35 protein-coding genes are annotated in these 41,218 nt (G+C 68.8%); 12 read left to right on the forward strand and 23 right to left on the reverse strand.

Annotated features, from left to right (window positions below):
* Window positions 1-32: 32 nt before the first annotated feature.
* The gene (locus QMX79_RS07085) at window positions 33-1,139 is read right to left on the reverse strand and encodes an SDR family oxidoreductase (protein ID WP_282245755.1); all 1,107 of its coding nucleotides are present in this window, start codon (window positions 1,137-1,139) and stop codon (window positions 33-35) included.
* Between the two features lie 175 nt (window positions 1,140-1,314).
* Between QMX79_RS07085 and QMX79_RS07090 the strand changes: the two genes are divergently transcribed.
* Window positions 1,315-1,656: a hypothetical protein gene (locus tag QMX79_RS07090; RefSeq protein ID WP_282245756.1), complete on the forward strand. Its 342-nt coding sequence runs from the start codon at window positions 1,315-1,317 to the stop codon at window positions 1,654-1,656.
* Window positions 1,657-1,677: 21 nt separating this feature from the next.
* Here the strand turns inward: QMX79_RS07090 and QMX79_RS07095 are convergent, their stop codons facing one another.
* Window positions 1,678-2,739, reverse strand: coding sequence for a DNA topoisomerase IB (locus QMX79_RS07095; RefSeq protein ID WP_282245757.1), 1,062 nt, complete (start codon window positions 2,737-2,739; stop codon window positions 1,678-1,680).
* A 185-nt stretch (window positions 2,740-2,924) separates the two neighbouring features.
* Between QMX79_RS07095 and QMX79_RS07100 the strand changes: the two genes are divergently transcribed.
* The 3 genes from QMX79_RS07100 to QMX79_RS07110 all read left to right on the forward strand — a co-directional run bounded on the left by QMX79_RS07100 (window position 2,925) and on the right by QMX79_RS07110 (window position 9,374).
* On the forward strand, window positions 2,925-3,290 hold the full coding sequence (locus QMX79_RS07100; RefSeq protein WP_282245816.1) for an I78 family peptidase inhibitor: 366 nt from the start codon (window positions 2,925-2,927) through the stop codon (window positions 3,288-3,290).
* A gap of 165 nt (window positions 3,291-3,455) precedes the next feature.
* Window positions 3,456-7,910: a glutamate synthase large subunit gene (gene gltB, locus QMX79_RS07105; protein WP_282245759.1), complete on the forward strand. Its 4,455-nt coding sequence runs from the start codon at window positions 3,456-3,458 to the stop codon at window positions 7,908-7,910.
* Between the two features lie 18 nt (window positions 7,911-7,928).
* On the forward strand, window positions 7,929-9,374 hold the full coding sequence (locus QMX79_RS07110) for an FAD-dependent oxidoreductase (protein ID WP_282245761.1): 1,446 nt from the start codon (window positions 7,929-7,931) through the stop codon (window positions 9,372-9,374).
* Between the two features lie 10 nt (window positions 9,375-9,384).
* Here the strand turns inward: QMX79_RS07110 and QMX79_RS07115 are convergent, their stop codons facing one another.
* Window positions 9,385-9,657, reverse strand: a complete 273-nt coding sequence (locus tag QMX79_RS07115; protein ID WP_282245765.1) for a hypothetical protein — start codon at window positions 9,655-9,657, stop codon at window positions 9,385-9,387.
* A 134-nt stretch (window positions 9,658-9,791) separates the two neighbouring features.
* Here QMX79_RS07115 and QMX79_RS07120 point away from each other — a divergent pair, with 134 nt between their 5' ends.
* Window positions 9,792-10,670, forward strand: a complete 879-nt coding sequence (locus tag QMX79_RS07120; RefSeq protein WP_282245767.1) for a methylglyoxal synthase — start codon at window positions 9,792-9,794, stop codon at window positions 10,668-10,670.
* Here the strand turns inward: QMX79_RS07120 and QMX79_RS07125 are convergent.
* The 4 genes from QMX79_RS07125 to ttcA all read right to left on the reverse strand — a co-directional run bounded on the left by QMX79_RS07125 (window position 10,589) and on the right by ttcA (window position 14,009).
* Window positions 10,589-11,191, reverse strand: a complete 603-nt coding sequence (locus QMX79_RS07125) for a hypothetical protein (RefSeq protein ID WP_282245769.1) — start codon at window positions 11,189-11,191, stop codon at window positions 10,589-10,591. The genes QMX79_RS07120 and QMX79_RS07125 overlap by 82 nt on opposite strands.
* Window positions 11,192-11,337: 146 nt before the next feature.
* Window positions 11,338-12,117, reverse strand: coding sequence for a SprT family zinc-dependent metalloprotease (locus QMX79_RS07130; RefSeq protein ID WP_282245771.1), 780 nt, complete (start codon window positions 12,115-12,117; stop codon window positions 11,338-11,340).
* 80 nt (window positions 12,118-12,197) lie between these two features.
* The gene (locus QMX79_RS07135) at window positions 12,198-13,103 is read right to left on the reverse strand and encodes a recombination-associated protein RdgC (RefSeq protein ID WP_282245772.1); all 906 of its coding nucleotides are present in this window, start codon (window positions 13,101-13,103) and stop codon (window positions 12,198-12,200) included.
* Between the two features lie 33 nt (window positions 13,104-13,136).
* Window positions 13,137-14,009, reverse strand: coding sequence for a tRNA 2-thiocytidine(32) synthetase TtcA (gene ttcA, locus QMX79_RS07140; RefSeq protein ID WP_282245773.1), 873 nt, complete (start codon window positions 14,007-14,009; stop codon window positions 13,137-13,139).
* Window positions 14,010-14,106: 97 nt separating this feature from the next.
* Here ttcA and QMX79_RS07145 point away from each other — a divergent pair, with 97 nt between their 5' ends.
* The gene (locus QMX79_RS07145) at window positions 14,107-14,310 is read left to right on the forward strand and encodes a YdcH family protein (RefSeq protein ID WP_282245774.1); all 204 of its coding nucleotides are present in this window, start codon (window positions 14,107-14,109) and stop codon (window positions 14,308-14,310) included.
* Between the two features lie 45 nt (window positions 14,311-14,355).
* Here QMX79_RS07145 and plsB read toward each other — a convergent pair whose 3' ends face one another.
* The 5 genes from plsB to QMX79_RS07170 form a co-directional block, all read right to left on the reverse strand.
* Window positions 14,356-17,031: a glycerol-3-phosphate 1-O-acyltransferase PlsB gene (plsB, locus tag QMX79_RS07150; protein ID WP_282245776.1), complete on the reverse strand. Its 2,676-nt coding sequence runs from the start codon at window positions 17,029-17,031 to the stop codon at window positions 14,356-14,358.
* Window positions 17,031-18,017 (reverse strand): hypothetical protein, encoded by a 987-nt coding sequence (locus tag QMX79_RS07155; RefSeq protein WP_282245777.1) that lies wholly within the window; start codon window positions 18,015-18,017, stop codon window positions 17,031-17,033. The genes plsB and QMX79_RS07155 overlap by 1 nt, the downstream gene beginning before the upstream one ends.
* Window positions 18,018-18,131: 114 nt before the next feature.
* Window positions 18,132-18,953, reverse strand: a complete 822-nt coding sequence (locus QMX79_RS07160) for a serine protease (protein WP_282245778.1) — start codon at window positions 18,951-18,953, stop codon at window positions 18,132-18,134.
* A gap of 205 nt (window positions 18,954-19,158) precedes the next feature.
* The gene (gene pyrF, locus QMX79_RS07165; RefSeq protein ID WP_282245780.1) at window positions 19,159-19,878 is read right to left on the reverse strand and encodes an orotidine-5'-phosphate decarboxylase; all 720 of its coding nucleotides are present in this window, start codon (window positions 19,876-19,878) and stop codon (window positions 19,159-19,161) included.
* Complete coding sequence (locus QMX79_RS07170) at window positions 19,875-20,807, reverse strand: 5'-nucleotidase, lipoprotein e(P4) family (protein ID WP_282245782.1); 933 nt, start codon at window positions 20,805-20,807, stop codon at window positions 19,875-19,877. Before QMX79_RS07170 ends, pyrF begins: the two co-directional genes overlap by 4 nt.
* 100 nt (window positions 20,808-20,907) lie before the next feature.
* Here QMX79_RS07170 and QMX79_RS07175 point away from each other — a divergent pair, with 100 nt between their 5' ends.
* Window positions 20,908-21,567, forward strand: coding sequence for a DUF480 domain-containing protein (locus tag QMX79_RS07175; RefSeq protein WP_282245784.1), 660 nt, complete (start codon window positions 20,908-20,910; stop codon window positions 21,565-21,567).
* Here the strand turns inward: QMX79_RS07175 and QMX79_RS07180 are convergent.
* On the reverse strand, window positions 21,564-22,097 hold the full coding sequence (locus QMX79_RS07180) for a GNAT family N-acetyltransferase (RefSeq protein WP_282245786.1): 534 nt from the start codon (window positions 22,095-22,097) through the stop codon (window positions 21,564-21,566). The genes QMX79_RS07175 and QMX79_RS07180 overlap by 4 nt on opposite strands.
* 47 nt (window positions 22,098-22,144) lie before the next feature.
* Entirely contained in the window at window positions 22,145-24,121 is a 1,977-nt protein-coding gene (locus QMX79_RS07185) for a UvrD-helicase domain-containing protein (protein ID WP_282245788.1), read from the reverse strand.
* Window positions 24,122-24,228: 107 nt separating this feature from the next.
* Between QMX79_RS07185 and QMX79_RS07190 the strand changes: the two genes are divergently transcribed.
* Together QMX79_RS07190 and QMX79_RS07195 are read left to right on the forward strand one after the other, a co-directional pair.
* Window positions 24,229-24,978: a sel1 repeat family protein gene (locus QMX79_RS07190; protein ID WP_282245790.1), complete on the forward strand. Its 750-nt coding sequence runs from the start codon at window positions 24,229-24,231 to the stop codon at window positions 24,976-24,978.
* Between the two features lie 21 nt (window positions 24,979-24,999).
* Entirely contained in the window at window positions 25,000-25,620 is a 621-nt protein-coding gene (locus QMX79_RS07195) for a thymidine kinase (protein ID WP_282245791.1), read from the forward strand.
* Here the strand turns inward: QMX79_RS07195 and QMX79_RS07200 are convergent, their stop codons facing one another.
* From QMX79_RS07200 to QMX79_RS07225, 6 genes are all read right to left on the reverse strand, one after another.
* On the reverse strand, window positions 25,621-27,222 hold the full coding sequence (locus tag QMX79_RS07200) for a glucan biosynthesis protein D (RefSeq protein ID WP_282245818.1): 1,602 nt from the start codon (window positions 27,220-27,222) through the stop codon (window positions 25,621-25,623). It abuts the gene before it with no gap.
* Window positions 27,223-27,271: 49 nt separating this feature from the next.
* Window positions 27,272-30,145 carry a serine/threonine-protein kinase gene (locus QMX79_RS07205; protein WP_282245793.1) on the reverse strand — a complete coding sequence of 958 codons (2,874 nt, stop codon included), beginning with the start codon at window positions 30,143-30,145 and terminating at the stop codon, window positions 27,272-27,274.
* A 77-nt stretch (window positions 30,146-30,222) separates the two neighbouring features.
* Complete coding sequence (locus tag QMX79_RS07210; protein WP_145480584.1) at window positions 30,223-30,789, reverse strand: ECF-type sigma factor; 567 nt, start codon at window positions 30,787-30,789, stop codon at window positions 30,223-30,225.
* A gap of 65 nt (window positions 30,790-30,854) precedes the next feature.
* Complete coding sequence (gene mutM / locus QMX79_RS07215) at window positions 30,855-31,667, reverse strand: bifunctional DNA-formamidopyrimidine glycosylase/DNA-(apurinic or apyrimidinic site) lyase (protein ID WP_282245798.1); 813 nt, start codon at window positions 31,665-31,667, stop codon at window positions 30,855-30,857.
* Window positions 31,668-31,671: 4 nt separating this feature from the next.
* Window positions 31,672-32,001 (reverse strand): hypothetical protein, encoded by a 330-nt coding sequence (locus QMX79_RS07220; protein WP_282245800.1) that lies wholly within the window; start codon window positions 31,999-32,001, stop codon window positions 31,672-31,674.
* Between the two features lie 3 nt (window positions 32,002-32,004).
* Window positions 32,005-33,207 (reverse strand): fatty acid desaturase, encoded by a 1,203-nt coding sequence (locus tag QMX79_RS07225; RefSeq protein ID WP_282245802.1) that lies wholly within the window; start codon window positions 33,205-33,207, stop codon window positions 32,005-32,007.
* A gap of 149 nt (window positions 33,208-33,356) precedes the next feature.
* On the opposite strand from QMX79_RS07225, the gene QMX79_RS07230 reads away from it, so the two are divergent.
* Window positions 33,357-34,187 carry an ATP-binding cassette domain-containing protein gene (locus QMX79_RS07230; RefSeq protein WP_282245804.1) on the forward strand — a complete coding sequence of 277 codons (831 nt, stop codon included), beginning with the start codon at window positions 33,357-33,359 and terminating at the stop codon, window positions 34,185-34,187.
* 34 nt (window positions 34,188-34,221) lie between these two features.
* Here QMX79_RS07230 and QMX79_RS07235 read toward each other — a convergent pair whose 3' ends face one another.
* Both QMX79_RS07235 and QMX79_RS07240 read right to left on the reverse strand, forming a co-directional pair.
* Window positions 34,222-35,430 (reverse strand): DUF4785 domain-containing protein, encoded by a 1,209-nt coding sequence (locus QMX79_RS07235; RefSeq protein WP_282245806.1) that lies wholly within the window; start codon window positions 35,428-35,430, stop codon window positions 34,222-34,224.
* A gap of 10 nt (window positions 35,431-35,440) precedes the next feature.
* Window positions 35,441-36,322 carry a hypothetical protein gene (locus QMX79_RS07240; RefSeq protein ID WP_282245808.1) on the reverse strand — a complete coding sequence of 294 codons (882 nt, stop codon included), beginning with the start codon at window positions 36,320-36,322 and terminating at the stop codon, window positions 35,441-35,443.
* A 243-nt stretch (window positions 36,323-36,565) separates the two neighbouring features.
* Here QMX79_RS07240 and QMX79_RS07245 point away from each other — a divergent pair, with 243 nt between their 5' ends.
* On the forward strand, window positions 36,566-37,411 hold the full coding sequence (locus QMX79_RS07245) for a phosphatase PAP2 family protein (RefSeq protein ID WP_282245810.1): 846 nt from the start codon (window positions 36,566-36,568) through the stop codon (window positions 37,409-37,411).
* A gap of 82 nt (window positions 37,412-37,493) precedes the next feature.
* Here the strand turns inward: QMX79_RS07245 and QMX79_RS07250 are convergent, their stop codons facing one another.
* Window positions 37,494-39,761 (reverse strand): TonB-dependent receptor, encoded by a 2,268-nt coding sequence (locus QMX79_RS07250; protein ID WP_282245812.1) that lies wholly within the window; start codon window positions 39,759-39,761, stop codon window positions 37,494-37,496.
* Window positions 39,762-40,002: 241 nt separating this feature from the next.
* Here QMX79_RS07250 and QMX79_RS07255 point away from each other — a divergent pair, with 241 nt between their 5' ends.
* The gene (locus QMX79_RS07255; RefSeq protein WP_282245814.1) at window positions 40,003-41,028 is read left to right on the forward strand and encodes a TIGR00266 family protein; all 1,026 of its coding nucleotides are present in this window, start codon (window positions 40,003-40,005) and stop codon (window positions 41,026-41,028) included.
* The last annotated feature ends 190 nt before the right edge of the window (window positions 41,029-41,218 follow it).

Consider the following 41,218-nt stretch of genomic DNA (forward strand, 5'->3'; position numbering starts at 1 on the left):
GGTCACGACCGTTGGTCGTGACCGCAACGGCGCTAGCCGCGTGGACCGCCCATGACCGGCAGGATCACGCCGCTGATGTAGCTGGCAGTGACCGGCGAGGCCAGGAACACATACGCCGGCGACAGTTCCTCGGGCTGGGCCGGGCGGCCCATGTCGCTGTCCTTGCCGAACTCAGCTACATCCGGCGCCTGCTTGTCGGCCGGGTTGAGCGGGGTCCACACCGGGCCGGGGGCCACGGCGTTGACGCGGATGCCACGCGGCAGCAGCTGGCTGGCCAGCGCCTTGGTAAAGGCATGGATGGCGCCCTTGGTGGACGAATAGTCGATCAGCGCCTTGCTGCCGAACAGGCCGGTTTCCGAACCGGTGTTGATGATGCAGTCGCCTTCCTGCAGGTGTGGCAGTACTGCGCGTGCCATCTGGATGTAGCCGCCGATGTTGGTCTGCAGGGTTTCCTGCAGGTGTTCGTCTTCCAGGTCTTCCAGGCGTTCGCAGTGCAGCTGGAAGGCGGCGTTGTTGACCAGGATGTCGATGCCGCCGAACGCCTTGGCCACCTGCTTGACCGCCTTGTTGCAGAACTTCGGATCGCGAACGTCCCCGGCGATCACCACGCAGCGGGTACCTTCGGCTTCCACATGCTGGCGGGTGACCTCAGCATCGTCGGCTTCGTCCAGGTGCAGTACCGCCACGTCGGCGCCTTCGCGCGCGAACAGCACCGCGACCGCGCGGCCGATGCCGGAGTCGGCGCCGGTGATGATGGCGCGCCTGCCCTGCAGCTTGCCGCTGCCCACGTAGTCGGGCGCCAGGAAACGCGGTGCCAGCTGCAGTTCGTGTTCGTTGCCCGGCTTGGCGATGTGCTGGGCGGGCATGGTTTCAGGCTGCTTGCGGGTGCCGGCCTGGGTCGCCTTCTTCGTTGCCTTTTTGGCGGCTTTCTTCTTTGCCGCGGCACGCGCGTCCTTGGCCTTTTCCTGGTCCTGCAGGCGGCGCTGGCGGGCGGCCACGCGCGCGGCGCGCGGATCGCTGGCGGCGGCCTTGCGGGTGGCGGTCTTGACCACCGGCGCGCGCGCGCGGGCAGGCGTTGGGTCGGCGGCGGGTGCGGCAGCGGTGGGGGTGCGCTTACGGGTCTTCTTGGCCGTGGCCATGCTGAACTCCTTCGTTGCGTGTGCCTCGATGCGGGTGGAGGGCGAGGCAAGGGCAGTGTGTCGGCGCCAGCAGTCGCATACGGTGAATGCCATGTGGGCGTGCCGTGCAGGGCTTCATCCGCCGCATACGCGTGCGGCGGCATCGTGGGCACCAGAATCCCGCTGGAGTGGCCCCATGTTTCGTCCCCTGCTTGCCGTTGCCGCACTGACCGCCCTTACCGCCTGCAGCAGCACGCCGATGGCGCAGGTGCAGCCCATCGATGGCGTCATTTCCGGCCAGTGCCACGTGGACAAGGTGCGCGGCGCGGTCGGCCTGGCCGCGTCGGCGGCCACGGTGGAACGCGCCCGCGTGGACAGTGACAGCCTGCAGGTGGTAGTGCTGCGCGGCCAGCGCACCGAGAGCGGTGCCACCGCCAGTGGCGCGGCCAACCCCACCCCCGGCGCGGAAAGCGGTGGTGATCGCCTCACCATCGAGAAGGGCCGCACCAACAACATCACCGCCATCTACTGCGGCTGATCGCCACGGCGTGGCCGCGCCTCAGCGCGCGGCCTTGCCTTTCACCGCGCGCCGTGCCGAGCGCAGGAATTTCAGCGTGGCCTGCTCCCACTGGCGCTCGCCCCGCAGCCCCGCCAGCTTGGCCAGGGTGCCATCGCGCCAGCCGACGAACACGCTGGGATCGATGTAGGCCTTGCGGCACACCGCTGGCGTATTGCCCAGCAGCGTGGCCACTTCGCACACCACCTCCTTCTGCAGCGCGGCCAGCGCCCGCTCGCTTGGCGCCTCGGGCAGCGCGGTAGCCGCGAACTGGCGCAGCGCGGCCACGGTGCCGCCCCAGGTGCGGAAATCCTTGGCGCTGAAATCGGCGCCCATCGCATCGCGCAGGTAGGCGTTGACCTGGCCCGAGTCCACCGGCTGCAGGGTGCCGTCGTCGTCGCGGTACTGGAACAGGGCCTGCCCGGGCAGCTGCTGGCAGCCCTTGATCAGGCCCACCAGGCGCTTGTCGTCGATATCCACTTCCTGCTGCTGGCCGGACTTGCCGCGGAAGCGCATGCGCGCGCGCCCGCCCTTGACCAGTTCCAGGTGGCGGTTGCGCAGCGTGGTGAGGCCGTAGGAGCGGTTGTCGCGGGCGTACTCCGGGTTGCCCACCCGCACCAGGGTTTCGGCCAGCAGCGCGACCACGATCGCCAGCACCTTGTCCTGCGGGAACCCGGGCAGCTTGAGGTCGCGGCGCAGCCGCCGGCGCAGCGCCGGCAGCGCCTGGCCGAAGGCGATCACCCGGTCGAACTTGCCGTCGCCACGCACCCGCGCCCAGTCCGGGTGGTAGCGGTACTGCTTGCGCCGGCGCGCATCGCGCCCGGTGGCCTGCAGGTGGCCATTGGGCGAGGCGCAGATCCACACGTCGGTGTAGGCCGGTGGAATGGCCAGCGCGCGGATCCGGGCCAGGGTGGCGGCATCGCGCACGGCGTGGCCGTCGGCATCGCGGTAGCTGAAGCCCTTGCCGGCGCGGCGGCGCGCCAGGCCCGGCTGTTCATCGCTGACATAGCGCAGGCCTGCATCGCGGGCGGCGGTGGCTTCGGGGGTGGCAAGGCGTGCGGGCATGGCGGCAGGCAAGGTGGGGGCCTGCAGTGTGGTGGGCGTGGCGACGGCGCCGCGTCAATAACGCAACACAAACACCTCACGCCCGCCCTTGGCGATATGCTCCATGGTTTACCGCCTGGAACTCTGGAGTCTCGATGTCGTCCTTGTCCTTCCGCCGCCTGCGGCGTCCGTTTGGTCCCACGATCATGGCCGCGGCCCTGGTCCCCACCCTGCTGTTGCTGGGCGCCTGCAAGGCCCCGCCGATGGACGAACAGGAAGCAGCGGGTACCCACGCGCAGAAGGCCGCCGAAGAAGTCGCCGCCGCCCCGGCCGACACCACCGGCAAGGCCACCGAGGCACCGCCGGTCGGCAACTGCGATGCCAACCAGGTGCAGAGCCTGGTCGGCCAGCCCTACAGCGACGCCATCGGGGCGCAGGCGCAGCAGGATGCCAGCGCGCGCGAGCTGCGCGTGCTCAAGCCGGACGACATGACCACGATGGAGTTCGTCGGCGAGCGGCTGAACATCGAAGTGGACGAAAAGGGCGTGGTCAGCGGCCTGCGCTGCGGCTGAATTGGGCGCACCGGACGCGGGTTTTCGAGGGGTTTGGTTGCGCGTGCAACCGTGTATTGCGGCGTTGCAGCAACTGTGATCTAGTCGAAGCATCCGGTGCCTCCAGATGCGCTCAACGGATTGAGCGGGGACGAGTGTCGCCGCTCACCCGACATTGAGGCAGAGATGGCCCCCCGCAACCGCCAAGGGCTTTACGACCCACAAGACGAACGCGATGCCTGTGGTTTCGGCATGGTGGCGCAACTGGATGACCAGCCGTCACGGCTGCTAGTCGACACCGCGATTGCCGCGCTCTCGCGCATGACCCACCGCGGCGGTGTCGCCGCCGACGGTGTCACCGGTGACGGCTGCGGCCTGTTGCTGCGCCGCCCGGAAGCCTTCCTGCAGGCGCTGGCCGCCGAAGCCGGCATCACCCTCGGCAAGCTGCATGCGGCCGGCGTGGTGTTCCTACCGCACGACGCCGCTGCCGCCCAGGCCTGCCGCGACACCCTTGAACAGCAACTGCGCGACGCCGGCTGCCAGCCGCTGGGCTGGCGCGTGGTGCCGACCGATCCCAGCGTGTGCGGCCAGCTCGCCCGCGACACCCTGCCCCACATCGAACAGGTGTTCGTCGATGCCGGCCACGGCCAGGACGAGGCTGCCTTCACCCTGGCGCTGTTCCTGGCCCGCCGCCGCAGCGAACAGCAGCTGCGCGCGCATGCCGACTACTACGTCACCACGCTCAGCCCCAACGCGATCAGCTACAAGGGCATGGTGCTGCCGGACAAGCTGAGCCGGTTCTACCCGGACCTGCAGCGCAACGACCTGGCCTCCAGCGCCATCGTGTTCCACCAGCGCTTTTCCACCAATACGCTGCCGCGCTGGCCGCTGGCGCACCCGTTCCGCATGCTCGCCCACAACGGCGAGATCAACACCATCGAAGGCAACCGGCGCTGGGCGCAGGCGCGCAGCAAGGTGTGGAAGACCCCCCGCTTCGACATCGGCGAGTTCGATCCGGTGATCTCCATGCACGGCTCGGATTCGCAGAGCCTGGACAACATGCTGGAGCTGATGGTCAGTGCCGGCATGGAGCTGATCCAGGCGCTGCGCATCCTGGTGCCGCCGGCGACCCAGTCGCTGGAGTTCAAGGACGCCGACCTGGCCGCGTTCTACGAGTTTTACGGCCTCAACAGCGAACCGTGGGATGGCCCGGCCGGCATCGTCGCCTGCGATGGCCGCTATGCCGCCTGCACCCTGGACCGCAACGGGCTGCGCCCGGCGCGCTGGATGCTCACCTCCGACCGCCACTTCCTGGTGGCCTCCGAGGCAGGCGTGTGGGAAGTGCCGGCCGAGCGCGTGGTGCGCAAGGGCAAGCTGGGCCCGGGCGAGATGATGGCCATCGACCTCAAGCGCGGCGACCTGCTCGATTCGGACGCCATCGACCGCATCAACCGCGGCCGCGCGCCGTACAAGCAGTGGCTGCAGCAGGGCGTGACCTACCTGCAGACCGAGCTGATCGACCCATCGCTGGTGGAAGAGCCGTTCGACGAACGCACCCTGCGCAGCTACCACAAGCTGTTCCAGCTCAGCACCGAGGAAGTGGAGCAGATCCTGCGCCCGCTGGCCGAGACCGAGCAGGAGGCCACCGGCTCGATGGGCGATGACACCCCGATGGCGGTGCTCAGCCAGCAGAGCCGACCGCTCTACGATTACTTCCGCCAGGCGTTCGCGCAGGTCACCAACCCGCCGATTGATCCGTTGCGGGAAGACTGCGTGATGTCGCTCACCACCCAGCTCGGCAAGGAGACCAACATCTTCCATGCCGGCGCGGAGACGGTGAACCACGTCATCCTCAATTCGCCGGTGCTCAGCCAGCGCAAGCTGCGCCAGCTGATCAAGATGCCGCAGTACGTGGACCGCAACCGGCTCATCGACCTGTCCTACAGCCTGGACGAAGGGCTGAAGGCCGGCATCGAACGCATCTGCGCCGAAGCCGAAGCGGCCGCGCGCGAGGGCATCGTGATGCTGCTGCTCAGCGACCGCTACCCGGTGGCCGACCGGCCGATGGTGCATGCGCTGCTGGCCACCAGTGCGGTGCACCACCACCTGTCCAACGCCGGGCTGCGCTGCGACGTCAACCTGATCCTGGAAACCGGCACCGCGCGCGACCCGCACCACATGGCCTGCCTGCTCGGTTTCGGTGCCACCGCGGTGTACCCGTACCTGGCCTACCAGACCCTGTTCGACCTGGGCCGGCGCGGCATCCTGCAGCTGAAGAAGGGCGGCGAGCAGTCGCAGATCGGCCGCAGCTACCGCAAGGGCATCTACAAGGGCCTGTCCAAGATCATCTCCAAGATGGGCATCTGTACCGTGGCCAGTTACCGCGGCGCGCAGCTGTTCGAAATCGTCGGGCTGGACGATGAAGTGGTCGACCTGTGCTTCCCGGAAACGCCGTCGCGCGTGGCCGGCGTTGGCTTCGCACGGCTGGACGACGAGGCCCGCGAGCTCACCGTGCGCGCCTGGAACGACCTGCTGCGCCCGGAAGTGGGCGGCGTGCTCAAGTACGTGCACGGCGGCGAATACCACATGTACAACCCCGACGTGGTCATGACCCTGCAGCGCGCCGCGCGCAGTGGTGATGCCGCCGATTGGCAGCGCTACTGCGAAGCCGTGCATGGCCGGCCGGTGTCGGCGCTGCGCGACCTGCTGCAGCTCAAGGCGGCCCCCACGCCGACCCCGCTGGAGGAAGTGGCGCCGGCCGAGGACCTGTTCCGCCGCTTCGACACCGCCGCGATCAGCCTGGGTGCGTTGTCGCCCGAAGCGCATGAAGCGCTGGCCATCGCCATGAACAAGCTGGGTGGGCGCAGCAATTCCGGTGAGGGTGGCGAGGACCCGGTGCGCTACGGCACCAACAAGCGCAGCAAGATCAAGCAGGTGGCCTCGGGCCGCTTCGGCGTCACCGCCGAATACCTGGTCAATGCCGAAGTGCTGCAGATCAAGGTCGCCCAGGGTGCCAAGCCCGGCGAAGGCGGGCAGCTGCCCGGGCACAAGGTCAATGAACTGATCGCACGGCTGCGCTATGCCAAGCCGGGCATCGGCCTGATCTCGCCGCCGCCGCACCACGACATCTATTCGATCGAAGACCTGGCCCAGCTGATCTACGACCTCAAGCAGGTCAACCCCGATGCGCTGGTGTCGGTGAAGCTGGTCTCGCATGCCGGCGTGGGCACCATCGCCGCCGGCGTGGTCAAGGCCGGTGCGGACCTGATCACCGTGTCGGGCCATGATGGCGGCACCGGTGCCAGCCCGGTCAGCTCGATCCGCTACGCCGGCGTGCCGTGGGAACTGGGCGTGGCCGAATCGCACCAGGCGCTGGTGGCCAACGACCTGCGCGGGCGCACCCTGCTGCAGACCGACGGCGGGCTGAAGACCGGCCTGGACGTGATCAAGGCCGCGCTGCTGGGCGCGGACAGCTTCGGCTTCGGCACCGCGCCGATGATCGTGCTGGGCTGCAAGTACCTGCGCATCTGCCACCTCAACAACTGCGCCACCGGCGTGGCCACCCAGGACGAGCGCCTGCGCGCGCAGTACTTCACCGGCCTGCCAGAGCGCGTGGAGAACTTCTTCCGGCTGCTGGCCGAGGAAGTGCGCGGTTGGCTGTCCTACCTGGGCGTGCGCTCGCTGGACGAGATCGTGGGCCGCACCGACCTGCTGCGGCAGCTGGAGGTCGCCCCGCGCCCCGGGGTCAAGGTCGACCTGTCGCGCCTGCTCAACCCGGCCCAGTACGGCGGCAGCCACTGCGCCGCGCAGCGCCTGTACGAATCGCCGGACAGCCTGGCCACGCAGATGGATGGCCTGCTGGCCCCGGCCATCGCCGGCAAGCTGGGCGGCGAACACCGCTTCCTGATCCACAACACCGACCGCTCCATCGGCACCCGCCTGTCCGGCGCCATCGCACGCGCGCATGGCAACCAGGGCATGAGCGATGCGCCGCTGACCCTGCGCTTCCGCGGCACCGCCGGACAGAGCTTCGGCGCGTTCAACGTGGGCGGCCTGCAGCTGGAAGTGGAAGGCGAAGCCAACGATTACGTGGGCAAGGGCATGGCCGGCGGCCGTCTGGTGGTACGCCCGCCGCGCGGCGCACGCTTCGAAGCGCGCAACACCGCCATCATCGGCAACACCTGCCTGTACGGCGCCACCGGCGGTGAGCTGTTCGCCGCCGGGCGCGCGGGCGAACGCTTCGGCGTGCGCAACTCCGGCGCGCTGGCGGTCATCGAAGGCGCCGGCGACCACTGCTGCGAATACATGACCGACGGCATCGTGCTGGTGCTGGGCAAGGTGGGGCTGAACTTCGGTGCCGGCTTCACCGGCGGCCTGGCCTACGTGCTGGATATCGACCGCGACTTCGTGGACCGCTACAACCACGAACTGATCGACATCCACCGCATTTCGGCCGAAGGCTTCGAGAACCACCGCCAGCACCTGCACACGCTGATCAGCCGCCACCGCGAGCTCACCGGCAGCATCTGGGCCCAGCAGATCCTGGACGAGTTCCGCGACTACGTGGGCAAGTTCTGGCTGGTCAAACCCAAGGCCGCCAGCATTGAATCGCTGACCGAATCGCTGCGCCGTGCCGCCTGATTTCCTGGATTCCCATACATGAGCCGCAAGCACGCCTTCCAGTTCCTCGACCTGCCCCGGACCATGCCGCAGCGCATTCCGGTGGAGCTGCGCACCTCCGGCGACTGGGGTGAGCTGTACGGCAAATTCGGCAAGGAAGATGCCCAGTACCAGGCCGGTCGCTGCCTGGACTGCGGCAACCCCTACTGCAGCTGGAAGTGCCCGGTGCACAACGCCATTCCGCAGTGGCTGCAGCTGGTGCAGGAAAACCGCATCCACGAAGCGGCCACGCTGTGCCATTCCACCAACCCGCTGCCGGAAGTGTGCGGCCGGGTGTGCCCGCAGGACCGCCTGTGCGAAGGCAGCTGCACGCTGGAAGAGTTCGGCGCGGTCACCATCGGCGCGGTGGAGAAGTACATCGTCGATACCGCGCTGGCCACCGGCTGGCGGCCGGACATGGCGGCGGTGGAAAGCACCGGCAAGCGGGTGGCGGTGATCGGTGCCGGCCCGGCCGGGCTGGCCTGTGCCGACCGGCTGGCGCATGCCGGCGTGCAGGCAGTGGTGTACGACCGCTACGAACAGATTGGCGGACTGCTGCAGTTCGGCATTCCCAGCTTCAAGCTGGACAAGTCGGTGATCAGCCGCCGCCGCAACGTGCTGGAAGGCATGGGCGTGCAGTTCCGGCTGGGCGTGGAGATCGGCCGCGACGTGACCCTGGAAACGCTGCTGGCCGACTACGACGCGGTGTTCGTCGGCACCGGCGCCTACCGCTATACCGATGGCGGGCTGCCCGGGCAGGACCTGAAGAACGTGCTGCCGGCGCTGCCGTTCCTGGTGCAGAACAGCCGCATCGTCAGCGGCAGCGATGCCCACGCTCGGCCGATTGCCGGCTGGGAAGACACCCTTGCCCTGCCCGACCTGGAAGGCAAGCGCGTGGTGGTGCTGGGTGGCGGCGATACCGGCATGGACTGCGTGCGCAGCGCGGTGCGGCTGGGCGCGGCGCGGGTGACCTGCGCCTACCGCCGCGATGAAGCCAGCATGCCGGGCTCGGCGCGCGAAGTGGCCAACGCCCGCGAAGAAGGCGTGCGGTTCCTGTTCAACCGCCAGCCGCTGTCGATCGAGGCCGGTGCCGATGACGAAGCGATCGGCGTGACCGTGGTGGAAACCCACCTGGGCGAGCCCGACGCACAGGGCCGGCGCAACGCGGTGCCGATCGAGGGCAGCGAATCGCTGCTGGAAGCGGACGTGGTGATCATCGCCTTCGGCTTCTCGCCGACCGCACCGGCATGGCTGACCGCGCAGGGCGTGGAAGCGGGCAACAACGGCCGCATCCTCGCCGGTGGCAACGGCCGCCTGCCGTTCCAGACCGCCCACCCGCGCCTGTTCGCCGGTGGCGACGCGGTGCGCGGTGCGGACCTGGTGGTGACCGCCGTGGCCGAAGGCCGCGATGCGGCGGCGGCGATCGTGGAGCTGATCACCGCGTAACGCCGGGCCGTCAGGCGGCCGCCCGCACCCCGGCGCGTTCGATCTCCAGCGCCAGCAACAGCTGGATCTCATCCAGCTGGTCGCGGATGCGGGCGTTGCCGGCATCGTCGGCGTGGTCGCATTCGATATGCGCATCCAGCATGCGCGCCAGCCCGACCAGCAGCACATCGGCATCGCCGTGGGCGGCATGGCGCAGCAGGCGGCCCAGCGTACGGATGCGGGCGCCGCGGTCGTGGGCCAGCGTCTGCACCGACGGTGCGGTGCGGGTAGCGGAGAGGGGCATGGGGGACTGTCCTGATTGACGGGCTGATGGCGGTCAATGTCGGTTATGGCCCCGGTAGGCGGCTATGCAACTTTTACGAATTGTCGTGAAGGGCTGGTAATGTCGCGGATGCCCCACTTTCCCGGATGATTCCCATGCGCATCGGCCTGGCCGCCAATCGGCTGCACCACCACGACAAGCACGCCGCGTTGTTCCGCTGGCTGCGCGCCAGCGATACCGGGCTGCGCGAGCTGGGCGTGGAGCTGCATGCGGTCGGCCGCACCTATGACGCCATCCAGCGGCTGGGCTTCCTGCCCGATTTCGCCCCCCTGCGCCGCTACCCGAACGGCCGCGAGGGTGGCCTGATGAAGCTGGTCGCCGAGGTGGTGGGCATGGGCACGCCCGAGCGCACGCTGGATGGGGCGATCTACCTGATGGACCCGGTCGACCCGTCCTCGGTGTTCCCCGAAGCCACCGCGCTCAAGCGCCAGTGCGTGATCCACGGCAAGCCCTTCATCTCCACCGTGGCGACCGCGCGCGACTGGATCGAAGTGGAACGCATGCACGCCGGCCTGGCCGCCGATCCCGGCGCCGATGACCTGCACGCGTTCGAGCGGCACACGCTGGCGCTGATCGCGCACGATGCGATGAAGCCGGCCATGCTGGCCTTCGCCGACGAACATTTCGATCTGCTCTCGCGCTTCCGCAGCCGCGTGGGTACCGGCACCACCGGCCAGCGCCTGAATGAGCTGGCCTGGAGCCGGGGCTGGCCCAAGGAACAGGAATGGGTGACCCGCTACCAGAGCGGCCCGATGGGTGGCGATGCGCAGATCGCCGACCAGGTGCTGGAAGGCCGCTGCCAGCGCGCGATCTTCTTCGAAGACCCGCACGTGGCGCGCCAGCACGAGGCCGACATCCAGCTGCTGGAGCGCGCGGTCACCACCGTGACCGATCAGGCGGTGTGCATCACCGCCCCGCGCGTGGCCGCACGCTGGGCGCAGGCGGCCACGCTGCGCGCACGGGCATCGACCTGATCGGTTGATGGGTACGCGTCGTTGGCCACGGCAAAATCATGCACCCCCTGCCCGCGTCGCCACTCACTGTCGCCACTGCGGCCGCCGGCACTGAGGATGTAGCTGCCGCGCCAGTGGTCGTCGCTTTCACGGCGGTCCATTCCGTGCGTGGCGATGCTGCCCTGGCGCCGTGCGCTTTCACGGAACAGCAGTCGGAACCGCTTGCGGTGGAACACGCTGCCATACAGCCCGCCGCTGACCTCCACCCGTGGCCGTTCGCGGCCGGGCAGCGGCCGTAGTGGACCGTTCCCAACGCGGCACTGCACGCACTCGGCCACGCCTTCCACGCGCACCCCGTTCTGCGACAGCATCACCAGGTACACGGCCTCGGCGCGGCGCTCGGCCCCTTGTCCATAGCGCGTCAGCGTCCACACCCCGGACACATCCGGCACGCGCGCGCGCAGCATCGCCGCCGTGCCCAGCACGGCCGCAGCAAGCACATTGGTAAGCACATCGAAGGCAACCGAGGCCATCGTCGACATGGGGCATTCCGGGTGGCGGCGGCAGCCGCCAGATTCCCGCGCCACAAGCAGCGATCCCATGCAACAAAGTCGAATGTGGACACGCCCGGCGGTTCGACCGTATGCGTAGTGCCACGCCCTGCGTGGCAAACCCCACCGAAGCGTGTTTAAAGCAGCTGCCGCAACATCGCCTTGAGCCGCCGCCCTTCCAGCTGGAAGTAGTCCCGCTCCTCACGCCACGCCGGGAAGCGCTGTTCCACTTCGTCCCAGAACGCCGGCGAATGATTGGCCTGGATCAGATGGCAGAGCTCATGCACCAGCACATACTCGAACGCCGACGGCCGCCCCAGCACCAGCGCCAGGTCCAGCGCCATGCTGCCATCCGGCGCCAGCGAGCCCCATTGCGAGGACATCACCTTCAGCCGCAACCGGGCAGGCGCGCGCGGCAGGCTGGGCAGGTAGCGCGGCAGCCACTGGCCGACATCGGCGCGGGTCTGTGCTTCGTAGAATTCGCGCAGCGCGCGCTTCACCGTGGCATCGGTACCGCGTGCCGGCAGGTGCATGCACACGCCATCGTCGTCCAGCTCCAGGCGCGCATAGCGCCCGGTTTCCCAGCGCAATGGCAGCAGTTCGCCACGCAGCGGCAGCACGCCGGGCTCGCCAATCACCAGCGGCGGCGGCAGGTTCTGTGCCTGGTAATTGCGCAGCTGCGTGGACAGCCAACCGCGGTGCTGCTCAAGGAAGCGCTCACCCATCACCAGGCTGGCACGCGGCGGCAGGGTCAGCCGCACGCCACGCTCATCCACGCTGAGTTTGATCCGGCGCGCGCGCGGATCGCGCACGCGCAGCACGTCGATCTCGGCATCCTCCAGGCGCAGGCGCACGGTATCGCGCTGCAACGTGGGGGCAACGGCCGGGGAGATCAGGCGGCGGAGGAATCCGGGCATGGGTACAGCATAGCGCCCGTGGTGCGCGGGATATGACTGCGGGGTGTAAAGGGGGGCGGGGCAGGGCCCCGCCCGGTGCCTCAGTCGGCCTTGCTCAGCTTGAAGGCCTGTTCCAGCAGCAGGAACAGGCGGCGCACTTCGCCGCTCTGCAGGACGAAACGGGCGTCCAGCTCGGCACGGCGGCCGTCTTCGTCGGCGTGCCCAAGCTGGTCCAGGGCGCCGTCCAGGAACTTCAGCTTGCGCACGATCAGGTCGTCGCCCAGCACGAAGGACAGGTTGTCCTCGAACACCAGGGCCAGCTTGGTCACCTGCTTGCCGGCGTCCAGGTGCTTGTCGATTTCGTCGCAGCGCAGTTCCTGGTGCTGGCACTTGACCACCGCGCCGCCTTCGGCCGGGTCCTTCATCTCGCACTCTTCGCCGAGGCTCAGCCCGGTCGGCAGCTCCTCGCCGGCGATCCAGCCGGTCAGGATCGAGCGCGGCGCCACTTCGGCGTTCAGCGGCATCGCCGGGAAGCTGCCCAGCAGGCCACGGATGTCGGACATCATGTTCTCGCCCTTCTTGCTGCTCGAGCAGTCCACCGCCACGTAGCCGTGGGTCAGGTCGATCAGGGCGTCGGTGCGCGAGCTCTTCACGAAGGCACGCGGCATCAGCTCATGCAGCAGGTCGTCCTTCAGGCGCTTGCGTTCGCGGCCGCCTGGCTTGCGCCCTTCCTTCTCCTCGATTTCCTCCAGCTTGCGGGCCAGCAGGTCGTTGACCACCGCGCCCGGCAGGATCTTGTCCTCACCGCCCACGGTCAGCCACAGCGCGTCGCCGACGCGGTGCGAGAACACGGCCTTTTCCTCACGGCCGAACGGGGAGATGAAGCCACGCGAATTCATTTCGAGCGGGCCCACCGGCTTGAGCAGCACCTGCGGCAGCAGGGTGTCGACGTCGGAGAAATCAGTGGCGGTCGGGAAGCGGAACAGCGTCAGGTTGCGAAAGAACATGGAGATCCGGAGTTGAAGACGTGAAAGGGAAGGTCAGGGGGTGCCATCGGTCCAGGCCGACGGCGGGCTGGGCGCGACCGCGGTGCGGCCCAGCGCCATGAAATCGAACAGGGCGGGGTCGGCCAGCTGCGAGGGGTGGATGTTGCCCAGCGCGCGCGCGATCTGGTCGATCCGCCCGGGGTGTTGATCCTCCCACTGCTGCAGCATCTGCGCCACCTGGCGGCGCTGCAGGTTGTCCTGGCTGCCGCACAGCGTGCACGGAATGATCGGGAAGCCGCGCGCCTGCGCATGCTGTTCGATGTCGCGCTCGCTCACATAGGCCAGCGGGCGGATCACCACATGCTGGCCATCATCGCTGCGCAGCTTGGGCGGCATCGCCGAGAGCTTGGCGTGGTGGAACAGGTTGAGGAAGAACGTGGCCACGCTGTCGTCGCGGTGGTGGCCGAGTGCGATCTTGCTGAAGCCATTTTCCGCCGCGTGCCGGTACAGCGCACCGCGACGCAGCCGCGAACACAGCGAGCACATCGTGCGGCCTTCCGGAATCACCCGGCTGACCACCGAATAGGTGTCCTGTTCGATGATCTGGTAGGCCACGCCAATCGAGGCCAGGTACCCGGGAAGCACGTGTTCGGGGAAGCCCGGCTGTTTCTGGTCCAGGTTCACCGCCACCAGTTCGAAGCTCACCGGGGCCTTCTTCTGCAGCTGCAGCAGCACGTCCAGCAGGGTGTAGCTGTCCTTGCCGCCGGACAGGCAGACCATGATGCGGTCACCGTCCTCGATCATGCCGAAGTCGGCGATCGCCTGGCCCACCTGGCGGCGCAACCTGCGCGCCAGTTTGTCCTGCGCGGCCGCATCCGTGCGCGGGGCGCGGGGCAGCGGATCGGGCAGGGGCAGGACGGCAGGCATCCGGAGCATTCTACCGGCTCGCACCGGCCCTCACCGGGTCGCGGAAGTGACTGCGTTCACTCCCGGGCGTCATCCCGGGTGTGTATGCTCGACCGCTGTGGATACCCTGACGCCCGAACAGATCAGCGACCTGCTTGCCGAACTCCGGCAGGAGCATCGCGTGCTGGATGAAGAGATCCAGCGCATGGCCGCCAATGGCGAGGATGAGCTGGAGGCCAAGCGGCTGAAGCGGCGCAAGCTGCAGCTCAAGGACCGCATCGCGAAGCTGGAAGACATGTTGATTCCGGACGAGCCGGCGTGACGCGTGCCGACCAACGGTCGGCACCTACCCTTTCCCGCACCCACCTCAATCCGCGGCGACCGGTTCCTCTGGTTTCGCGGCTTCGGGGCTCACCCGCTCGATGGTGTGGCGCAGCTCGCGGCCCAGGATGAACTTGGCATCCTTGGCCCACATGTCCAGGCGCTCGTCGAACAGCAGCTTGCTGTTCTCGTCCGGCCACACCAGGCGCAGCTCGCGCATCTTCTGGATGAAGCCGCGGAACAGGGTGCGGTCGAAGAACTCCGGCGCGGCCGGGGCGTAGAGCAGGCTCAGGCGCTGCGCGGCCTGCTGGCACAGGCTTTCCAGTTCGGCCGCGCCCAGCGTGCCCGGGCCGTTCTTCACCAGCACCGAAATGGCGATGTAGTACCGCTCGAACGCCTGCTGCAGCGAATGGCCGATCGCACGCAGGCGGAACACTTCGTCGGTCTGCCCGGTGTTGCGTGCCAGGATGCCGCCGTCGTCGTCGTTGACGTTCTGCAGCAGGCCCTCGCGCACGAACACCGCGATGGTCTGCTCGATGCGCTGGGCGAACTCGTCCTCGGTCCACGGCAGGAACAGCTCGGCCTGCAGGAACGGGTACACGGTGCGGCCCAGCTGCACCAGGCCGGTGCGGCTCATGCGGCGGTTGTTCTGGAAGCAGCACGCCACCCACGACGAGGCGGTGAACAGGTGGATGACGTTGTTGCGGAAGTAGCTGAGCAGCACCGCGGTATCGCCACTGACGCTGAGCACATCGCCCAGCGGGTGCTTGACCCGGGTCAGCACGTTGATTTCCTCGGCGTGCGCGATGATCCGCTCCGGCGAATGCGGGGTGACCGTGACCCGGTCCGAATACGGCATTTCCACCAGCAGGGTCTTGCACAGCTCGATCTGCGCGATCAGGTCCGCTTCGCCCATCGCATGCTTGGGCGTGGACAGCAGCGCCAGCGCCAGCAGGTTGATCGGGTTCACGTCGGCCGCGCCGTTGATGTGCACCTGGATGCGTTCGGCCAGATGGTCCACCGTGCCCGACAGCCACGACGGCTTCTCATCCTCGCCTACCGGCGCGCCGTCCCACTCCGGTGCCTGGCGGGCCAGCACGTCGTTGAGCGCGATCGGCTCGCCGAAGTTCACCACCACCTGGCCGTAGTTCTGCTTGAGCACCTTGGGGATCGACCACAGCAGCTGCCAGATCGATTCCTTTTCCTTCGGCCGCCCGGACAGTTCGTCCAGGTAGCTGCCGCCTTCCATCAGCTTTTCATAGCCGATGTACACCGGCTGGAACAGCACCGGCTTGCGCGGCTGGCGCAGGAACGCGCGCAGCGTCATCGAGATCATGCCGCCCTTGGGCTGCAGCAGGCGCCCGGTACGCGAACGGCCGCCTTCGACGAAGTACTCGATCGAATAGCCACCGGCCACCAGCTGCGCCACGTACTCGCTCAGCACCGCCGAATACAACGCGTTGCCGCGGATCGAGCGGCGGATGAAGAACGCACCGCCCTTGCGCAGCAGCGTGCCCACCACCGGCAGGTTCAGGTTGATGCCGGCCACGATGTGCGGCGGCACGATGCCACGGTCGTACAGCAGGTAGGACAGCAGCAGGTAATCCATGTGGCTGCGGTGGCTGGGCACGTAGACCACTTCATGGCCCGGCGCGGCGGCCTTGAACTTGTCCAGGTGGTGCACCAGCACGCCGGCGTAGATGCGGTTCCACACGTGGCTGAGCATGAAGCTGGCCGAGCGCACCACCGGGCTGGAATAGTCCGCGGCGATTTCCCAGGCGTAGGCGTGCGCCTTCTTCCAGGCATCGGCCGGCTTGGTGTTGTCACGCTTGGCCTGGGAGGCGATGGCATCGCGGACGGTGTCGGCCTCCAGCACCTTGTCCACCAGCAGGCGGCGGGTGGACAGGTCCGGCCCGATCACCGATTCGCGGATGCGGCGGAAGTGGGTGCGCAGCACGCGCTGCAGCTTGCGCACCGTGCGCTCGGGGTCCAGCCCCTCGTCCACGGTGGCGCGCAGCGAGATCGGCGGGGCGAACCGCACGATGGTGCTGCGGCCGTTGAGCAGTACCGCCAGCAGGCGGCGGAAGCGGCCCACCAGCGCCCAGTTTTCCGAGAACAGCACCGCGAACCAGCCGCTCTGCTTGTCCGGCGCGCGGCCGACGAAGATCGACACCGGCACCAGGTTCACGTCCAGCTCGCCGCGTGCGCGGTGGGCCTGCAGCACCTTGGCCAGCGAATCGGAATGGGTCTTGGCGCCGCGCTGTTCGGGAATCAGCGAGTTGCTGCTGCTCCGCCGCGACAGCGCCAGGTACGCCCGCCTGCGCCCGGTCGGGTCGCCGGCAATGGGCACCAGCGGCGAGGGCAGGCCGGCTTCACGGCAGGCCTTGTCCAGGATCAGCGCGTTGGACAGGCCGTAGTCTTCCAGCACGTAGACCACCGGGCGGCCGTCGTCGTACTGGCCGGGGTGTTCGGGTTCGATCTTCAGCGACAGCCACGGTTCGACCAGGCGACCCAGCAGGCGGGCCCACCACGGGCGGCGCCCGAACGAGGTGCGCGCTGCCGCGCTGACCGGGCTGGGCACGATCGCCGCCGGGTCGGTTGCACCCGCGGTCGGTGCATCTGCGCCGGGCACGGTGTCGGGCGACGCGGACGGGGCGTCCGGCGTCTTGGGCGGCTCTTCGCCGGGGAAAGGCAGGGGATTCTGGTTCGGCATCGGCTTCATTATGGCTTAGCCGGTGCAGAAGCACCGTCCTTGACCTGCGCGGCGGCCTCTGCTTCGGCGGCCAGCTGCGCGTCATGTTCAGCTTGCGCGGCCACGGCGGCCGCCGCTTCGTCGGCCGCCTTGAGCAGTGCGTCGGTCTCTTCCAGGGTGCGCGCCAGGTACCAGTGGCCCTCGCGGCGGGTCATGCGCACCTGGGCTTCAATCTGTTCGCCGGCCAGCGGGTACTGGATCCGCAGCAGGGCGGTGTCGCCCTCCTGCGACACCAGTTCGCCGCGCAGTTCGGTCATCGCCGCGTCCAGCGACAGCCCGTAACTGGCCAGCGCGGTCTTCAGCGCCTTGGCGAACGGCCCCAGCCGGCGCAGGCTGCCCTCCATGCCGGCCGCCTGCAGCTCGGCGTCGGTGGACAGCCCGGCGTTGCGTGCGGTGGCGGTCAACAGGGTGATGGTGGTCCTGGCGCGCTGCTTGTCGGTCAGTGGCGCGGCGGCGGCCCAGCGGCTCAGCACATCCACCACCTGGCTGTAGTGGGCGCGCTCGGCCTCGCTGTAGTCGGTCTGGTTGCGCAGGTACTGCACGCCGAACAGCCCCATCGAATGGGCCGCCTGGCGCACCCCGGTGGCCTGGCCGGCAATCTGGGTATCGAAGGAGCGCTGCAGGCGCTTGGGCGCATCCGGCGCGGACAGCGCCGCCAGCATCGGCAGCAGCTGGCCATCCAGCGGCAGGTCGGTCAGCGGCCAGCGGCTGTGGCCCACGCTCCAGGCCGCCTGCAGGCGGGTGTACTGGGCCGGCGGCACCGACGCGCGGGCGTAGCCCACCAGGTCGTTGTCGGCCAAGTGGCGGGCGATCTGCTGCAACGCGGCCACCGGCTCGGCGGCCGGTGCATCCGGGTCGATCGTGTCGCGCTTGCACGCCCCCACCAGCAGCAGCCCGCACAGCGACAGCGACATCACCCAGGGTCGGTAGCGCCCTGTCATCAACGGCATGGACATGAATTCGGACTTCCCCGGACCGGTCCGCATCTTGCGGCCTGCGCCCCCGCAGCGGCAACCCATCCTGCCCGACGGGCCGGCAGGATGGGCGCAACCCACTGTTTCTACTGGATATCAGTCACGCATCCAGGTGGCCTGGATGAAGTCACGCACATAGCCCTGCGACAACCGCGCATACACCCCGGGGCGATCCGGCAGCGCGCAGCCCTCGCCCCAGCTGACCGTGCCCAGCACCGTCCAGGCCCCCTTGCGGCGGACCATCAACGGCCCGCCGGAGTCGCCGCTGCAGCTGTCGATACCCTCGGCGCCGGCGCAGATCACCGCACCGGCCTGCAGGTCCGGGTAGGCCTGCTGGCACGCGGCGAAGGTCACGAACGGGGGCTGCACCGTCTGCAGGGTGGTCGGTAGCTGCTCCTCCCCGGGGAAGTCGGTCACGCCCCAGCCGATCACCGTGAAGGCGCGCCCGGGCTTCAGGTAGGCGCTGTCCCGGCCCAGCAGCAGCTCGGCCGGCTCGGCCTTGGGCACCGCCCGCTTGAGCTGGATCAGCGCCACGTCGTTGAGCAGGTTGCCTTCGTCGTAGGCCGGGTGCACGTGGATCGCCTTGACGTTGGAAGCGCGGCGGCGCGGCGTGGTCTTCAGCGTGGTCTGGCCGACCACGACCGCCAGCTGCGCCGGCAGCAGCCCGTCGACGCAGTGGGCGGCGGTGAGCACCCAGGAGGGCGAGATCAGGGTGGCGCCGCAGCCGTGCCGGGCGTGGTCCGAATCGCCGCGGCCCAGCCGCTGCAGGCTGGCCATGAACGGGTACTGGCCGGGTTCGGCGTCGACCCCGCCGATGATGTGGGGCAGGTTGTCCGGCCCGGACTGGGCCAGCGCGGGAACGGAAACAGCAGCGAGGATCAGGCTGGATATCCAGGCCGGCCGGGAACAGGTACGCATGCAGCAACTCCTTTGCGGAAAAGTGGAAACGACAGGCACAGCGCCGGGGCGTGTGCCAGGTCGATTCGACGGCAAAGAAGACGGGGCAACTGCGTGGCCGGTCGCGTTTCAGCGGGGCCAACGATTGATGGATCCATTTCTGCGAACAGGCGCTACCTGGCACCGGGATGCAGTTCCATCCCGGTGCGTGGAACCCTTACATCACTCAGCGCCGGGCGCTGCGGATCTCGTCCTGGATCGCCAGCGCGGCCGCGCGTGGGTCGGCCGCCAGCCGGATCGGGCGACCGACCACGATGGCGTCGGCGCCGTCGGCGAAGGCCTGCGCCACGCCCACGGTGCGCTTCTGGTCATCGCCGACCGGGCCGCCGGGGCGGATGCCCGGGCACACGATCGAGAACCCGGCGCCGGTGGCGGCGCGGATCGGGCCGGCTTCCTGGCCCGAGGCGATCACCCCGTCGATGCCGGCAGCCTGGGCGGCCAGCGCGCGCTCGACCACCACGTCCACCGGCTCGCGGTCGATGCCCATGCCCCGCAGGTCATCGCGCCCCATCGAGGTCAGCACGGTCACCGCCAGCAGGCGCATGTCGCTGCTGTTGGCGGCCGCGCAGGCCTCCATCATGGCCGGGTGCCAGCCGTGGATGGTGGCGTAGCTCACCGGCCACTGCGACAGCCGGCGGATCACCGCCGCGGCGGTGGCCGGGATGTCGAAGAACTTCAGGTCCACGAACACGCGCTTGTCGCGCGCGGCCAGCGCATCGAGCACCTCGAAGTACTCGCCCGACGCCAGCAGCTCCATGCCGATCTTGTAGAAGGAGACCGCATCGCCCAGCCGGTCCACCCAGGCCAGCGCGTCCTCGCGGCCCGGCACGTCGAGCGCGAAGATCAGCCGTTCGTCATCGCGCAGCGGCAGCGGGGCGCGGCTCACGGCGCGTAATCCAGCGCGGCGCGCTTGGCGTCGTGGCGGGCCTGGCGCGACTGGCTGTAGTCGTTGTTGAACTGGGCCGGCTCGAAGCCGCCGTAGGTCGGGTTGGGCAGCATCCACCAGCGCTCGCCGAACCAGTCGTGGTACTGCTGCAGCAGCGCGTCGCGGCCGTCGTTGGTGTTGGCGGTGACTTCCACGAAGTCGCCCAGCTGGTCGCCGAACTGCATCAGCACGCGGTAGTTCTGCCCGGCCAGGCGGCGGCGGCAGTTCTTCTCGCTGCCGGCCTGCTCGCAGTCCTTCACCACCGTGCCCAGGCCCAGGAACACGCTGTCATCGGCCACCGGCAGGCCTTCGGCACGCAGGTTGGCCAAGGTGGCCTCCTTCAGGTGCACGGCGCGGTTGGAGATGTACAGCAGGGTCACGCCCTTGGCGTTGGCGGCCTTGGCGAAATCGACCACGCCCGGAATGGCCTTGGCCTTCTTTTCGGCCACCCACTGGTCCCAGCTCAGTTCGTCGTACTCGCCGCCATCGCGGACCAGGCGGGCCTGGTAGGGCGAGTTGTCCAGCACGGTCTCGTCCACGTCCAGCACCACGGCCGGCTTCAGGCCCTTGGCGGCGTTGCCGCGCTCTTCGGGCACCAGCGCATCCCAGTTGGCTTCCTTCAGCGCCTTGTCCAGGTGGTCGGCGGCGGCGCGGTAGGTCTGCTCGGTGATCGCCCGGTATTCCTGCGAACGCTGCATCCACAGCACGGCATTGAGGTTGTCGTTGGCGGCCACGGCGGCATCGCCCTTCGCGGCAGGCGCGGCGGCAGCGGCAGCAGGGGCCGGGGCAGCGGCTTCGGCGGGGGTTTCGGTGCGCTTGCACGCACCCAGCGCCATCACGGCACAGGCAAGCACGGACAGGGAAACAGCGGTACGACGCATGGGAATCACCAGTACTGAGTGGCGCCAGTTTACCGGCTTGGCCGCCGCGGTTCATGCCGCCCGCGGGGCTCGGCTATGCTGCACGCCCCAGAAACACCCGGAGCGCGAGATGACCGACGACACCCAGACCCCTGCTCTGCCCGTGCTCAATGCGGCCCAGGCCCGTGCCCTGGGCTGCCTGATCGAGAAGGAAGCGACCACCCCGGACGCCTACCCGCTCACGGTCAATGCCACCCAGGTGGCCGCCAACCAGAAGACCGCGCGCGAGCCGGTGCTGCAGCTGTCAGCCGGCGATGTGCACCACGCCCTGCGCCAGCTGGAAACCCTGGGCCTGGCCCGCCAGCAGTTCTCCTCGCGTGCCGAGCGCTACGAGCACCGCGCCGGCAGCGCGCTGGACCTGACCCGCCAGCAGCTGGCCATCCTGGGCCTGCTGCTGCTGCGCGGCCCGCAGACCGTGAACGAGCTGCTGACCCGCAGCGAGCGCCTGTTCCAGTTCCAGGATGCCGACGAGCTGCGCCACCACGTCGAGCGCATGATCCAGCGCGGCCTGGCGGTGTTGCTGCCGCGCGCGGGCGGCCAGCGCGAAGACCGGTACATGCACTTGCTGGCCGGCCCGGTGGATGTGCAGGCGTTGGCGGAGCAGTACAAGGCCGCGCCGTCCAGCGGTGGTGGCAATGCCGCACTCGAGGCGCGCGTGCAGGAGCTGGAAACCACTGTTGCTGCCCTGCAGGAACAACTGGCGGAACTGCGCTCTCAGCTGGGCGGTTAGACCGCCGGTGCGCCGGGCGTGGCGAACAGCAGCAGCACTTCTTCATCGCGTGGCGCCGGCAGGCGCACATCGCCGCGGTCTTCCATGCCCAGCTTGCGCAGCAGCGCGGCCGAACGCAGGTTCTCGGGGGCAACGATGCCGTACAGGTCCGGATAGCCGAGCACGTCGCGCGCGTAATGCATCACCCCGCGCGCGGCTTCGAACGCGTAGCCGTGGCCCTCGTACTGCGCCAGCAGCGCGTAGCCCACATCCGGCGCGGGCAGGCCATCGCGGCGCACCAGCCCGGCGTTGCCCAGCCACGCGCCGTCGCTGCGGCGGATGATGGCGTACATGCCGAACCCGTTGAGCGTGTAACTGCCCAGCACGCGTTCGGCGGTGTAATCGCGCGCCTGCGCCAGCGTGCGCACGCCACGGTCGGCGATGTGGCGGATGAAACCGGGTTCGTTGAGCAGGGCCAGCATGTCGGCCGCGTCATGGTCGGGATCGATCAGGCGCAGGTGCAGGCGGTCGGTCTGGATCAGGGCGGACATGCGGCTTCCGGTCACAGGGCAATGACCGGATTGTGCGGCCGATCGCCTCAATCAAACAACGCTTCGATCGCCGCCAGCCCCGCGCTGGCGCGTTCCTTCTTGCGTGCTGCATCGGCCACCGGGTCGGCGCCGTCGCGCTGCATTTCCTCGGCCGGGATCTCGTCGAAGAAGCGGCTGGGCTTGAGCCGCACGTGCTCGCCGAACTTGCGGGTGAGCTTGCTGTGGCTCATCCACAGCTGCACCTTGGCCCGGGTGATCCCCACGTACAGCAGCCGGCGCTCTTCCTGCAGGTTGCCTTCGTCCAGGCTGACCTGGTGCGGCAGCACGCCATCCTCGCAGCCGACGATGAACACATAGGGGAACTCCAGGCCCTTGGACGCGTGCAGGGTCATCATGCGCACCTGGTTGCCGCCGTCGTCCTTGTCGTTGCGCGACAGCAGCGCCAGCTGCGCGGCCAGGTCGGCGGTGGTGGCGCCACGCGGGCCGCCCTCGAACCACTGCGCCAGCTCTTCCAGGTTGCCCAGGCGGCGCTGGTACACCGATTCTTCCTTGCACGCGCCACGCAGTTCGGACACCAGCCCGGAGTCCTTCACCAGCTTGCGCACCAGGTCGCCCGAGCTGAGCTTGGGCATTTCCGCGCGCAGGTCGCGCAGGATGTCGGTGAAGCGGCTCAGGCCGTTGGCCGCGCGCGGCGGCAGCTGCGCCAGCGCGCCGATCGCCTCGGCCGCGTGCGCCATCGGCAGTTCCTTGTCCGAGGCCAGCTCGGCCAGCTTGGCCAGCGTGCCGGCGCCCACTTCGCGCTTGGGCGCCTGCACCGCACGCATGAACGCCGTATCGTCGTCGGGGTTCACCAGCAGGCGCAGCCACGACAGCGTGTCCTTCACTTCCTGGCGTTCCAGGAACGCGGTGCCGCCGGTGATGTGGTACGGCGCGCGCACCAGCTGCAGCGCTTTTTCCAGCGGCCGCGACTGGAAGTTGCCGCGGAACAGGATGCAGAAATCGCTCCACGGAATCTTCTTGGACGTGGCCAGGTAGGAGATCTCGGCCGCGACCTTCTCCGCCTCGTGTTCGCTGTTGCGGCATTCCCACACGCGGATGCGTTCGCCGTCCGCCTGGTCGCTCCACAGCTTCTTCAGGTGTTCGTGCGGGTTGTTGGCGATCAGCGCGTTGGCCGCGCGCAGCACGCGGTTGGAGCAGCGGTAGTTCTGCTCCAGCTTGATGATTTCCAGCGCCGGGTAATCGCGCGCCATCTGCTGCAGGTTTTCCGGGTTGGCACCGCGCCACGCGTAGATGGACTGGTCATCGTCGCCCACGCAGGTGAAGTTGCCGGCGGTGCCGGCCAGCTGCTTGAGCAGCCGGTACTGCGCATCGTTGGTGTCCTGGCATTCGTCGACCAGCAGGTAGCCGATGCGTTCGCGCCAGGCCAGCGCGATCTCCGGGTTCTCTTCCAGCACCTGCACCGGCAGCCGGATCAGGTCGTCGAAATCCACCGCGTTGAACGCGGTCAGGCGCAGCTGGTAGCGCTCGTAGACGCTGGCCGCTTCCTTCTCGCGGTTGCTGCGCGCTTCGGCCATCGCCTGTTCGGGCGACAGGCCGGCGTTCTTCGCACGCGAGATCAGGTTCTTCACGTCCTCGATGTCGTCCGGCTTGGCGCCGTACATGAGGTCTTTCACCTGCGAGGTGGAATCGTCGGCGTCGAAGATCGAGAAGCCGCGCTTGAGGCCCACCGCGGCATGCTCGATCTGCAGGAACTTCAGGCCCAGCGCGTGGAAGGTGCAGATGGTGACGTCTTCGGCGTCGCCGCCGTGCAGGCGCTTGGCCACGCGCTCACGCATTTCCTTGGCGGATTTGTTGGTGAAGGTGATCGCCGCGATGCGCTTGGCCGGGTAACGGCGGGTGCTGATCAGCTGGGCGATCTTTTCCACGATCACGCGCGTCTTGCCGCTGCCCGCGCCGGCCAGTACCAGCAGGGGACCTTCGCAGTGCAGCACTGCCGCGCTCTGGGGGGGGTTGAGACCGTGCATGCCTTCTCCGTGGGTGCCGCATTGTAACGGGCGGCAGCCCACCGGACCTGGCTTGACCTGCGCCGGGCGGTGGGATATCCAGAGAGCGATCGGAACGGAGCAGTCACATGAATGGATTCATGCATTGGATGGCCGGCAGCGCGGTCGGGGCGGCGCTCTGGCTGGCCAGCGGGGTGGCTGGTGCAAGCGCCCCTGCCTGCGCGCGACAGGCCCCCCGGACCATTCCCGCCTCGCTGATGACCGATGGCTTCCTGGATGGCCATCCGGACCTGCGCTGGCGCCGTTATGCGCTGAAGGAGATCGACAAGGGCAACCTGCCACGCGCGTTGTCGCGGTTCCGCAAGGCCGCCGAGTACGCCGACAAGTACTCGCAGCTGCGGGTGGCGATCATGTACCGCGAGGGCAGTGGCGTGGCGGCCGACCCGGAGCTGGCCTATGCGTGGATGGACCTGGCCGCCGAGCGCGGCTATCACGACTTCGTACGCCTGCGCGACGCCTGGTGGGTCGAGCTGGACGCGGGGCAGCGCGAGCGGGCGCTGCAGCGCCGCCAGGACGTGTTCGCCCAGTACGGCGACGAGGTCGCCAAGCCGCGGCTGGAAAGCGCCATGCGCGGAAGGCTGTCCAAGATCACCGGCAGCCGGGTCGGGCACGTGCACAGCGGCCTGCAGGTGGAACAGCGCACCGGCGCCACGGCGGGCGAAGTCCAGTCCGGCGCGGACTACTACGACCCGGAGTACTGGAAGCCCGAACTGTACTGGTGCCTGCACGATACCTACTGGATGGCCCCCCTGCGCCAGCAGCAGATCGACGTGGGGCTGCCGGAAACCGTCCATGGCGGCGAGGGCGACGGGAAGTAGCGCGCCGTCTAGAATTGGCCGATGGCCAAGCTCTATTTCTATTATTCGGCGATGAACGCCGGCAAGACCACCACGCTGCTGCAGTCGGCGCACAACTACCGCGAGCGCGGCATGCGGGTGGCCATCCTCACCCCGCGCCTGGACGACCGCGCCGGGCGCGGCGTGGTGGCGTCGCGGATCGGCCTGAAGGCCGACGGCATCGCCTTCGACCGGGATACCGACCTGGAACAGCTGATCCGCGCCGACATCGCCGGCCATGGTCCGTTGGGCTGCGTGCTGGTGGACGAGGCCCAGTTCCTGAGCCGCAGCCAGGTCTGGCAGCTGAGCGAAGTGGTCGACCAGCTGCGCATTCCGGTGCTCTGCTACGGGCTGCGCACCGATTTCCGCGGCGAGCTGTTCGAGGGCAGCCAGTACCTGCTGGCCTGGGCCGACGAGATGCAGGAGATCAAGACCATCTGCCACAGCGGCAAGAAGGCCACCATGACTGTGCGCGTGGACGAACACGGCCACGCGGTGCAGGACGGCCCGCAGGTGGAGATCGGCGGCAACGAACGCTACGTCTCGGTCAGCCGCGCGGAGTTCAAGAAGATCACGCGCGGTGAGGGCCGGATCGAGCCGATGCAGGCATCCCTGCCGATCTGATCAATACAGCGTGCGTTCCGGCGCCCCCGCCGGCGGCGGGGAGTACTGGTACAGCCAGGTTTCGGTCAGCGTTTTGCCGCCACTGCGCAGGTACAGGCGGATGTCGATCTGGTCGGTGCTGTCATCGGGCGGCACCAGGTCGAACATGGCGCGGTAGCCCTTGATCTCGCGCAGCGGGCGCGCCGAAACGATCTCGGTGCGGCCGCGGCTGGCCTGCACCACCGCTTCCACTTCGCCCTTGTCGATCAGCGCGGCCAGTTCGCCGCCCTGGAAGTCCACGGCGAAGCGCCACGAGAAATACTCGCGCTTCTTGCCGATCACCCCGCCCAGCCCGGTGCGGGTGGCCACGGCCTGCGCCAGCGGCGGTCGTGCCGGCGGCTCGGCGCCCCAGTACAGGCGGTAGCCCAGCAGCATTTCCTGGCCCGGCTGCGGCTTCGCTTCGGGGTTCCAGAACGCCACGATGTTGTCGAAGGTCTCGTCCACGGTGGGAATTTCCACCAGCTGCACCGAGCCCCGGCCCCATTGCCCCTTAGGCTCCACCCACAGGCACGGGCGCTTCTCGTAGAACACGCCGTCGTCCTGGTAATGGTCGAAGCTGCGGTCGCGCTGCAGCAGGCCGAAGCCCTTCGGGTTGTTGTCCACGAACATGTTGAAGCGCAGCTGGCGCGGGTTGGACAGCGGGCGCCAGATCCATTCGCCCGCGCCGTTCCACATCGAGAGGCCGTCGGTGTCGTGGATCTCCGGGCGCCAGTCCCAAGCCATGCGGCGATCGTTCTCGCCCACCTGGTACATGCTGGTGCACGGCGCGATGCCGAGCCGTTCGATGGCCTTGCGCGGGTACAGCGCCACGTCCACGTCCATCAGCAGCACATCGCCGTTGGTGATGGCAAAGCGGTAGGCACCGGCCACGCTGGGGGAATCCAGCAGCGCGTACACCACCAGGGTGTTGGAGTCGGCGGCCGGCTGTTCCAGGAAATAGGCGATGAAATCGGGGAATTCTTCCGGGCGGTCCATGCCGGTATCGATCGCCAGGCCGCGGGCGGACTGGCCGTACTGGCCTTCCTTGCCCACCGCGCGGAAGTAGCTGGCACCCAGGAAGGCGGCGAAATCGCGGTCGGTGTCGGCGCGGGTGTTGAGCCGGAACCCGGCAAACCCCAGGTCGGCCGGCAGGTGGCCATTCTTCAGGCCGCTCTTGCCGTAGTCGAAGGCGGCCGGGTCATAGGCCAGTTCCTGCGCCTTGCCGTCGACGACGTCGAACATGCGCACCGGCGAATGGAAGTACAGGCCCAGGTGGAAGAACTTGGCCTGGAAGCGGCCGGGCTGGTCGGCCCACAGCGCGTGGTCCTGGCGGTAGCGGATCGACTGGTACTGGTCCCAGTCCAGCGCCTCCAGCGGGCCCGGCAGGGTGCGCCGGTGGCTCTTGTAGGCGGCCTCGGACAGCGCGCGCGCCTGGCCCTTGAGGGTGGCGAAGTCGAACGGCTGCGGCTCGCCCAGCCGGCGCAGGCCTACCTGGCTGCCCTGCGCGGCACAGGCCGGCAGCGCGGGAAAACCGATGGCGGCCAGGGCCAGGGAGGCGTTGCGGATGAAGTCGCGTCGTTGCATGCAGGCAGCGATGGGCAGGAAAGGGTCGGCCATCATAGGCACGTGAACGTTAATTCGCCGCCGTGGCGCCGGGCCTGCGTTCAGGCTGGCCGGTGCGCGCCTGCAGGGCCTTGCTGCCACAGGCCTGTAGCGCCTGCTCGATCTGCCGTGGGATGCGTCCCCCCTGGGGGCGCTGCGCGCGTACTTCGGCCTGCAGCTGCGCCAGCGCCTCGCGCCCACGTACCGGCGCCTGCGCGCAGTCCAGCTGGGCCAGCGCGGTCCGTGCCAGCCAGCGCAGGTTGATGCTGCGCGGATCCATCGCCTCGCCCTCGGTCAGCGGCTGCAGCGCGCGCTGGGCCTCCACCGGCTGGTCCATGCGGATCAGGTTGCGCCCCCACGCCAGCTGCACCGCCTGGAGCTGCAGCCGGGCCTCCGGCCCTCCGCGCGCGGACTGCCGCATCAGTTTCGTCAAACGCTCGCCAGCCTGCCAGGGGTCGACATGCTCGCCGATGATCTCGGCCATGCGGCGGTCGCCACGCTGTACCTCCGGGTCGTCGTCGCCGCGCTGCGCGGCCTGCCACTGGCGGCCTTCGTGGAACGCGGCCAGCGCATCCTGCCAGCGGCCCACTTCGGCCAGCGCGTTGCCGTAGTCGTACAGGCCTTGCGGCAGCAGCCCGATGCAGTCCGGCTGGCGCCAGATCGCCACCGCGCGGCCGAACGCATCCACCGCCGCCGCGGTGTCGCCGCGTTCCAGCGCCGAGCGGCCGAGCGCATGCCAGGTCTGCCCGGTGTCGCGGTGCTGCTCGCCCAGCGCCTGGCGGGTGAGCCGGTGCACCCGCTGCAGGGCGGCCTCGGCTTCGGCGAGGTCACCGCGCTGCAGCGCCAGGGTCGCGCGCAGGCGGCGGATGGTCAGCGTTTCGGGATGGTCATTGCCGTACAGGCTGACCGCGTCGGTCCATGCCGCGCGCAGGCTGCGGTCGGCCCCGTCCAGGTCGCCCTGCGCGGCCATCATTTCGCCCAGGTGGCCGCGCAGCGTGACCAGCTGCGGGTGGCGGTCGGTGGTGCGGGCCTGCAGCAGCTGCAGGGCCTGGCGGTAACCGGCCAGCGCGGCCTGCGCATTGCCATCGTCATTCTCCAGCGCGGCCAGGTCGGACAGGCTTTCGGCCATGCCGGTGGCGTCGTGGGTGATGTCGCGGCGCAGCGCCAGCGCACGCTCGAACCCTTCGCGTGCCTCATCGCGGTAGCCCAGCAGCTGCTGGCAGCGGCCCAGCTGGGCATGGAACTCGGCCACCACCGACGGCAATGCCTGGCGTTGTTCGGCGGCCAGCGCCTGCATTGGCGTCATGTGCGCCACGCATTCGCGCGAGCGGCCCAGCATGCGCAGCGCGCGGCCGCGCTGGGTGACCGCTTCCAGCTGCAGCCCGGGCGGCACCTGCTTGACCTGTTCCAGCAGCGCGCGCTGCCGGTCCAGGGTTTCCAGCGCCAGCGCGTAATCGCCCATGCCGATCCGCAGGCGGCCGATCACCCCTTCCAGGTCGGCCAGCGGCAGTGGCTGGTCGGCCAGCTCCGCCTCGCCGCGCTGCTGCCCGGTGGCCAGCAGCTGGCGCACATCGAAGCTGCCGTGGCGCACGCTGGCGGCGCGGTCGAACAGGCCGATGGTGAAATCCTGCATGGCCTGCGCGCGCGCGATCTCACGCCGCGCCTGCTGCATCTGCCACACCGCCAGCGCCGCCAGTACCGCCAGCGCAAGGATCGCCACCGCAGCCAGCGCCACGCCCCAGCGGTGCCGGCCCAGGTACTTGCGCAGGCGGTACAGCGAACGCTGCGGGCGCGCGTGGATGGGGCGGCCTTCCAGGAAGCGCTGCAGGTCCTGCGCCAACGCTTCCACCGAGGCGTAGCGCTGCGCCGGTTCCTTCTGCAGCGCCTTGAGCAGGATCGTGTCCAGGTCACCGCGCAGGCGCCGGGCCAGCCGCCGCGCAGCCGGGGTGGCGGCCGCATCGGTGATGTCGCCGCGCAGCAGCACGCTGGAGGCGCGTGGGGCATCCACTTCCAGGATCGAGCGTTCCCATTCGGCATCGCTGTGCCGGCGCAGGCGGTAGGGCTTGCGCCCGGTGATCACCTCGAACAGCACCACGCCCAGCGAATACACGTCGGTCAACGTGGTCACCGGTTCGCCGCGTACCTGTTCGGGCGCGGCGTAGTGCAGGGTGAAGGCGCGCGCTTCGGTGGGCGGGTGCGCGGCGTTGGTGCGCGCCTGCTCATCGTCGAGCAGTTTGGCGATGCCGAAATCGAGCAGCTTCACCTCGCCGTTGGCGGTGACCAGGATGTTGGAGGGCTTCAGGTCGCGGTGCACGATCAGGTTCGCGTGTGCGTGGCTGACCACCGCGCACACCTGCAGCATCAGCTGCAGGCGGCGCTCCAGCGGTAGTTCCAGGCGCTGGCAGTAATCGGTGATCGGCTCCCCTTCCACGTACGCCAGCGCCAGGTACGGCTGGCCCTGCAGGTCCACGCCGGCATCGAGCAGCTGCGCCAGGTGCGGGTGCTGCAGCCGCGCGAGGATTTCGCGTTCGCGGCTGAAGCGCTGGCGCAGGCCGGGGTCGGCGTAGCCGCTGCGCAGCAGCTTCAGCGCCACCTGGCGCTGGTAAAGCCCATCGGCGCGCTCGGCCAGCCAGACTTCGCCCATGCCGCCTTCGCCCAGCTGCCGCAGCAACCGGTACGGACCGATATGGGTACCAGCGCGACTGTCTTCGGGCGCGGCGGTCCACAGCGGCTGGGCCAGGAATTCCTGGCTCTCCTGCTCGTGCTCCAGCAGCCGCTCCAGGTCGTCGGTCAGGGTGGCATCGGCCGCACGCAGCTGCGCCAGGCGCGCGCTGCGCTGGGCGTGCGGCATTTCCAGCAACTGATCCAGCAGCGTGGACAGCTGCCGCCAGCGCACTGCGTCCATCGTCCTTTCCCCGGGGCGCCGCGTGATCCCTGCCCTTCCGCCCGCGCCACGGCGCGGGGCCCTGATTGCCGCTGCGCTCAGTCCTCGCGGACCGACGCCAGCAGGAACATCCGTGCCTTCTGCCAGTCGCGCCGGATGCTGCGCTCAGAGCGCTGGCACAGGTCGGCGATTTCCTGCTCGGACAACCCCGCGAAGTAGCGCAGTTCCACCACCTTGGCCAGGTGGTTGTCCACGGCCTGCAGCCGCGCCAGCGCCACGTCCAGCGCCAGCAGGTCCTCATCCAGGCGCACGCCGCTGCTGCTGTTCTCGGGTATTTCCGCCACGCGCTTCAGATCGCCGCCGCGCTTGCGCGCCAGCCGGTTGCGCGCGTAGTCGACCACCACGCTGCGCATGGCCGAGGCGGCGTAGGCAAAGAAGTGCGCGCGGTCCTCGAACCGGGCCGCGCCGCGTGCGCCCAGCAGCTTGAGGTAGGACTCATGGACCAGCGAGGTGGCATCCAGCGTGCGGCCCTGCTGCCCGGCCAGCTGGCGCCGGGCCATGCTGTGCAGTTCCTGGTAGAGCAGGGTCAGCACCCGGTCCAGCGAGGCGCGGTCGCCCGCGCGGGCCGAATCGAGCCATACGGTGATATCCGGGCTTTCGTCCATCGCACACCCCCGCCGGTGACGTTTGCCCGACTATAGCGCCGCTTCCTGCAGATGCGTAGGACAGTTCAGCGCTGGCAGTGACCGCACCAGACGCTGGCACGCTGGCCGATGGTGGCGTGGCGCAGGGCCCGGCCGCACTGCCGGCAGGGCTCGCCTTCACGCCCGTAGACCAGCAGTTCCTGCTCGAAATAGCCCGGGGCGCCGTCCGGATTGATGAAATCACGCAGGGTGGTGCCGCCGCGGGTGATGGCGTGGCCCAGGATCTGTTTCACTGCCGTGGCCAGCCGCTGGTAGCGCTCGCGCGAGATCTTCCCGGCCTCGCGCAGGGGATTGATGCCGGCCATGAACAGGCTTTCAGCGGCGTAGATGTTGCCCACCCCGACCACGATGGCCTGGTCCATCAGGAAGGTCTTCACCGAGGCACTGCGGCCACGGCTGCGCTGGAACAGGTAGTCGCCGTCGAACGTATCGTCCAGCGGCTCCGGGCCCAGCCTGGCCAGCAGCGGGTGGGTGGCCCCGGCCGGCTGCCAGAGCAGGCTGCCGAAGCGGCGTGGGTCGTTGAAGCGCAGCAGGCGGCCGTTGTCCAGGCTGATATCGACGTGGTCGTGCGCGCGGACCGGGGTGTCCCCCGGTAGTACACGGAGGCTGCCGGACATGCCCAGGTGCAGTACCGCGCTGCCGATGGCGGTATCCAGCAGCAGGTATTTGGCGCGGCGGCGCACGCCTTCAATCGCCTGGCCGGGCAGCAGCGCGCTGATTTCGTCGGGAATCGGCCAACGCAGGTCCGGCCGGCGCAGGATCACGCCATGCACGCGGCGGCCTTCCAGGTGCGGGGCCAGGCCGCGGCGGGTGGTTTCTACTTCGGGAAGTTCGGGCATGGGGTTATCGCGGTGGGGCGGACAATTCCTTCGCGCTCAGGAAGCCGTCGCCGTTGGCGTCCTGCTTGTGGAAGCGTTCAATGATCGTCTGCCGCTGTTGTTCGCGGGTGATCGGCTTGCCCTTGCCGCCGGGCAGTTCATCGGCGCTGAGCACGCCGTCGGCGTTGCGGTCCATGCGGTCGAAGGCGTACATCATCCACTGCACGTATTCCTCGACGCTGACCTTGCCGTCACCGTCGGCATCCATGCGCTGCAGGTAGCCGCCGGTATCGGTGACCTGGGCCTGCGCGGAGGCGGCAAGCAGCAGCAGGGACGCGCAGGAAAAACGCCGCACTGGTCAGTGCGCCGTCAGCGCGTAGCCTTTCAGGCGCGCGGCGTAGTTCTGCAGCGCGGCGATGCCGCTGGCCTCGGCTTCATGGCACCAGGCCTGGAGCAGCTTCAGGCGTTCGGCGGCATCGTTGCCACGGGCTTCCAGCAGGGCGGCCAGGCGCGCGCGGTGTTCAACCAGCACGCGGATGCGCGGGCGCTGTTCGACCCAGCTGCTGAGCTCGGCGCGGCAATCGGGCTTGAGCCAGCGGCCATCGTTGACCAGGCCCCGGCGCATGCGGCGCGGCAGCAGCTTGCGCAGCTTGGCGCCCGCAAACGCGGCTTCTTCGCGCAGCGCCGGCACGAACACATTGCGCTGGTAATCGGTCATGGCCTGGAAGCGGTGCGAGAGCAGCGCCTTCAGGGTTTCGGCATCGGGCACGGCGATGTTCGGGCGCACGTCCATGCTGGGCGCCACGCGCAGCACCTTGGCCAGGCCCACGGCCTGCAGGCCACGGATCGCCGCCCAGCCGATATCGAACTCCCAGCGGCGCATCGAGAAGCGGGCCGAGCTGGGGAAGGCATGGTGGTTGTTGTGCAGCTCTTCGCCGCCGATCCAGAACGCCCACGGGGTGAGGTTGGTGGAGGTGTCGGCCGATTCGAAGTTGCGGTAGCCCCACCAGTGGCCCAGGCCGTTGACGACGCCGGCGGCCCAGAACGGGATCCACGCCATCTGGATCGCCCACAGGGCCACGCCGGGCAGGCCGAACAGCAGCAGGTTCACCGCGAACAGGGCCACCGGGCCCAGGTTGGCGTGCGGGGTGTACAGGTGGCGCTCGATCCAGTCTTCCGGGGCGCCACGGCCGTACTGCTCGATGTCCGCGCGCATGCCACGGGCTTCGCGGTACAGCTCCACGCCGCGCCAGAACACCGTACCGATGCCCTTGGTCACCGGGCTGTGCGGGTCTTCCTCGGTTTCCACCTTGGCGTGGTGCTTGCGGTGGATGGCCACCCACTCCTTGGTGATCATGGAGGTGGTGAGCCAGGTCCAGAAGCGGAAGAAGTGCGCGATGACCGGGTGGAAATCCACGCCGCGGTGCGCCTGGCTGCGATGCAGGTAGAGCGTGACGGCAAAGATGGTCAGCTGGGTGAACACCAGCAGCACCAGGCCCATGCCCCACCAGCCGAGGCCGACTACACCGCCGGTCAGGAAGTTGATGAGGGTATCGAGCATCGCAGGACTCCGGGCCGTGATGGCCAGCAGGGAAACGGGTACAGGTAGGGCCATGATGGGGCCAGACGTTGCAAACTTCATCCGTCTGATGCGATTTTTGCGCAGTCATTCAGTTGTTTTCCCCCTTCGTGAGCATTGCCCCCGCATTCATGACCGTTGCCACCCCACCGCCGGCCGTTGCCGCCGCCGCGCCCCTGATCGAACTCGACCGCGCCTGCGTCATCCGTGGCCAGGTCCGCGTACTGCATGACCTGAGCCTGCGCATCGCCCAGGGCCAGCACACCGCGCTGCTGGGCCCCAACGGCTGCGGCAAATCCTCCTTCATCAAGCTCATCACCCGTGAGCTGTACCCGCTGGCGCATGCCGACGGCACTGTCGCGGTGCGCGTGCTCGGGCAGAACCGCTGGCAGGTGGACCGGCTGCGCTCGCAGCTGGGCATCGTCACCGGCGACCTGAGCAGCAACCTGGCCGACATGCCCGGGCTGACCGTGGAGGAAGCGGTGCTGTCCGGTTTCTTCGCCAGCTTCGTGGTGCCCGCGTTCCGCGAGGTCACCGACGACATGCGCGCACGGGTGCGCGAGACGCTGGCGCTGACCGGCGCGCTGCCGCTGCTGCACCGCGGCTATGCCGAACTTTCCGCCGGTGAAACCCGGCGCGTGCTGATCGCGCGGGCGCTGGTGAACCGGCCGCAGGCGCTGCTGCTGGACGAGCCCTCCACCGGGCTGGACCTGGTGGCGCGCCAGCACCTGATCGCCACCATGCGCACGCTGGCCGCGCAGGGCATCACGCTGGTGCTGGTGACCCACCACATCGAAGAGGTGATTCCGGAAATCGAACGCGTGGTGCTGCTGCGTGGCGGCCGGATCGCGGCCGATGGCACGCGGGCGGAGTTGCTGCGCGATGGGCCGTTGTCGGAGGTGTTCGGCGGGCCGATCCAGGTCGTGGAACACGAAGGACGATTGACCGCGTTCGCAGGGTGACAACCGGGGGCGGCGCGGCCGCCCCCGGCGTGTTTCAGAACCGCACCGCGACCGCGCGGCTTTCGATCGGGGCCATCCGGCCCTGGTCCTGCAACTGCAGGTCACGCAGTTCGAACGGGGCGCTGTAACCACGCGGCAGCGCCACGGTATCGAACGCCAGCAGCAGTTCGCCGGCACCGGCCGCATCGAACCACGCCGCACTGTGCGCCTGTGCCACCGGGTGCAGCTTGCCGTCGGGCCCGGTGGCGTGCAGCGTGCCGCGTGCCTCATAACGGCCCGGCGCGCCGATCTGCAGCGGCAGCCGCACCTGGCGCCGAGCGGCATCCACCTCGACCTGGCCACTGAAGCGCGCCGTCGGCCGGGCCACCGCGAACGCCACCTTGGCATCCCGCTGCACGCCCTGCGCGGTGACGAATGCCTGCAGTTCCCACAGCCCCTGTGCCTGCCCCACATCCTCGGGAATGTTCACCTGCGCACGCAGGCCGTCCTTGCCGGCCACCAGCGGCACCGGCCAGCTGCGGCCGTCCGGTGCCACCAGCAGCGCTTCGCCGCCCGCCGGCAGCGTGCGCGCCACCGAACGCCCGGCCGCCAGCGCCGCATTGCCGCCGTCATGCTGCAGGCGAGCGTTCAACTGCACGCTGCCGCCGGCCAGCACCTGCTGGCGGTCGGCCTGCAGGGTCAGCGCGATCGGGCTGTTGGGCTCCAGCACCTGCACCACGTAACGGCCCTGGGCCTGCGGCGCCTGCAGGCGATAGGTCCCCACCGCGGTGCTGGCGCCGGTGCGCGCCATCGCGCTGCCCTCGCCCACGCCCATGCCGGCAGCGCGCAGCTGCTGGGCATCCACCACCTTGTCCAGCGCCATGGCGCCGGAGGGGTCGCGCACCTGCAGCTGCTCCACCTGCAGCGCGCGGGCGCCCTGCACCGGGCTGACCTGGATCACCGCATCCGGCGCTGTCAGCGGCAGCGCCAGGCCGCGCTGCAGCGTGGCCGCATCCACGGTGTCCCAGTAGCTGCGGCTCAGTGCGACGAACGGGGCCGGTGCGCTCAGCGGCTGGGTCGGGTCCAATGCCCACGCAAAGCGCACGGGGGCGCGTTCCACCGTGGCATCGGGCATCGGCGCGCGTTCCACGCGCGGGGCCACCTGGTCGGTGCCGCGCGCGGCCTGCAGCGGTTGGGCGGCGTGCAGCGGCAGCGCGAACAGCGCCGAGGCTACGGCCATGGCAAGCATCAATCGTGACGTCATGGCGTGCTCCTCAGAGGGTCAGGTCGTTGCGCAGGATCGCGCCCAGGCCGAAGCATTCGCGGCGGCTCTGGTTGTGGCTGAGCGGTTCGGCGCCGTTGGTGCGCGCCTTGTCGGTGAACAGCACGCTGCCGGCCGCCTTCTGGCTGCTGCATTCCAGGAAGCCATCGGAACAGCTGTTGAGCCAGTTCTGGGTGAGCTCCAGCCCCACGTTCTGCGCATAGCCACCGCAGTAGCTGTTGCTGTCCCACACCGCCGATTCCACATCCGAGCCCACCACCGCGCGGAACGGTCTGGGCAGCGCCGGGCGGCCGGCGGTGCCGTACAGGTTCTGCGCGTTGTAGGTGGCCATCCAGCCCACCTGCTGCATGCGCACCGCATCGTTCTGGTAACCCAGCAGCCAACCGACCGAGGCTTCGAAGGCGTTGCCGTTGAGCACCGCATCAGCCAGCGGCGTGCCGGCCGACGACGGCGCCAGCGCGGTGACCTTGCTGATGGTCTGGATGAGCTTGGGGTAGCGGCTGTCGTAGGTGGGATTGGACAGGATCCAGCGCACCACGTTGCCGCCGTTGGAATGGGTGATCACCACCAGCTTGGTGATGCCACGCGTGTTGATGAACGTGGTGAGCTGGCCAGCCAGGCAGCCGGCTGCTTCCGGCTTCCACATGTACTGCTCGAAATCGCAGTTGACCACGGTGTAATTGGCGCTGTTGGGCAGGCCCTGGCGAACGGTGTCGATGATGCCCGGCTGCCAGTAATCGGCGCGCGCATCGGTCTGCTTGCCGGTGCCGTGTACGAACGCCACGCCCACCACGTCGGCGGCGTGCGCGCTGGCACACGCCAGCATCATTCCCAGGGCCAGGCCCACGCCCTTCCCCACTGCAGTGCTTTGCATCCTGTGACTCCCTTTGCTCGGCGGGGCACGCCCCGCCCTACCGGTGATCCCCCTGATTGCCGACAGAAGCTATTCCGCATGCGAATCGGTTTCCGTGAACCAGTAGAGGGTTCCTATCATTTGAAACGACTCCCAACGCCGCGCTGCACTGCGCCATGCCGGGTCTGGCGGCATGACCAGTGGCCGCTGGCAGGCGCCCGGGAAGCTGCGATCATGCGGGCTTCACGCTTTTGAGACCTGCCGATGCACGTTGCCGCTTCCGCCCCCTTCCTGCGCCCCCTGCTGGCCACCGCCCTGATCGCGGCCCTGGCCGGCTGTACCACGGTGGCCGCGCCGACCACCCCGGTGGAAGCCTCGGTGGTCACCAAGGCGGTGGGCTACCTGGCGGCGGACGCGGTGCCGGACAGCATGGCGCTGGTGCCGGCCCCGCCGGCGGCGGGCTCGGCCGGCTTCGCGCTGGACGAGCAGGTCAGCCGGGAGGCGCGCGCGCTGCGCGACACCCCGCGTTTCGCCCAGGCCCACCGCGATGCCGAGCTGGGCTTCCCGGAAGGCGCGAACCAGTTCGCCTGCGCGATCGGGCTGGACGTGGACGCGCAGAAGACCCCCGCGCTCTACCGCCTGCTGGAGCGCAGCCGCATCGATGCCAGCGCCGCCACCCGGGCCGCCAAGCACCACTACCAGCGCGCGCGCCCGTTCACGGTCAATGGCGAACCCACCTGCACGCCGGAGGATGAGGAGGGCCTGCGCAAGAACGGCTCCTACCCGTCCGGCCACACCTCGATCGGCTGGGCATGGGCGCTGATCCTGTCGGAGATCGTCCCCGAGCGCGCCGACGCCATCCAGGCCCGCGGCCGCAACTACGGCGAGAGCCGCCTGGTGTGCAACGTGCACTGGCAGAGCGACATCCTGGAAGGACGCTTCATGGGCGCGGCAGCCGTGGCCAGGCTGCACGACAACGCCGACTTCAACCGCGACCTGCTGGCCGCACGCAAGGAGATCGCGGCAGCGAGAAAGACCGGCGCGAGTGTCAGCCGTGACTGCGCGGCGGAAGAGACCGTGCTGAAGATCCGACCCGCCAGCGCGCTCTGAGTTTCGCGGTACGGTTTCACCACACACGAAAACGGCGCGGATCCCTCCGCGCCGTTTTCGATTCAACCCATCTTCCGCGACATCAGAACTTCGCGGTGAACTCCACGCCAAACGTACGCGGCTCGTTGAGGAAGCCGGTCAGGTTGTTGAAGTCGATGGCACCCACCACGCGGGTCTGGTTGGTCAGGTTGCGACCGAACACGGCCACGTCGTACTGGCCGTAATCCCAGTTGTAACCCAGGCGCAGGCCGCCTTCCAGCGACGAGCGGCTGCGGAATTCCGGCGACTCGTACAGGAAGAAGTTCACCGCGCTGCGGTAGGCCCAGTCGGTGTAGACGTACAGCTCGCTGGCATCGGTGATCGGGAAGCCGGCGCGCAGCGTCATGTTGTGGATCCACTTCGGCGCCTGCGGCAACGGGTTGCCGTTGACCAGCGCGTAGGTGCCACCGTTGATCACCGTGGTCGGGTCGGTGATGGTGCAGCCGCCACCGCAGATCGCCACGGCCAGGTCGCGGTCCTTGATCTCGGTGTCGTTGTAGCTGCTGCCCAGGGTCAGCAGCACGTGGTCGGTCAGGTAGGCTTCGAAGTCCAGCTCCGCGCCCTGGCCGATGGTCTTGTCCGCGTTGAGCAGGGTGGCGGTGTTGTTGCTGCCGCCCACTGCGATCAACTGCTGGCCATCCACGTTGTAGCGGAAGATGTTGAAGCCCAGGCGCGCGCGGCGGTCGAACAGATCGGCCTTGACGCCGATCTCATACGAAATCACCTTCTCCGAATCGGCCTGCGACACGCCACCAAAGGCCAGGCGGCCCTGGATGGACGGGGCGCGGAAGCCCTTGGCCACGCGTGCATACGCGTTGAAGTTGTCGGTGACCTGGTACACACCGCTCAGGTCCCAGCTGACATCGTCGACATCGGTGTTGGCCAGGTACGGGCCACTGACCGGGGTACCGCCCGGCACCGCCTGCAGCACGCTGGCGGTGAAGTCCTTCTTGTCCTGCGTGTAGCGCACGCCGCCGCGCAGCTTGAACTTCTCGGTGACGTCGAAATCGCCGGAGGCGAATGCCGCCCACGCCTTGTTGCGCTGGCTCTGCACGGCATGGCCGGTCTGCGGGTTGCCCGGGGTCAGCGAGTCGTAGTTGAAGCTGTCGATGGTGACGTCTTCATCGAAGTAGAACACGCCCGCCTGCCAGTCGAAGCGGCCCCATTCGTTGGATTCCACGCGGAATTCCTGGGTCCACTGGCGGTGGTGCGGCAGGCCGTCGGCCGATTCGGACGGGAACGGAATGAAGCCCGGGCCGTAGTTGCCTGCGCCCAGGAAGCTGGCGCCGTAGCCGCCGTCGATATCGCCATGGTTGAGCGATTCGGCGGTTTCATAGCCGGTGATCGAGTGCAGCGTCACGCCGCCCAGATTCCACTGCAGGCGTGCGCTGCCGCCCCAGGTTTCCAGCTCGGAGAAGTTCTCGCCGTCGTTGGAGACCTTGTCGCGGTCGAAGTTTTCCACCAGCGCATTGCTGCCCGGCTGGATGATGTTGGCGCGGAACAGGCGCGCGGTGCCGTTGAGCTTGCGCTTGTGCAGGTTGAACAGCGCCTCGAACTCGTCGCCTTCGTACAGGAACTGCACGCGGCCCGCGGCTTCGTCGTAGCCTTCAAAGCCTTCGGCCGGTGCGTTCGGGCGGGTGTTGTCCACGTAGTTGTCGCGGCGCTGGTACAGCGCCGACACGCGCGCGGACCAGCGGTCGGTCAGCGGGCCACCGTAGGCGGCCTGGGTATTCCAGGTGTCGTAGGTGCCGTAGGAGACCTTGACGTAACCATCGGCATCCTGCGACGGACGGGCCGAATCGAACTTCACCACGCCGGCCGGCGTGTTGCGCCCGAACAGCGTGCCCTGCGGGCCGCGCAGTACTTCCACGCCGGCCAGGTCGAACAGCGGGAAGCCCTTCAGCAGCGGGCTCTCCTGCACCACATCGTCATACACCAGCGACACCGGCTGCGAGGCATTGAGATCGAAATCGGTGTTGCCCAGGCCGCGGATGTAGAAGCGCGGGAAGGCACGGCCGTAGGACGATTCGATGTTCAGGCTCGGCACGCGGGCCGACAGGAAGCGGATGTCGTCGCCGGCCGAACCGAGGACGTCGAGCTTTTCGCCCTGGATGGCCGAGATCGAGACCGGCACGTCCTTGGCGTTTTCGACGCGGCGCTGGGCCGTGACCTGCAGGGTGTCCAGTGCTACCGGATCCTTGGTGGCGGGGGCGTCCTGGGCTGCGGCCGTCAATGGCAGCAGGGCGGCAAGAGCGACAACGAGGGGATGCACGGACGGAGTACGGCCGTGGGCAGTGCGGTTCGGGAACATGGCGATTAGGCTGTGTTGGGAAGGGTGGTGGACCGGCGCTACCAGACAATTGTTGCAGTACAACAACAGCGTCGCAAATACGGATCTTTCATTACCAAGATCCGCGCCCCCAGATGTGAAGGCAGCCTGCCGCCGCCGGTTGACGAATCCGGTACCGGTGGCCCGTGCCCGGCGACCCGGCCTTCTGGCAGGATGAACGCCTTCAGCCAGGCCGACGCCCGGCATCACAGACAGGTGCGCGATGACCCAGTGGTACTTCCATTCCTCCGGCCAGGCCGACCGCGTTGGCCCCCTCGGCGATGACGCCGCCCGCCAGTACGCCTGCGCCAATCCGCGTGCGCTGGTGTGGTGCGAGGGCATGAGCGGCTGGATGGCCATTGCCGACGTGCCGGAACTGCAGGCCGGCGCCACCGCGCCTGTCGCTACCCCGCCGCCGATGCCGGGCGCGGGAGGCCGCAGCCAGCGTGCCGACGACATCGATTTCCGCATCGTCGGCCATGAGATGCAGTTCGTGGAAATCGAGCTGGACCCGGGCGAAAGCGCCATCGCCGAAGCCGGCGCGCTCATGTTCAAGGATGCGTCGGTGCAGATGGACACCGTGTTCGGCGATGGCTCGCACAGCGGCCAGGGCGGCGGCTTCATGGACAAGCTGATGTCGGCCGGCAAGCGCGTACTGACCGGCGAAAGCCTGTTCGCCACGCTGTACACCCACACCGGCCACGGCAAGGCCAAGGTCGCCTTCGCCGCGCCCTACCCCGGCACGGTGCTGCCGATGAAGCTGGACCAGCACGGCGGCCGCCTGATCTGCCAGAAGGACAGCTTCCTGGCCGGCGCGCGCGGCGTGCAGATCGGCGTGCATTTCCAGCAGAAGATCATGACCGGCCTGTTCGGCGGCGAGGGCTTCATCATGCAGAAGCTGGAAGGCGACGGCTGGGTGTTCGTGCACGCCGGCGGCTGCGTGGTGGAACGTGAGCTGGCGGCGGGCGAACGGCTGGACGTGGACACCGGCTGCGTGGTCGCCTTCCACGCCAGCGTGGACATGGACGTGCGCCGCGTGGCTGGCATCAAGAGCATGGTGTTCGGTGGCGAAGGCGTATTCCTGGCCACCCTGACCGGCCCGGGCAAGGTGTGGCTGCAATCGCTGCCGTTCTCGCGCCTGGCCGGCCGCATGTGGATGGCCGCACCGCAGGGCGGTGGGCAGAGCCGCGGCGAAGGCTCGGTGCTGGGTGGGCTGGGGCGGATCCTGGATGGCGACAACCGGTTTTGAGGCCCACAGCGACATTCCACGCCAGCTTCAACCATTGAGGGGTCGTTTGGCAGTCCGTAGGCTGCAGACGTTGGCCGAAAGGCATCTGGGAGGGCCCGCAAGTGCGGGCCTTCTCTTTTGGTAGCGCCGGCCCATGGCCGGCAACCTCGCATAACCGTGCATTGCGTGGCTTCCGGCCATGGGCCGGCAC

Source organism: Stenotrophomonas sp. PS02300 (assembly GCF_029959395.1).
Taxonomy (GTDB): domain Bacteria; phylum Pseudomonadota; class Gammaproteobacteria; order Xanthomonadales; family Xanthomonadaceae; genus Stenotrophomonas; species Stenotrophomonas maltophilia_AD.

Bases quoted from the DNA above. Each gene is read 5' to 3' on its own strand.
- QMX79_RS07100 (WP_282245816.1), top strand. From the start codon at position 2,925: ATGGCCGCGGCCCTGGTCCCCACCCTGCTGTTGCTGGGCGCCTGCAAG.
- QMX79_RS07090 (WP_282245756.1), top strand. From the start codon at position 1,315: ATGTTTCGTCCCCTGCTTGCCGTTGCCGCACTGACCGCCCTTACCGCC.
- QMX79_RS07085 (WP_282245755.1), bottom strand. From the start codon at position 1,139: ATGGCCACGGCCAAGAAGACCCGTAAGCGCACCCCCACCGCTGCCGCA.
- QMX79_RS07205 (WP_282245793.1), bottom strand. From the start codon at position 30,145: ATGGACGCAGTGCGCTGGCGGCAGCTGTCCACGCTGCTGGATCAGTTG.
- QMX79_RS07115 (WP_282245765.1), bottom strand. From the start codon at position 9,657: ATGCCCCTCTCCGCTACCCGCACCGCACCGTCGGTGCAGACGCTGGCC.
- plsB (WP_282245776.1), bottom strand. From the start codon at position 17,031: ATGAAGCCGATGCCGAACCAGAATCCCCTGCCTTTCCCCGGCGAAGAG.
- QMX79_RS07125 (WP_282245769.1), bottom strand. From the start codon at position 11,191: ATGTCGACGATGGCCTCGGTTGCCTTCGATGTGCTTACCAATGTGCTT.
- QMX79_RS07200 (WP_282245818.1), bottom strand. From the start codon at position 27,222: ATGCAACGACGCGACTTCATCCGCAACGCCTCCCTGGCCCTGGCCGCC.
- QMX79_RS07230 (WP_282245804.1), top strand. From the start codon at position 33,357: ATGACCGTTGCCACCCCACCGCCGGCCGTTGCCGCCGCCGCGCCCCTG.
- QMX79_RS07095 (WP_282245757.1), bottom strand. From the start codon at position 2,739: ATGCCCGCACGCCTTGCCACCCCCGAAGCCACCGCCGCCCGCGATGCA.
- mutM (WP_282245798.1), bottom strand. From the start codon at position 31,667: ATGCCCGAACTTCCCGAAGTAGAAACCACCCGCCGCGGCCTGGCCCCG.
- QMX79_RS07160 (WP_282245778.1), bottom strand. From the start codon at position 18,953: ATGCGTACCTGTTCCCGGCCGGCCTGGATATCCAGCCTGATCCTCGCT.
- QMX79_RS07245 (WP_282245810.1), top strand. From the start codon at position 36,566: ATGCACGTTGCCGCTTCCGCCCCCTTCCTGCGCCCCCTGCTGGCCACC.
- QMX79_RS07185 (WP_282245788.1), bottom strand. From the start codon at position 24,121: ATGCACGGTCTCAACCCCCCCCAGAGCGCGGCAGTGCTGCACTGCGAA.
- ttcA (WP_282245773.1), bottom strand. From the start codon at position 14,009: ATGCCTGCCGTCCTGCCCCTGCCCGATCCGCTGCCCCGCGCCCCGCGC.
- QMX79_RS07120 (WP_282245767.1), top strand. From the start codon at position 9,792: ATGCGCATCGGCCTGGCCGCCAATCGGCTGCACCACCACGACAAGCAC.
- QMX79_RS07250 (WP_282245812.1), bottom strand. From the start codon at position 39,761: ATGTTCCCGAACCGCACTGCCCACGGCCGTACTCCGTCCGTGCATCCC.
- QMX79_RS07130 (WP_282245771.1), bottom strand. From the start codon at position 12,117: ATGCCCGGATTCCTCCGCCGCCTGATCTCCCCGGCCGTTGCCCCCACG.
- QMX79_RS07155 (WP_282245777.1), bottom strand. From the start codon at position 18,017: ATGTCCATGCCGTTGATGACAGGGCGCTACCGACCCTGGGTGATGTCG.
- QMX79_RS07195 (WP_282245791.1), top strand. From the start codon at position 25,000: ATGGCCAAGCTCTATTTCTATTATTCGGCGATGAACGCCGGCAAGACC.
- QMX79_RS07240 (WP_282245808.1), bottom strand. From the start codon at position 36,322: ATGCAAAGCACTGCAGTGGGGAAGGGCGTGGGCCTGGCCCTGGGAATG.
- QMX79_RS07255 (WP_282245814.1), top strand. From the start codon at position 40,003: ATGACCCAGTGGTACTTCCATTCCTCCGGCCAGGCCGACCGCGTTGGC.
- QMX79_RS07180 (WP_282245786.1), bottom strand. From the start codon at position 22,097: ATGTCCGCCCTGATCCAGACCGACCGCCTGCACCTGCGCCTGATCGAT.
- QMX79_RS07190 (WP_282245790.1), top strand. From the start codon at position 24,229: ATGAATGGATTCATGCATTGGATGGCCGGCAGCGCGGTCGGGGCGGCG.
- QMX79_RS07210 (WP_145480584.1), bottom strand. From the start codon at position 30,789: ATGGACGAAAGCCCGGATATCACCGTATGGCTCGATTCGGCCCGCGCG.
- QMX79_RS07110 (WP_282245761.1), top strand. From the start codon at position 7,929: ATGAGCCGCAAGCACGCCTTCCAGTTCCTCGACCTGCCCCGGACCATG.
- QMX79_RS07235 (WP_282245806.1), bottom strand. From the start codon at position 35,430: ATGACGTCACGATTGATGCTTGCCATGGCCGTAGCCTCGGCGCTGTTC.
- QMX79_RS07135 (WP_282245772.1), bottom strand. From the start codon at position 13,103: ATGTTCTTTCGCAACCTGACGCTGTTCCGCTTCCCGACCGCCACTGAT.
- QMX79_RS07175 (WP_282245784.1), top strand. From the start codon at position 20,908: ATGACCGACGACACCCAGACCCCTGCTCTGCCCGTGCTCAATGCGGCC.
- gltB (WP_282245759.1), top strand. From the start codon at position 3,456: ATGGCCCCCCGCAACCGCCAAGGGCTTTACGACCCACAAGACGAACGC.
- QMX79_RS07225 (WP_282245802.1), bottom strand. From the start codon at position 33,207: ATGCTCGATACCCTCATCAACTTCCTGACCGGCGGTGTAGTCGGCCTC.